The sequence below is a fragment of the Paenibacillus cremeus genome (assembly GCF_007786445.1).
GTDB lineage: Bacteria > Bacillota > Bacilli > Paenibacillales > NBRC-103111 > Paenibacillus_G > Paenibacillus_G cremeus.
Window position 1 is genome coordinate 1 of record NZ_VNJI01000045.1, and the last position, 57,671, is coordinate 57,671.

Below are 57,671 nucleotides of genomic sequence, written 5' to 3' on the forward strand. Positions count from 1 at the left end.
CCTCAAGATGAGATTTCCCAGTATGTAAGACCCCTTGTAGACGACGAGGTAGATAGGTTCGGGGTGGAAGCGCGGCAACGTGTGGAGCTGACGAATACTAATCGGTCGAGGGCTTATCCAAAAGATTCAGCGAGCTTTGTTTCGAATCCAGTTTTCAGGGTGCAAATCCTGAACAATCCGTTTGGTGATGATGGCGGAAGGGAACCACGCGTACCCATCCCGAACACGACCGTTAAGCCTTCCAGCGTCGATGGTACTTGGACCGCAGGGTCCTGGGAGAGTAGAACGTCGCCAAGCAAATTGAAAGAGCCTCATTGGACAAGATCCAATGAGGCTCTTTGCTATCTTACAACGTCGAGCTGCCAATCGGCATGGATTTGAAATATGAAGATGACGCCGGAATGAACCATACGCACCATGGGGGTGTGCAGAGCGTCCGTGAGTTAAAAGCACAATGGCTTCCTCGACTTGATTCACTTGCACCTTGGTGCCAGGCAAAGAGGCAAGGGCGCTCGAGAGTAAGGTATGAACCACTCGACTCGTGAAATACTTGTCGGAGTAGGAGCAGACAATATCCAGAGCTCCCATATTCATTGAATCACAGGTTTCGTTTAAGTGATCGAATAGATTGGAAAGGCCGCAAATTTGAGATAGCTCAAGCACGGCAGTATCGCGGCTTCCGTTGGGAAGGCCGAGGCCGTTTAGCAGCTCATGAGTTAGCGCTGATAGCGTGCTGATCTCTGGATGGTCTTTTACAAATTGATAACCGGCGGCTGCATGACTGCGAACATCCGTCGTAAGTTTCTTCCCTATATCGTGCAGCATACAGCCGACACCCAGCATATAGAGCTGATTATTGGTCAGCTTCAAGGATACTCCCATTTGGAGGGCCCATAGTGTTACGTTGACCACGTGAGCATAAGGCTGCAGAACCCGAGGCACAGAGCTTGTGGGAAGAGGAATCAGCAGAGAATGACTCCATATTTTTCTAAGCATGCCAATGAGGGGCAAGAATACGGCTTCGGGATCCAGATGATGTGAACGGGCATTTTCATAGATGCCTTGAGCCTGCAGCACCCAAGAGATCCACTCTTCGGAGGGAACCAGTTCCGGTAACAAAATTTCAGTGGTGTTGTGGTCATAGACAACGGTTTTGTGAATCTCATGAGCCTGCAGTTCGGCAATCAGCTGACCGGTAAGCTGAGCTCCAGTATCGTAAAGAAGATGCCCGAATTCATCGTAGATGGGACGAGCGGTAAAGCTTTGTCCGGGAATAAGATGGTTGACGTAAGCGATGTGCATGGTTTCCACTCCTCTATGTAGGACTTAAAAAGTTGCTTTGAACCGCAAGCTGATCCTCCGATAATGGCTTGCTCATTAAATAACCTTGAGCGAAATCACATCCCCATTGCTTCAGATGATAAAGCTGGTGGTAGGACTCTAATCCTTCGGCGATCACAAGATAACCCAGCTGCTTGAGCAAGTTAATGATGGAGGCAGTGATTTGATGCTCGGATACAATAGCAATTTCATCAGCAAAGCTCTTGTCGATCTTGATGATGTGAAAAGGAAGCCGCTTTAACAAATTCAGCGAGAATACCCGGTGCCAAAATTATCGAGTGCCAGCTTTACGCCTGAGCTTTGCAGCCGGTGGAGCTGATTCTCGTCTTGCTCGAACGAATCCATGAGCGAATGCTCGGTAATTTCCAGCTCCAAGACTTGCGGCTGTATCGACGAGGATGCAAGAATGTTACGGACATCGTAAGGAAAATCCTTTTTGACGAGCTGAACGGCTGAAATATTCACGGTGAGCACAGCTCCTGGAAACGAATGTAGCAATCGCTTATATGTATCACAAGCCTGCTTCATCACCCACTGTCCAATCGGGACGATCACGGTTTCTTCTGCAAGGGGAATAAAGTCAGCCGAAGCAATGGCACCGAATTCCGGATGGTTCCAGCGCAGCAGTGTCTCAAATCCGCGAACCGCTCCCGTTTGCAAGTTGAATTGCGGCTGGTAAAGCACGTGCAGCTCATCGCGATCCAGTGTCAACCATAGTGCCTCTCGCAGCTTCGTTCGCAGTCGGGGCTCCGAGCCGGCTTGATCGCTATAGGATTCAGTCCGGTGAACCTCCTGTTCCTTGGTCTGGCGAAGGGCATTCTCCGCTTGCTGAACCAGTGAATCCACGGATTGGTTGTTTCCGATATACTCTGACACCGCGATACTGATAGAGATGTACACCTGAACGTCTTGGATGCTGAAGGGCTTCGATAAGGTAGCGTAAATTTTTTGCAGCAGGGCGGCATGCTGTTCGGACCCCGGATTAGCTGGGCAGCTTAGCAGAAATTTGTTTTCGTTAATTCGCCCGATAAACCCATCCTGAGGGAGCAGACCCATTAAGCGAATACATACCTCGGCTAGAAGCGATTCCCCGAAAGCAGCAATGTGCATTTAGTTATCGATGGTTAATAGAATGATTGACGCCTGCCGCCGGGCTTGAATGATTGTCTTCAAGTGGGATAAAACCATCTGCTGATTAGGGATGTTGGTCATTGGGTCGATTATCTCGCTGCGCTGTTTCTCCCGCTCAAACTGGATGAAGGAAGTGATCCCAACGGTAGCAAGCGGATAGGCGAGCAGCACTCTGACAACATATAAATTGGCTGTGCCGGTAAAGATGGAGGAAGGCAGATGGGTCCCCCACAGCAAGCTTTCGAGCCCTACCAGCAGTCCCAAGATTAAAGTGGACAAGTTCCCCGGCGCCTGTTGGTTCGCTTCCTCCAGTAATAGAAAAGGGTACCGAATAGTGCGGCGGTTCCAGTGGCTTCAGTCGCAGGCATCATCTCGACACCGTTGCTAAGCAATAGTCCGCAGCCTGTACTGAGCAGCGCAGCGGTTAGAGAAGGAATCGACCCTCCGAGGGCACCGGCCACCGCTACTACGACGTGATTGATATGGACAATCATGCTGTCGTTCCATTGAACCAGTAGGGGAACAAAAAGTGCGGCACCTGTACCAAATAGTAAGCCTAGACCAATCTGTTGAATCAAACGGTTGAATCTTTAACTGGTGATATATACATAAACGCGGTTAGCGAGAATAATGATAACGGCGAGGTCCGCCACGCTCTTCATCAGATTTACCATCGTGGTCATGACTGACATGGACTTACCTCCAACAACAAGCCAAAAAGTATCTTCACATTTTAAGTATGAAGCAAATGTTTATGGAAAGCTGACCATCCATGTCTGGTAGTGGTCGTCCGGGGAAGAGAAGAACTCAAAGAAGGACGTCGGCGTGCTGAACACATGGGGACTGCCGTCAAGCACTCCGATCACTTTTCCGTCGACCAGCTTGCTGGCAATCAGATCCGGACGCATACTGGTCAGAATCTGCGGGATGGCGGAAAACGGGCTAGGATGAATATATTGGACGAGGGTGTTGATATCGTAAATGGCATCTATCCGGAGCGACTGGATCATACGGCTAAGATGCTGTACATGATCAGGGTCAGCTAGCCCGTCGATATATAGAAGCATAGATTCGTTCCCGAGTTTTTCCGATGGTTAACGGGATCGTTTTTAGTCGGGCATCCCTTACACGTCTGCGAATTAAAGATAGGTTCGTATCGAGCGATTCCGTGAAGGCATCGTGAGGTCCGCTGATGACGCTTTCCGTTTCCCAGGACTGAATGGCACGGTACTCCGGCCCGCCGGTATCGTACAAATACGCTTGCCCGTTGAAAAAAATCGCAGCTTCCCCATGCAGAATGCCTTCCACGAGATTGCTCGTGACAAAGATGGGCTTGTACTGTGAAAGGGTGAGCAGTGATTCGATCGCGGAGGGCTGCAAGCGGCTGAAGGGCTCCAGCACATCACTTCGCAGCATCTCTTGATCCGTCAAATGGTCGAAGTAGAGCACATCAATGAGCTGAGCCGGAAACTGCTGATGCACCAGATCAGAGCAATCCTGAAACGCTTGAAGCGTACGCGAAAGCAATTCGTTAGTCGCTGCGGCCGTTCCGCTCATGTTCAGTGCTCTCCTTGAGTAGGGTAGGAAATCTAACATTTCGCTTGCATTGTCTTATTATGGTTTCATCTGGGAAAGTTATTCTTTTCTGGCATAGTCGATGAGACAACAAAAAGCACCACATGAGCTGGTCTGCTCATAGGTGCCTCATGCGTTATTTTTGGGTCTTGGTAATCAAATCCGATACGGTGACAAATTCGTAGCCTTGCTTCTTCAGCTCCGGCAAAATGCGCTTCAAGGCTTCAACCGTCTGACTGCAGTCGCCCTCCAGGTCATGAAAAAGAACGATATCGCCATTGTGAACATTACCCAGCACGGTTTGCACGATTTTATCCGTTCCGGGCTTTCGCCAATCCTTCGTATCCTGATACCAGGACCACATGACGACGGTCAGCTTATCTTCCTTCATCGATTTGAGCAGCGCCTCGTTGTAAAATCCGCCCGGGGGACGGAAGACGTGCGGCATTTGCTCGGTGATATCGAAGATTACTTCCTGTGTCTGGCGAATTTCCTCTACCAATCGCTCCGGCGGGTAATTTTTCAGAAAATGGTGGTCGAACGTATGGTTGGCGATCTCATGGCCTTCATTCACTTCGCGAATCGCGACCGCAGGGTACATCTTCACCCGCTTGCCTAGCACAAAAAAGGTGGCCTTCGCTTGATATTGCGCTAGCAGATCCAAGATTTGCGGGGTATAGACCGGGTTCGGGCCGTCATCGAAGGTGAGAGCAATCAGCTTTTGGTCGGTCTGGACGTTCCACACGACCTCATCGCTGCCGGCGGGACGCGCCGCGGCACACGTGAAGGCGGCAATGAACAAGCACAAGGAAAGCTTGGCGATTCGGCTGATCATAAAGGGCTTCAAGGGCTTCACCTCTAGTGGAACTAAAGTGAGTAGTCAGGTGGTGATCTTCTTTTGTTAGGTTGGGCCAATCGCCGTAAAGTATGCAGTAGGCTGTAGAGGCAAAAAAAAGCAACCGCTCTTAGGAGCGGCTGCCTGCGGATGAGATTGAGTTAATAAAATTTAGGAACCGATGACGTACACTTTCACTTGCTGTACTCCGAAATCTTGGGCCTTGGAACGGCTCTCCGGCAGGAAAATATCAATCTTATTGCCTTTAATGGCGCTGCCGGTGTCCGAAGCGATGGCATACATGCCGCCGGTCGGCAATCCGTCATACGAGTAGCCTTCCACATAAACCTTGCTTCCAAGCGGGATGACCGAAGGGTCTACAGCGATGGTTCCGAGCGCCAATGGCTGGCCCAGGTAATCGATCGCGCCGTAGCCGCCGTTCTCAGCAGGAGAAGCGGTGTAAGCTGTGGCTTTCATGTCCACAATTTTGCTATAGCTTGGAGCAACCACTTTTGGCTTGTACCAGGCAGGAGCGTGATACTTGCCATCTTCGCCTAGAATCGCGATCCGGTTCGAGTTGTCCCACTGCGTATTAATATTGAACGAATCGGCGATCAAACGGAACGGAACGTACACACGGCCGTCAATCAACGAAGCTGAAACAGGGGCGGTTGTTGATTTACCGTTTATGGTAACAGTGTTATCGCCGGTGGTCAGCGACACGCTTTTGTCATCTTTTTTCAAGGTGACCTTTACTTCCGATCCCGCCGGTTCCCATTGTACTTGATAACCCAGCTTGTCTGCTACGACACGAGCAGGCACTTGCAGCTTATGATTCTCATCCAAAAAAGGCTGGGCGTCCGGAAATTGCACCAGACTGTCGTTTACTTGCACTTTCACGTCATCTGCAACCTTCTGAGGCACAGCCACAGCGGCCTGCGCCGGCGTAGACGCCGAAATAACGGTAGGCAGAGCAAACATACATGCGATCAGCATGTTTTTAATATTCAGTTTCATGGTTTCCCTCCTGTGAGGCCTCCGAGGTTAGTTGTCGGGTTCGGGAAGAGGTTTTCCCTAGTTCGCCGTACTGATGTCGCAAGCTGTCTGCAAGAATAGCGGTCAGCGGCTACACGGCATTACATTCACCCCATGTGATGCGTCCCCCGTACACTACACGAAAAAAATATTGTAGCGATTCGGCTTTTAGTAATTTAACATACGACCCTAGTCAGTTCAATGCACAAAATCATCCATTTAACTGGAAAGGGCTTTTTTCTTCCCGGGAAGGAAATGCGATACAATAAAATAGTGTTCGAGCTGGAGAGGCATTTTAGGTCGGTCGGAAGGGAATGGGGAGCTGCATGTACAGGCGGGATTATTTGTTAAGGCTGATAGAGCAGTCGATGGCCGTGGTGCAAAAGGTGATGTACGAGGTGAGTCAGCGGCGGCTGGAGGAGGCCATGGCCCTGCTGACGCAAGCGATGAAGCAGCTGCTCGGCGTAGGTTCAAAGCTCGTGCATGCGCTGGCGGTAAAGGACCTTATAGCCCTGCTCTCCAGAGATGGTGAAGTAGATCAAGGTAAGGTGCTGGCTTTGGGCGACCTGCTTAATGCTGAAGCGGCGGTCTGGAAAGAGGCGGGCCAAGAGGTGGCCGCGCGGCAGGCGGCGACGAAATCGGCGGAGCTGCTGCTAACTGCAAGGGAGCTGGACGCGCGCGCGGAGCTGAAGGACGAGTTTCAATCGCGTGTACAGACGGCACTGGAGATGATTGGCCGATCGCGGATGGAAATCGGACTGATGGAAAAGCTGATCTCTTATTATGAAGAAACCGGATGGTTTGCCAGCAGTGAGGATGTGTTATTTCATTTGCTCGATGCGCTGGAGGAAGCGGGGCTGGAGAGCGAACGGATGGAATGGGTAGAGATCGGTATTCAAATGTACGAGCGATGGCTCCTATTAGATGAAGGAAAATTAGAAAATGGCAATTTTTCGTCGAACGAGGTCGAAACGGCACTGCAGGAGTTGAAAAATCAGAAACATCTCACTGGAAATTAACAGGAATTGGCGAATAAAAAGCTTTTAAATGCGAACTATTTTTTAGGTCGATTTCGTGAATGTTCGTCTTTTCCGGTTGACATGAGCTATAGATGGCTGTTAAACTTAAAAGGTACTCATGAACGCTTAAAAAAAGGTATTATTTTTCATAGAAAGTCGAATAATCTCGTATAAAGTCGGGAATACGGCCCGAAAGTTTCTACCCAAAAACCATAAATTTTTGGACTACGAGTGAACGAGCGAACTGGAAGGTCGGTACTCACGTGCACGGCCTTTGCTTGCGCTTCGAACATTTAGTCGTCCTGTCGATAGACGCATTCCGTATGCGCTATCTGCCGGGCGATTTGTATTTTCAGGGCTTTTTTTTCAGAAAGCTGGGTGTTACATATCAGGGGAGGTTAGTTCGATGTCCGTACTTGTTGGAGTCATTATGGGAAGCCAGTCCGACTGGGAAACGATGAAGCACGCATGCGACATATTGGAGGAGCTGGGCGTACCTTATGAGAAAAAGGTCGTATCCGCCCACCGCACACCGGACCTGATGTTCCAGTATGCGGAGGCGGCAGCGGAGCGCGGGCTTAAGGTCATTATCGCAGGCGCGGGCGGCGCGGCGCATTTGCCGGGTATGGTGGCGGCAAAGACGATCCTGCCGGTCATCGGTGTGCCTGTGAAGACATCGACGCTGAACGGACTCGATTCGCTGCTGTCGATCGTTCAAATGCCGGGCGGCATTCCTGTTGCTACAGTGGCAATCGGGCATGCAGGCGCAACGAACGCGGGCCTCTTGGCCGCACAGCTGCTGGGCGCATTCGATCCAGAGCTGCAGCGCAAGGTGTCAGACCGCCGCGAACGCATCGCACAAACCGTCATTGAAAAGAGCGTGCTGGAATGACGGAGGGCGGAAACAACCAAGCTATGGATAAAGCTTATGATGCTGAGCGGGTGATTGCTCCGGGTGGAACGATCGGCGTGCTCGGCGGCGGCCAACTCGGACGGATGCTGGCGCTGGCCGGTCGGGCGATGGGCTATCGTTTCGTGACGCTCGACCCGACGCCGGATGCACCGTGCGGGCAAGTGGCGGACCAGCAGATTGTTGCCGCGTATCATGATGCGGCGGCGGCGCGGCAGCTGGCGGAGCAGGCGGATGTCATAACGTACGAGTTCGAGAATGTCGATGCGGAAGTGACCTCGCTGCTGATGGCCGAATCGTACGTGCCGCAGGGCAGCCGGCTGCTTTACACTACGCAGCACCGGCTGCGCGAGAAGCGCGCGATTGAAGCGGCCGGCGTGAAGGTAGCGCCGTACGCGGAGATCGCAAGCGAGGCTGAGCTGCGCGAAGCGGTGCAGCGGTTCGGCACGCCGTGCGTGCTGAAGACGGCGACCGGCGGCTACGACGGCAAAGGCCAGTGGGTCATCCGCTCGCTGGATGAGGTGGCCGAAGCCTATGAGACGCTGAGCCGGGCCAAGACGGAGCTCGTGCTGGAGCAGTTCATCCACTTCGCCAAAGAAATTTCCGTTATCGCGGCGAGAAGCCCTCGAGGCGAAGTGAAGGCATTTCCGGCGGCGGAGAATGTGCATGTGAACAACATATTGCATCTGTCGATTGTGCCTGCTCGCGCTTCATCGGAGGTGCTGCAGGAAGCCGAGCGGATGGCACTGCGCATTGCAGAAGCGCTGGATGTGATCGGCCTGATTGCGGTCGAGATGTTCCTGACAGCGGACGGCGAGCTTTACGTGAACGAGCTGGCGCCAAGGCCGCACAATTCGGGGCATTATACTATGGAAGCGTGCCGCACCTCGCAGTTCGAGCAGCATGTGCGGGCGATCTGCAACCTGCCGCTGAGCGATCCCGGGCTGCTCACGCCGGTCGTCATGGTCAACGTGCTCGGCGAGCATGTAGAGCCGCTGCTGGACTGGATCGTCAAGGCGGAATCCGAGCAGGCGGTGCCGGGCGTAACGGCTAAGGTGCACTTATATGGCAAGCAAGAAGCCAAAACCGGACGAAAAATGGGCCATGTGAATCTGCTTACCGATTCGGTGGAATCAGCGAACCGGTGGATCGAGCTTTCGAATATATGGAAGTCAACTAAATAGAGAATCGAAATCGGAGGATTGGAAAACCATGATCGATCGTTACACAAGACCCGAGATGGGGCGCATTTGGACGGAGGAAAATAAATTCAAGGCTTGGCTGGAAGTGGAGATTTTGTCCTGTGAGGCGTGGGCTGAGCTGGGCGTCATCCCTAAGGCGGATGTAGCGGAGCTTCGCAAAAATGCCGGCTTCAACATCGACCGCATCTACGAAATCGAGCAGGAAACCCGTCACGATGTGATTGCGTTTACTCGCGCAGTATCGGAAACCGTAGGTCCAGAGCGGAAATGGGTACACTACGGTCTGACTTCTACTGACGTCGTCGATACGGCGCTCGGCTACTTGATTAAGCAAGCTAATGAAATTATTGAGCGCGACCTGCTGAACTTTATCGAGATCGTTCGGGAGAAAGCGATTGCCTATAAGGATACGCCGATGATGGGCCGTACGCATGGCGTTCACGCTGAGCCGACGACCTTCGGACTCAAAATGGCGCTTTGGCACGAGGAAATGAAACGGAATCTGGAGCGTTTCCGGTTTGCTGCCGATGGCGTTCAGTACGGTAAAATCTCCGGTGCGGTGGGCACTTACGCGAACATCGACCCGTACGTAGAGCAGTACGTGTGCGAGAAGCTCGGCACGAAGCCGGCGCCAATCTCGACGCAGACGCTGCAGCGTGACCGTCATGCCGAATACATGGCGACCTTGGCGCTGATCGCTACGTCGCTCGATAAGTTCGCAACTGAAATTCGCGCGCTGCAAAAGAGCGAGTTCCGCGAGGTGGAAGAAGCGTTCGCGAAGGGGCAGAAGGGCTCCTCGGCGATGCCGCACAAGCGCAATCCGATCGGCTGCGAGAGCATCTCGGGTCTGGCGCGCGTCATTCGCGGTCATATGGTGTCCGCGTACGAGAACGTGACGCTGTGGCATGAGCGCGACATTTCGCATTCCTCGGTGGAGCGGATCATTTTGCCGGATGCGACGATTTTACTGAACTATATGCTGAACCGTTTGGGCAACATTATCAAGAACTTGACCGTGTTCCCTGAAAATATGAAGCGCAACATGCGAAGCACCTACGATGTGCCGTTCTCCGGCCGCGTCATGACGAAGCTGATCGACAAGGGCTTCAGCCGCGAGCAAGCTTACGACACGGTACAGCCGCGTGCGATGCAGGCGTGGGAAGAGCAGCGCTCCTTCCGCGAGATCGTGGAAGCGACACCGGAAATTCGCGAGCATCTGTCGGCAGAAGAAATCGAGGATGCATTTAATCCGAGCTGGCATTTGAAGCATGTAGATACGATTTTCAAACATTTAGGCTTGAGCTAGGTTGTAATGGATAGCGGATCTAAGCTTACGATTATAACCCATCGGGAGAGGATGAGCGGAGCATGAATAAGGAATCGGTTGGGGTAGCGATTTCAAGTGCGGAGCCGTATGTAAAAGCACCGCTGTTATATAAAGGGAAGGTCCGGGAGCTGTATGATCTCGGTGAGCATTTCTTAATCGCGGTCACCGACCGCATCTCCGCTTTTGACTGGGTGCTGAGCCCGGCGGTGCCGGACAAGGGGAACGTGCTCAACTCCTTGAGCAAGTTCTGGTTCGACCAGACGGCGGAGATTCAGCCGAACCACGTGGTGCACGCGGATGTCGAGCAGCTCGGCGAGCTGATCACGGACCGTGAGATCATGAAGGACCGCTTCATGGTGACGAAGAAGGCGCAGCGGATCGACATCGAGTGTGTCGTACGCGGCTACATTACCGGCGGCGGCTGGCGGCAGTATCAGAAGACGGGCCAAGTGAACGGCCATACGCTTCCTCAGGGGCTGCGCAAGAACGATCGCCTGGAGACACCTCTTTTCACACCGGCAGCCAAAAACGACGTCGGACACGACGAGGATATTTCGATCGAGCGGATGAAAGAGCTGGTCGGCGCAGAGCTGACGGAGCAGCTGCAGGAAAAAAGCATCCGGCTGTACGAGTTTGCCCGGGCATTCTGCGAGGAGCGGGGCATCATTTTGGCGGACACGAAGTTTGAGTTTGGTCTGATTGACGGGGAAATCATCCTGATTGATGAGATTTTCACGCCGGACTCCTCTCGCTTCTGGGCCAAAGAAAACTACGCGCTCGACATCGAGATCGACAGCATGGACAAAGAGCCGGTACGGACGTACTTGTCCGGTACGGATTGGGATAAAGACAGTGAGCCGGATCCGCTTCCGGCAGACGTTGTTGCAGAGACTTCGCGGCGGTACCGCGATATTTATAACCGGCTGGTGCTGGGCTAGGCTAGGCAGCAGGCTGATATTCGCCTTCATAAATCGTGATTTGTCATAGACAGGAACCCTACTTTTATTGTCCGAAGGAGACATGATTCTAATGTTAAAAGCGACCGTTTACGTTACGATCAAGCAAAGCGTGCTGGATGTCCAAGGAACCGCCGTACAAGGCGCGCTCCACTCGATGGGATTTGATGAAGTGGAGAAGGTGCGGATTGGTAAGTATCTGGAAGTAGAGCTGGACACCAGCGACCGTGGCGTGGCGGAAGAGCGCGTAAAGGCGATGTGCGAGAAGCTGCTTGCAAACACCGTCATCGAAGATTACCGTTTCGAGCTTCGTGCTGAATAGTGGATTTTTTAAAAGAAGGACAACTACGCGGAAAAGAGGACGAAACGATGAATTTTGCGGTACTGGTGTTTCCCGGCTCCAACTGTGACATCGACTGCTACAAAGCGGTAGAGGATACGATCGGACAGCCAGTGGATTACGTGTGGCATACAGAAACGGATCTGTCGAAATATGATGCAATTTTGGTTCCAGGGGGCTTCTCCTATGGCGACTACCTGCGCTGCGGTGCGATTGCCCGTTTTGCTCCAGTTATGGGGGCGCTGGTAAAGGCTGCAGAGGAAGGCAAGTACATTCTGGGGATCTGCAACGGGTTCCAAATCTTGACGGAAGCGGGATTGCTGCCGGGCGCGCTGATGCGTAACCAATCGCTGAAGTTCCGCTGTCATCAGGCACTGCTCCAGGTGGAGAATACGAACACGCCTTTTACATCGGACTATCAAGAAGGCGAAATCATCAGCATTCCAATCGCGCATGGCGAAGGCAACTACTACTGCGACGAGGCGACGCTGGCGGAACTGAAAGCGAACAATCAAGTCGTGTTCCGCTATAAAGCAGGCAACAATCCGAACGGATCGCTCGACGATATCGCAGGAGTATGTAACAAGGCCGGCAACGTGGTGGGCATGATGCCGCATCCGGAGCGGGCGATTAGCGAGCTGCTTGGCTCAGCGGACGGCAAGCGGATGTTTACATCGATTTTGAGCACTTGGAGGGAAAAACATGGCGCAGCAGCTATCGGTTAAGGAGCCTACGGCAGAGCAAATATCGGAGCAACGAATCTACAAACAGTTCGGCGTAACGGACGACGAATATCAGAAGGTATGCGGGTTTCTGGGCCGCAAGCCGAATTACGTCGAGATCGGCGTATTCAGCGTCATGTGGTCGGAGCACTGCTCTTATAAAAATTCCAAGGTTGTCCTGCGCAAATTCCCTACCAGCGGCCCTCGCGTTCTGATGGGTCCGGGCGAAGGCGCTGGGATCGTCGATATCGGCGATAATCAAGCCGTTGTATTCAAAATTGAAAGCCATAACCATCCATCGGCTGTCGAGCCTTTCCAAGGCGCAGCTACAGGTGTAGGCGGCATTATTCGTGACATTTTCTCCATGGGCGCTCGTCCGGTAGCGGTTCTCAACTCGCTGCGCTTCGGCCGTCTGGAGAGTGATCGCGTCAAATATTTGTTCGAGCACGTGGTATCCGGTATTGCCGGCTATGGCAACTGTATCGGGATTCCGACGGTTGGCGGCGAGGTTATGTTCGACGAGAGCTATGAAGGCAACCCGCTCGTTAACGCGATGTGCGTCGGTCTGATCGACCACGACAAGATTCAAAAAGGGGTAGCCAAAGGCGTAGGCAACCCGGTGTTCTATGTCGGTCCGGCGACCGGACGCGACGGGATTCACGGCGCGACATTCGCGTCGGAGGATTTGTCCGAGGCTTCGGAAGCGAAGCGTTCGGCGGTGCAAGTGGGCGATCCGTTCATGGAGAAGCTCGTATTGGAAGCGTGCCTCGAGCTGATCAATTCGGGCATCGTTGTCGGTATTCAGGACATGGGAGCCGCAGGCCTCACATGCTCCAGTGCTGAAATGGCGAGCAAAGCCGGTAACGGTATGGAGCTGTATTTGGACGAAGTGCCGCAGCGTGAAGAAGGCATGACGCCGTACGAAATGATGCTGTCGGAATCTCAGGAGCGCATGCTGTTCGTGGTGAAGCCGGAACATGAGGCGCAGGCTAAGGCGATTTTCGAGCGTTGGGGTCTCCACTGCGCGAAGGTTGGTAAAGTAACCGACGATGGCAATCTGAAGCTGTACCACAAAGGCGAGCTGGTCGGAGACATGCCGGTCACGGCGCTGGTTGACGAGTGCCCGATGTACCATAAGCCTTCGGCGGTTCCCGCTTATTACGAGGCCAACGGCAAGATTGATACGCTGCGCTATGCGGAAGTAACGGATCTGAACGATGCGCTGAAAAAGGTGCTGGCTTCCCCAACCGTGGCAAGCAAAGAGTGGATCTATAACCAATATGACTATATGGTTCGCACCAGCACAGCGGTTCAGCCTGGCTCGGATGCAGCGGTGGTCACGATTCGCGGCTCCCGCAAGGCACTGTCGATGTCGACGGATTGTAACGGACGCTTCGTGTATCTGGATCCGGAAGTGGGCGGCATGATCGCCGTAGCGGAAGCCGCGCGCAACAATGTGTGCTCCGGTGCCGAGCCGCTGGCTATCACGGACAACCTGAACTTCGGCAGTCCGGAGAAGCCGGAAATTTTCTGGCAGCTGGAAAAATCGGTCGACGGCATGGCGGAAGCGTGCCGCAAGCTGAACACGCCGGTTATCGGCGGGAATGTCAGCTTGTACAATGAGAACTCCAAAGGCGCGATCTATCCTACGCCGGTTGTCGGCATGGTCGGCTTGGTGCACGATACGGATCACATTACGACACAAGGCTTTAAGAAGGAAGGCGACGTCATCCTGCTGCTCGGCGACACGAAGGCGGAGCTTGGCGGCAGCGAGTTCCAATACGTCGTGCATGGCGTGACGGAAGGCCGTCCACCACAAATCGATCTGGATGTGGAGCAAAAGCTGCTCAGCACCGTTCTGACGGCGATTCAGCAAGGGCTTGTGGCTTCCGCGCATGACCTCTCCGAGGGTGGTCTTGCCGCTGCTCTGGCGGAGAGCTGCATCAGCGGCCGCGTCGGCGCGAAGGTGGATTTTGAAGCGGCTGGCTTGCGTAACGACGTTGCTCTGTTCAGCGAAAGCCAATCCCGGATTCTGCTGAGTGCAACTCCAGAGAAGGCCGAAGCTCTGAAGCAGCATATCGCTGCCCAAGGCGTGCCGGTTCAAGTGCTGGGTACGGTTGGCGGAGACGTTCTAAGCGTTGGGGTGAATGGTACGGCGTCGGTAATTGAAGCATCTGTAGCTCAGCTAGAACAAGTCTGGAAGGATGCGATTCCATGTCTGATGCAGTAAAAGTCGGCGGACGTGTGAACAAGGAAGATCAGGCTCCGAAGCTGTGGACCGGAGATTTTTATAACGAAGGCGTGAATGCGCATGACGGCTTGTTCGACAAGCTGGGCGAGGAATGCGGGGTGTTCGGGGTGTTCGGTCACTCCGAAGCCGCTTCGCTCTCCTACTATGGGCTGCACGCCCTCCAGCATCGCGGACAAGAAAGCGCAGGCATCTGTGTCGCGGACGGCGAGTCGTTCAAGTACCACCGCGGCATGGGTCTGGTGAAAGAAGTATTCAACAACGACAACCTGGGCACGATGATCGGCGCGAACGCGATTGGGCACGTGCGGTATTCGACCTCCGGGGAGAGCAAGCTGGCTAATGCTCAGCCTCTCGTGTTCAAATACCGTGAGGGTGATCTCGCGATTGCCACCAACGGCAACCTGACCAATGCTCCGGATATTAAGCGGGAGCTGGAAAAGCAGGGCTCGATCTTTCAAACGACGAGCGATACGGAAGTTGTAGCGCATTTGATCGCTCGCTCCAAGCACGATGATATCGTCCTCGCGGTGAAGGAAGCGCTGCTGAAGATTGAGGGCGCGTATGCGTTTATGTTTTTGACTAAAGATAAGCTGATCGCTGCGCGTGACCCGTACGGACTGCGTCCGTTCGTGATGGGACGCCTTGGCACGGCTTGGCTGTTCGCCTCCGAGTCCTGTGCGTTCGATGCAGTCGGTGGCACGTACTACCGTGATGTCGAGCCGGGCGAGTTGCTAGTGCTCGATATGAAGACCGGCATGAAGGAGGATCGGTTTTCTCCGATCAAGCAGCGTGCGATTTGCGCGATGGAGTATATCTACTTCGCGCGTCCGGACAGCGATATCGATGAAGTGAACATCCACTCCGCGCGCAAGCGGATGGGCCGTCAGCTCGCAATGGAAGCGTTCGTCGATGCCGATGTGGTGACCGGCGTGCCGGATTCCAGTATCTCCGCAGCGATCGGGTTTGCGGAGCAAACGGGCATCCCTTACGAGCTCGGGCTGATCAAGAACCGCTACACCGGCCGGACGTTCATCCAGCCGAGCCAAGAGCTGCGTGAGCAGGGCGTGAAAATGAAGCTGTCCGCGGTGCGCAGCATCGTAGCTGGCAAGCGCGTCGTCATGATCGACGACTCGATCGTGCGCGGCACGACCTCGCTGCGCATCGTGAATATGCTGCGCGAAGCAGGAGCGACTGAAGTGCATGTGCGCATCAGCTCTCCGCCGTTCGCCAACCCTTGCTTCTACGGCATCGACACGCCGGACCGCAAGGAGCTGATCGCGGCGAACAAGTCGATCGAGGAAATCCGGCAGGCGATCAACGCCGACTCCTTGCACTTCCTGAGCAAGGACGGCCTGTTGTCCGCGATCGGACGTCAGAGCAACGAGCCTAGCCGCGGATACTGCACCGCCTGTTTCGACAACCGCTACCCAACGCCGCTTCCGGAGGATGCGAAGGTAGGCTGCGGTTGCGATTAACGATGTGAACCATCGTTAACATTAATAAATTTATATGGCGGTCGAAGCGAAGCGACCGCCTTCCTATTCTCAAGCGCAGGTTTATGCGAGTGAAATTTTTTATCTGGAGCCTGAAGGCGGAGGGTCGTGTGCTTGACGGAGAGTTTACGTGCCGCCTTTGAAAACGGGTTCTTACCGCTAAACAAGATATAGAGAACCCGTTTTCAAGAGCGGCCGGAGTCAAGCAGCACGAGCCCGGAGACGGAGAATGGCGAAGAGAAGTAACATTTTAGGAGGAAAACCAAGTGTCCGATGCATATAAAAAAGCCGGCGTCGATATCGCGGCTGGCAACGAAGCGGTAGAGCGCATGAAAAAGCACGTCAAAACGACGTTCCGTCCCGAGGTGCTCACAGAGCTGGGCGGCTTCGGCGGACTGTTCGGGTTGAATAAAGACAAGTACGAGGAGCCGGTTCTGGTATCCGGTACGGACGGTGTCGGCACGAAGCTGAAGATTGCTTTTGCCATGGATTCACACGACACCATCGGGATCGATGCGGTGGCGATGTGCGTGAACGATATCATCGTGCAGGGTGCGGAGCCGCTCTTTTTCCTCGACTATCTGGCGTGCGATCGGGTCATCCCGGAGAAAATTGAAGCGATCGTCAAAGGCATCAGCGACGGCTGCGTGCAATCGGGCTGCGCCCTCATCGGCGGCGAAACGGCGGAAATGCCGGGCATGTACAGCGAAGGCGAGTACGATATCGCCGGATTTACCGTAGGCATCGTGGACAAGAAGAAAATCATCGACGGCAGCACCATTCGCCCGGGCGATGTTGTGCTTGGACTGGCGTCCAGCGGCGTGCACAGCAACGGCTTTTCGCTCGTGCGCAAGCTGCTGCTTGAAGAGAAGGGCTACAGCTTGACCGATCAGGTAGACGCGCTCGGCGGACGTTTGGGCGATGCGCTGCTGGCTCCGACGAAGATTTATGTAAAGCCGGTGCTTGGCGTGCTGGAGCAGGTGAAAATCAAAGGAATGGCGCACATCACAGGCGGCGGCTTCCTGGAGAACATTCCACGCGTGCTGCCGGAAGGCGTCAATGTAGAGATCGATTACGGCTCCTGGCCGATTTTGCCGATCTTTGAGCTCATGCAGCGCGAGGGCGGCATCAGCAACAACGATATGTTCCGCACGTTCAATATGGGCATTGGCATGGTCGTGATCGTAGCTGAAGACGATGCGGCGAAGGCCGTTGAATTGTTTGAGCAAAAGGGCGAAAAAGCATACACCCTGGGCCGTGTAACCGCAGGGGAGCGTATTGTGACATTTAACGGGGCGACGGTATGAGAACCGAGCCTCTGCGCATCGCCGTATTCGCGTCCGGGAGCGGGAGTAATTTCCAAGCGATCGTGAATGCGGTGACTGCAGGCCGGCTCGATGTCCGCATCGAGCTTTTGGTCTGTGACAAGCCGCAGGCCCAGGTCGTGACCCGTGCGGAAGCGGCCGGCGTGCCGGTGTATACGTTCAAGCCGAAGGAGTACCCTTCGCGGGAGGCGTATGAGCAAGACATTTTAGAGCAATTGCAAGCCAAGCGGGTGGAGCTCGTCGTCCTGGCCGGGTACATGCGGATCATTACCGATGTACTGGTGCAGGCGTATTGGGGGCGCATGATCAATATTCATCCGTCGCTTTTGCCGTCGTTTCCGGGCATTCACGCGGTTCGCCAGGCGCTTGAGCATGGTGTGAAGATCACGGGCGTCACCGTACATCTGGTGGATGGCGGCTTGGACAGCGGACCGATTCTGGCCCAGCGGGCGATAAACATCGAACGGAATGACACCGAGGCCTCGCTGAGTGACAAAATCCACCCGATCGAGCATCAGCTATACCCTGAGGTTATACAAAGCATTGCGGACGGCAGCATCGATCTGACATGGAACCAGTGGAACCACCACGAATCACAAATTACGAAGATGGGATGATCAATTAAATGAGCCAGACCACGAACCAAACGAATGTGCTGGAGCTCCGGTACGGTATGAACCCGCATCAAAAACAAGCGAAGCTGCTTAGCGACGGGCCGCTTCCAATCAAAGTCGTGAACGGCGATCCGGGCTTCATCAACTTGCTGGATGCGCTCAATGGCTTCCAGCTTGCTCGCGAGCTTCGCCGCGCTACCGGCTTGCCGGCGGCTGCTTCCTTCAAGCATGTCAGCCCGGCAGGGGCTGCAGTTGCTGCTCCACTGACGCCTGAGCTGAAAAAAGCGTACTTCGTCGACGGCTTGGAGCTGTCGCCGCTTGCGACCGCTTATGCGCGTGCCCGCGGTGCGGACCGGATGTCCTCCTTCGGCGATGCTGTTGCGCTCAGCGATATCGTGGATGCCTCCACAGCGCAGCTGCTTAAGCGCGAAGTATCCGACCTCGTCGTTGCCCCTGGCTACACGGATGAGGCGCTGGAGATTCTCAAGGCGAAGAAGAACGGCGGCTACCTGGTGCTTCAGATCGATCCGGACTATGTACCAAACCCAGTCGAGTCCCGCACGCTGTTTGGTCTGACGATGCAGCAAGAGCGTAATGACGCTGTCATCGATGCCAGCGCCCTGGACAAGATCGTAACAGAAAACAAGGATCTGCCGGAGAGCGCTAAGCGTGACCTTTTAATCGCACTCGTAACGTTAAAATATACCCAATCCAACTCCATCTGCTACACGCTGGACGGTCAAACGATCGGCATCGGCGCAGGGCAGCAGTCTCGAATTCACTGTACGCGCCTCGCTGGAGACAAAGCGGACCGTTGGTTCCTGCGTCAGCATCCGCAAGCGTTGAACATGAAATTCCGCCAAGGCCTGTCCCGAGCAGAGCAAAACAACGCGATCGACCTGTGGCTGGAAGAAGAGGTCACGCCAGTGGAACAAGCCGCTTGGGAAGCTTGTTTCGATGAAGTGCCTGCCCGTCTGACTCGCGAAGAGAAACGTGCCTGGCTGAACAACCTGACCGGCGTATCGTACGGCTCCGACGCGTTCCTGCCGTTCCGAGACAATCTCGATCGGGCCAGCCGCAGCGGCGTGAAGTATGTCGTTCAAGCGGGCAGCTCGATGCGCGACGAGGAAGTCGTTAAGGCCGCTAACGATTACGGCATGGTGATGTCGTACTCCGGCGTTCGCTTGTTCCATCACTAAGAGACGCTGCGCCAAAGCCATTTAGAAACTGCAGCAGTTTGTTTTTTCAATTCGGGGAGGGTTCAGCAGTGACTACGACAAGAGCCGCGCAAGCGGAGCAATATTTGAAAAGCCTGCAAGACAACGTATATCCTGGCCGCGGGATCATTATCGGTCAAACACCGGACGGCACGCGTCTCGTACAGGTGTACTGGATTATGGGCCGCAGCGAAAACAGCCGCAATCGCGTGTTCATCGAAGAAGCGAACGGCTTCCTGCGCACCGAGGCGAAGGATCCGGCCAAGCTGACCGATCCGTCGCTGATCATCTACTATCCGGTGAAGCATGTGAACGGCGCCCATATCGTGACCAACGGGGATCAAACGGATACGATTCATGCAGCGCTTCAGCAAGGCGGCAGCTTCGAATCGGCACTGGCCACCCGCACGTATGAGCCGGACGCACCGAACTTTACCCCGCGCATCAGCGGGATCGTGGATTTGAAGGACGGCCAGTTTGCGTACAAGCTGTCCATTCTGAAATCCAGCAGCAACACGGAAGATCAAACGCTGCGCCACACGTACACGTATGAACAAGCGCTTCCGGGCTTCGGTCACTGCATCCATACCTATGCAGGCGACGGCAACCCGCTGCCTTCGTTCCAAGGCGAGCCGCAGCTGGTACCGCTGGTTGATGATGCGGAGCAGATCGCGAACACTTACTGGAATGCACTCAACGATGAGAATAAAATCGCGCTGCTCGTAAAAACCATTCGTCTGGCAGACGGAGCGGCTGAGCTGCTGGTCGTGAACAAGGAATAGGAGGAGCGGAACGTGCGAGTATTGGTAGTGGGCGGCGGAGGCCGCGAGCATGCGATTTGCTGGGCGCTGAAGAAGAGCCCGAAAATTCAAGAGCTGTACTGCGCTCCAGGGAACGGCGGGATCGCCGGGCTAGCTGAATGTGTGCCTTATCAGGTGAATCAATTTGAAGAGATCGCGCAGTTCGCAATCGACCATACGATCGATTTGGTGGTCATTGGACCGGATGATCCGTTGTCTGAAGGCATTGTTGACCATCTGGAGGCTAAGGGCATTCCCGTCTTCGGTCCTCGTCAAAATGCGGCGATTCTCGAAAGCAGTAAAGTATTCAGCAAAGAGCTGTTTAAAAAATATAACATCCCGACCGCAGCCTATGAATCATTCGACAGCTACGAAGCTGCAATAGCTTACCTTCGTCAGGAGCAAGCGCCAATCGTGATTAAAGCGGACGGTCTTGCGGCGGGTAAAGGCGTGGTAGTCGCGCAATCGCTCGAAGAAGCAGAAAAAGCGCTGCATGACATCATGGTCGTCAAAGTGTTCGGCGATTCGGGGAATCAGGTTGTGATCGAGGAGTTCCTTACCGGGCAGGAGATGTCGATCCTCTCCTTCGTCGATGGGGAAACGGTGAAGCCTATGGTGCCTGCACAGGACCACAAGGCTGTGTTCGACAACGATAAGGGGCCGAATACCGGCGGCATGGGCACGTATACGCCGCTGCCGCATATTCCGCAGTCCGTCATCGAGGAGTCCATCGAGACGATCATCAAGCCAACCGCCAAAGCAATGGTAGCGGAAGGACGTCCGTTCCGCGGCGTTTTGTTCGCCGGCCTGATGATCACGCCGAACGGTCCGAAGACGATCGAGTTCAATGCGCGCTTTGGCGATCCTGAGACGCAAGTTGTGCTGCCGCGGCTGAAGACCGATCTGCTCGACATTTTCCTGGCTGCCGTGAACGGCCGTCTGGACCAGATGGAGATCGAGTGGAGCGAAGAGGCCGCTGTATGCGTCATTCTCGCCTCCGAAGGCTACCCGGGCTCGTACCCGAAAGGGCTGCCGATTGAGGGGCTGGATACGGTGCAGGAGTCGATCGTCTTCCACGCCGGTACAGCATTAAAGGATGGAGCGATTGTCACGAACGGAGGCCGTGTGCTTGGCGTCACCGCGCTGGGCAAGGACATCGCCGACGCTCGCGCGAAGGCGTACGCCGATGCGGATCGCATTCGCTTCCAAGGCAAGCACTACCGCACGGATATCGCGAAAAGAGCGCTGGTGTAGCATTAAGCGCCCCTATATGACAAAGCAGACCGTAACCAAGGTTAGGGTCTGCTTTTTTATTTATTTAGCGGCTTACTGAATTAAGTCTCGCTATTTTCGTCCGCTGCTTTTCACCATAATCCGGTCCCACGCTTTATACACGATCAACAACGCCAGCACCGCACCCAGGATTAACACCCCGGAATGCCAATGTTGCTTAATGTAATACGTGATGCTATGCACGCTTGATGCCCCCTTTCTCCAAACGCTCCTAATGTCCCCTGAAATGGGGGGCGTTAAGCAGGGAAGTTCGCCCAGAAAGGTTTCGATTCGTTAAATATTGCTTAATTTTACCAATTTCGGGTCGGCATATGATAAAATAAGGTCGAAAAATTGGGCTAAGGGGGTTTGTCTAGCAATGACGTTTTACGGCATTATTTTGGTGGTTCATATTCTATCCGCTGTGTGCAGCTTAGGTGCGGTGTTTGCCAACCCGTCCATCATGAAAAAAGGAACGACCGTACTCAAAGCGAAGCAGGCCTTAGAGACAGCTAAAGACGTGGAAAAATACGCGAAGATCGGAAGCATCACACTGCTGATTTCAGGCCTGGTGTTGGGCATTCTGAATCCGAGCTTATTCTCCCAGATCTGGTACATCATCGCGTTAGCGCTATATCTCGCAGTTCAGCCGATCGTCGCTTACATGATTCCGAAGCGAGCCCAAGCCTTATATGCCATGCTGGAGCAGCAGGATAGCGACACCTTGCCGGACGGGTATTTGCCGGTCGCCATACAGATCAGCAAGCTAGATAACATCGCTAGAGCCTCGGTCTTTATCCTTATTATCTTGATGACATTGAAGCCTTTCTAACCACTAGAAGCCCACAAAAAAACAGCCCTCAACCAAATGGTCGGGGGCTGTTTCATGTGCTGAGATTACAGTTTTACAACGTTCTCAGCTTGTGGTCCGCGGTTGCCTTGAACCACGTTGAACTCTACGCGTTGGCCTTCGTCCAAAGTCTTGAAGCCGTCGCCTTGGATTGCGCTGAAGTGAACGAATACATCGTTGCCGCCTTCAACTTCGATAAAGCCATAGCCTTTCTCTGCGTTAAACCATTTCACTGTACCTTGTTGCATTGTGAATTACCTCCAAAAGTTTATTAACATGTTCCTTTTTATTCCTTGAAGCAAATAAAAAAATCACACATTGGAAAAGGTTCCATTCGCACAAATGATAACCCTTTACAATATGTGAGTCCAGGTTTCATATCATGGTTAAACATATCTTAACATATCCAGTTTTCGTAGGCAAGTCACAAGGGGGGTGGTAACAATACCCTCCCCCTATGCGTCTGCGATGGTTAGACTTTGGCTGCTTTCAGCAGTTCGGGAGCTGCTTGAAGCTCCGGCCGTTTGCCCTTTCCGAACGGAACGACCATCGGCGTGCCGAAGAGCGGATCTTCGATGACGCGGCAATCCAGATCAAAAACATCACGGATCAGCTGCTCGTTTACGACCTCTTGTGGGAAGCCCTCCGCCCACACCTTGCGCTCCTTCACGGCTACGATGTTATGCGCATAGCGGCACGCCAGGTTGATGTCATGCAGGACCATGACGATCGTCCGCTGCTCCTGCACATTTAGCTCATGAAGCAGATCCAGCACCTCGATCTGATGGGCGAGGTCAAGGTAGGTTGTCGGCTCATCCAGCAGGATGGTCGGAGTTTCTTGAGCCAGCGTCATGGCAATCCAAGCGCGTTGTCGCTGTCCGCCTGACAAGGAGTCAACCGTACGATCGGCCAGCGAGGCCATGTGGGTCAGCTCCAGGGCGCGGCGCACCATGCGCTCGTCGTCCTTGGACCACTGCTGCAGCCAGTTCTGGTACGGGTAGCGGCCTTGCTTCACGAGCTGAAGCACGGTCAGCCCTTCTGGCGCTGTGGGGCCTTGCGGCAGGATGGCGAGACGCTTCGCCACGTCTTTGGTGGACAGCCCGGCGATATCGCTGCCGTCAAGCACGACCTGGCCGCCATGCGGCTTCAGAAGGCGGGCCAGCGAACGCAGCAGCGTCGACTTGCCGCAGCCGTTGCCGCCGATGAAGACCGTGATTTTTCCCTGCGGGATGCAGAGGTTTAGGCTATCGAATATGGTTGTATCTCCGTAACGGAGGCAAAGGTTATTGGAGCGAATGGCATTCTGGCAATCATCGCAGTTCTTCATCATCGGGTGAATCCTCCCATGCAAGTTATATCGTAGGTTATCGATTGCGGCTGCGGTACAGCAAGTAAACGAAGAACGGTGCGCCGATGCAAGCGGTGAACACACCGGCTGGAATGTCCAGCGGCGGGAACAGTGCCCGGCCGGCCAGATCGGCCAGCAGCAGGACGATCGCGCCGATCAGCGCGGACACCGGCAGCAGGCTTCCGAAAGCGGGGCCAACGAGCCTGCGCGCCATATGCGGAGCCATCAAGCCGATAAAGCCGATCGCACCGCCGATCGCGACCGCAGCTCCCGCAAGCGCCACGCTCAGCAGCAGCAGAACGAAGCGCTGCAGCTGTACGGCGCCGCCGACGCCTATGGCGACTTCGTCGCCCAGCTCTTGAATGTTCAAGTGCCGCGCCATAATAAACACAAGCGGCAGCAAGATGATTACCCACGGCAGCAGAGGAGCAATCGATTTCGCCCAAGATACACCATAGATGCTGCCGGTCATAAAGGTCATCGATTGGTTCGCCAAAACAATCGGTCCGGAAATCATCATCATATAGGAAACCGAGCTCAGCGCGGCTGCGAAACCAATTCCGATCAGCACCAGCCGCAGAGGGGTAATCCCGCCGTCCTTCCAAGCCAGGATGTAGACCAAGAAAGAGGCGATGAAGGCGCCGAGAATAGCACAGACGGGCAGCCACTGAATGCTGGCCTTGGCCGAAAAAAAGAAGAAAAACGATACCGCCCCGAGCGTTGCGCCTCCGGTTGTGCTGATCGTGTCAGGCGAAGCGAGCGGATTGCGCACGATCCCCTGAAGTATAGCACCGGATACGGCGAGGGAAGCACCGATCAGCACGGCCGCGACCTCGCGCGGCAGGCGGAGGTTGCGCACGATCATCTCACTGGTAGCCGAACCGTGGCCCAGAATCGAAAGCACAACCTCGAGGGGCGAAATGAACACACTGCCGATCCCTGTACTGATAATAAAAATAAGAACCATAGCAAGCAGTAGAAGGAAGGAGACAGTCATTGATTTTTTACTGATCAAAAACGAGTAGCCCTTGCCTTGAATCGGTACATAGCGATCTTGTTTCATTAGAGCTGGCCTCCTTTCCGTGCGATATACACGAAGAAAGGAACCCCGATCAGCGCGGTGGTCACCCCAACAGGGACTTCTTTAGGCATCGCAATGAATCGGGCGCCGACATCTGCACTTACGAGCAGTAAAGCGCCGCCGATGGCGCAATAAGGGACGATCCAGCGGTAGTCGTTGCCGACAAGAAAACGCACGATATGCGGCACGATGATCCCGACGAACACGACCGGACCGGCCACAGCGACGGAGCCGCCGGCTAACGCCACGATGACAACCGCGGCCGCTGCTTTGATCAGTATCGTGCGCTGTCCCAGACCCTTGGCCACATCGTCGCCCATAGCCAGAATGTTGATATGCGGCGACAGCATCACCGCGAGGATGAGTGCAATCACCATATAAGGAAGAACGGAGAGCAGCATTTCCATCGTACGACCGGCTACGGAACCGACCAGCCAAAACAGCACTTGCTCGAAGGCTTTGCCGTTAGAAAGCAGGATCCCCTGCGTCAGCGAGGCGAAAAAGGCGGTCATTGCCGATCCTGCCAAGGTAATTTTGATAGGAGTTAACCCGTCACGCCCGAGAGAGCCGAGAAAGTAAACGCCTCCTGCACTGACAGCCGCCCCGAGAAAGGCAACCCAAGTGAAGGCCTTCAGTTCGCTCAGATTGAAAAAGGAAACGGCCACTACAATCGCAAACGCCGCACCGGCATTCACACCAAAAATACTTGGGGAAGCGAGCGGATTGCGTGTAATCGCCTGCATTAATGCGCCTGCAACCGCCAGGCTTCCGCCGACAACGGCAGCAATCAGAGCTCTTGGGACGCGAGAAGTAGTAATAATGAGATGCTCATTCGAGCCGTTAAATTGAGTGTAGGCGGATTGGATCATTTGCAAGGAGTAGTTCTTCACGCCGAACATGACGCTGCAAACCATTGCCGCCAGCAGCAGGACAAATCCGATGATCAGTACAGCTGATTTGGTGGTGGGTGCTTGTAACGCGCTCTTCATATGTAGGTAAACCTGCTTCCGGTGAGTGATAGGAAAGAATGACTACATTTTATTTTAGGGGAACACCTCTGATGTGTCAATGATTTTGAGAATCATTATCAAATTAGTGTTGACAAGGTATAACTTAAGCCGTTACTATATACGAGATAATGATAATCATTATCATTACTTAAAAAGAAGATCTTTATTTTCATTCATACATAGGGGGAATAAACACATTATGTCTTTCTTCAAAAGCTTCAAGTTCAAAGGCACCGCGCTTCTTTCGGCGGTATTGTTCTTATCGGTAGGACTCGCGGCATGCGGCCCAGCGGAGCCTAAGCAAGAGGTGGGCGGCAGCACGGCACCAGCGGCAGCTCAAGCAGGAGCACTGCATAAAGTAAAGCACGCGATGGGTGAAACGGAAGTGCCAGCGAATCCGAAGCGTGTTGTCATCCTTACTAATGAAGGTACAGAAGCATTGCTGTCGCTTGGCGTAAAGCCGGTCGGGGCCGTGAAATCTTTTACAGGGAATCCTTGGTATGACCACATTAAAGCGGATATGCAGGGCGTTACCGTGCTTGGGGAGGAAGGCCAGCCGAACCTGGAGCTGATCGCTTCGCTGAAGCCGGATCTGATCATTGGAAACAAGCTGCGCCAAGAGAAAGTATACGAGCAGCTGAAGGCCATCGCGCCAACCGTATTCTCGGAAACGCTCCGCGGCGAATGGAAAGATAATTACCGCTTGTACGCCGAGGCGCTCGGCAAGAAGGAAGAAGGCGACAAGGTCATCGCCGCTTTTGATAAGCGGATCGAAGACTTCAAGACGAAGGCTGGCGACAAGCTGAAGCAGACCGTATCCGTTGTACGTTTTATGCCAGGCAGAACTCGAATTTATAAGCAGGATACGTTCACAGGCGTTATTTTCAAACAAATCGGAATTGCTAGACCGGCTTCGCCAAGCAAAGAGACCTTCGCGGACGAAATTACTAAAGAGCGTTTGCCGGAGGCAGAAGCGGATAGAATGTTCTACTTCACTTATGAAACCGGCGATGGCAAAGGCAATCAGCAGGAAAAAGAGTGGATGAACGATCCAATGTGGAAAAACTTGAACGTAGTTAAAAGCAACAAGGCGACTCAGGTGAACGATGCGATCTGGAACACCGCTGGCGGCGTAAAAGCGGCTAACCTGATGCTGGACGATTTGTATAAGTTCTACGATATTAAGCAATAACAAGCGGTAACGCACAGGCCGGGCTCCGAGAGGGGAGTGCGGCCTTTTATTTAAAGGGAATACGTAGGCGGAGCTGCTGTTGACAAAAGTAACTGTTACGAATATAATTACAGTATGAGATCGGAAGGAGGCGGACACTGGATGAATAGCGAATTTACAATTGCGGTTCACAGTCTGGTGCTGCTGGCTTACCGTCCGGATCATATGGCCACAAGCGATATGATCGCTCATAATGTTTGCACGCATCCGGCTCGTGTCCGCAAAGTAATGGCGTGCTTGCGCAAGCTTGGATACGTGAAGGCCAAGGAAGGCAGCGGCGGAGGCTTTATTCTTAGCTGCGACCCTTCGCAGGTAACGCTGGCCGAGATTTATCGCGCGACCTCGATCGGCTCGATTAAACCGGGCTGGTGCTCGGGGGATGCGGAGCAGGAGTGCATGATCGCTTGCAACATGGCCGATGTGATGGGTCAAATTTTTACCGAGGCGGAAATGCATTTGTTAGGTTTTTTGCAGCAGCTTACGATACAACAGGTATTGGGCAGAATTCGTGATGTACAGCAAGATAGGACGTAATTTTTTTAAGCTAACTGTCACTTTTTTAGTATCAGTTTTATTGGGGAGGGTGAAAAAAATGGCTACAGTACATGGCAAGAAGCTGTTAGTGGTAGGAGATTGGGTATCGGGGACTTCCTTTTTGGATGAACGCTTGATTGGATATGTCGAATCGATCGATTCGCACGGCGTAGTGGACGTATGGGTCACTCAAAGCGACCACGACGACGCTGTCGGTCAGCTGGTACAATCGAAGCTTGCCAAGCTGGAGAAGCTGCCTGATTATGAGCCTTCCGAGCCCGAGGATCTTCGCAGTCTGATCGAGCTGGCTCTCGCCACCCGGGACCAAGCTTGGTTTGAGGAGCTCAGCACGAAGCTGGCAGGTGCCGAGGGTGAAGGCGGAGCATTATCCTCCGATGGGAAGCCGGCTCGACCGCAGTCTTTCACTCGCTTCAGAGGCAAACGCGTTAGCATCGATTAATTTTCATGTAGCATGCAACTACTTTATCATATAAGGAGACGATAACAATGGCGATTATCAATGTGCAGGATGCGAAGTTTCAAGATGCGATTCAAGAGGGCGTTGTGCTGGTGGATTTCTGGGCACCTTGGTGCGGCCCTTGTAAAATGATCGCGCCGGTGCTGGAGGAGCTCAGCCAGAAGCTCGGCGAATCGGTAACGATCGCGAAGCTGAATGTCGACGATAACCCCGAAACGGCCAGCAACTACGGGGTGATGAGCATCCCTACGCTGAAGCTGTTTAAAGACGGCGTGGAAGTAGGTACAGCGGTTGGATTCCGTCCGCTTGCGGATCTGGAAGCTTGGATTGCGCCGCAATTGTAATTTGGTGATAGAGGGCAGCCTTCGGGCTGCCTTTTTTTCTTTATGTATGCTGTAACAATCGCAGTTAAAATTTTTATTGATCTTAGGAAGTTTTATCAGTACATTTTGATATAGAAGTGAGCGGAAGGTTAGTCAGTTATGCTCTGAAGGGGGATGGATCCAGATGTTTTGGAAATATATAATCACAACCATTCGATCGTCTCCTTTACTCTTATTGGTCATGGTGTTAGGTGCCGTCATCGACATCGCGTTTCGATACTTATCTTCCCTAAGTTATAAATATTTAATCGATAAAGCGATCGTTCCGCGAGATGGCCAAGCTCTGGCTGTTATTGTTGGTGCATTACTAGTGCTTGGATTGATCAATGTTGCTGCAGGTATTTCCGGTGATTATGCCAAAGCTAGAGTAGGGGCAAAGTTTCTGTTCGATTCACGGATCAAGCTGTTCCGTCATATGCAGCTGCAATCTCATCGCTTTTATGAACGGTTTCGCATTGCCGATCTTCTGGCCAGGTATTCCGATGACATCCCGGCCATTCAATCTGCGGTGCTCCAGACGTTTACTGGCGGTTTGCTTTCCGTGTCCAGCGTGATCGTGGGGCTGTCCATTCTTTTCACCATGGAGTGGCGGCTTACCTTGATTGTTCTTTTCGGTTCCATGTTATTATTCGTGCCTCACCGATTGTTGAAGTCACGCTCGTTGGCGCTGGGCAAGGCTTATTTTAAACATCTCGAGAAATTCAACGGATCTATCGACGAAAATATGAAGGCATACCGGGTCATTCGAGCGTTTGATCTGCGCCAAAGTATGCTGGAGAAGGTGGAAGGGAATCTCCGGTCGATGCTCTCGGTAGGTGTGCAAAGAAGCTTTGTCACTTCGAACCTGAACCGTGTACCGATGGTGGCTCTTTCCATTTTGACGGCTGTTATTTTAGCATATGGCAGTTATTTAACGTTTGATGGGGTACTATCGATTGGCGAATTTATGGCCTTCAATTCGGTGTTTTTTACCGTTGGCCAGTCCATGTTCGGCTTAGCCTCCGTACTGCCGTATTTTTTGTCGGCGCGCACAAGTCTGGAACGTTTACAGCAGGTGATGGAGTGGGAGCCCGATGTTAGCGAGCATGGTGGCTCTGAGCTGCCTGCCGTTCATTCGGGTATCACGTTGAAAGATATCTCCTTTGCTTATGTTCCAGGTGAGCCCGTGCTGCAGCAGCTGAATCTTGATATACCGACGCTCGGATATACGTCCATTGTCGGCTCTAGCGGCTCAGGGAAAAGCACGGTGCTCCAGCTCTTGCTGCGATTTTCAGATCCGCAGAGCGGTTCGGTGCTGTACGACGGCTATGATCTTAGAGAGGTTCAGTATTCAAGCCTGCTCCAGCAGGTAGGGGTCGTCTTTCAGGATTCGATTCTTTTCCATGCTACCATTAAGGAAAATTTGGTTGTCGGCAAGCCGGATGCAACGGCAGAGGAGATCGAAGGGGCCGCGCGGGCGGCTGGAATCCATGATACGATTGTCGGATTTCGTGATGGCTATGAGACGATGATACATAACCAAGGAGATAATTTATCCGGAGGACAACGGCAGCGGATTGCTCTGGCGAGGGCACTGCTGCGCAATCCGAAAATTTTATTTCTGGACGAAGCCACTTCTGCGCTTGATCCGGAAACCGAGCGGTCGGTGAATGAGACGATCTTGTCGCTGAGCCGCAGCAGGGCCATTATTTCGGTGACGCACCGGTTGGCTTACGCGGCGATGTCCGATCGTATTATCGTTCTTGATAACGGCCGGGTAGCTGAAGTGGGATCGCATGAACAGCTCATCGAACGCGGCGGTTTGTATGGCCAAATGTGGGAGAAGCAGCAGGGATTTGTGCTTTCCAAAGGAGGCAGCAATGCACAGGTGCAGGCAGATCGGCTGGGAAAGCTGCCCTTTTTTCAGGGAATGGAACAAGACGCGCTGGAGCAGATGGCCTGGCTCTTCGTCACAGAGCAGCGTGATGCAGGGGCAACGGTGGTTACACAAGGCGATACCGGAGATAAATTTTACTTGATTGCGAGAGGTAAAGTGGAGGTATGCGTCGATACGGCAGAGGGAAAGCGTCACAAAGTGGCGGTCCTCGAAGATGGTGACCATTTTGGCGAAATCGCGCTCATGCAGCATATTCCAAGAACGGCCCATGTCATTACGGTAACCCCTTGCTTGTTGTTGTCTTTGTCGTATGATCATTTCCATCCGCTGCTGGAACGCTTTCCGACGATTCGTGAAAAGCTTGAAGGCGCATTGAAAACACGTCTGCAGGGGAGAGATGCTAGTTGAAGCAATGGACGATCGCGGATACGGAGCAAAAGAGGGAGGCGGCGGTTCGTTTTTTATGCCGGCATGCGGAGGATCTGGGTGTTCCTTATAAGTGGAGTACGATCCTGACATCTATCTATACCGCCATCAACGATAACGGTCTCCTGTTCGCCTTGGATCGCTTGGGGTGTGTTAGAGGTATTCTTGCGTATACGATTAGCAAAAGAAGTGGAACCGAGGATCAAACCCGAATCGAAGTGCATCTTCTCTTCCTTGAAGCCGGCTTCCGCGCCTGGAATTCGTTAACGGAAGCCATGAGCGCCTTGGCAGCGGAGCTTGCAGAACGTTTCCGAGCGAACAGCGAAATCGGGTTTTATTGTACCCCAACAGAAAAGCATCACAGCCTGTTCAGTAAATTCGCAAGCGTGAACAATACGAGGCTGCACCCATGCGGCATGTTGAGCTATTACGTTACGTCACTTGAACAGTTAAAGTACTACGTTGCTCGGTATACCTCACGTTCATTAAAAAAACAATAAAAACCGGCATGGTTGCCGGTCCATATTGTGCCTTGGTTGTTACTCCTTGTCCTCGTCATCCACTTGCGCATCTTCACGGGTAATCTCAGTTGCCATTGGCGGGTTGCAGGCCGGTGCTCCCATTTCACTCACCCCCTCTATCAAATTATGGTAAATATACAATATCAATCTAGCGAGTTCAAGAATGAATTCCGATTCATATCAAATATAGTTGAGGTGGATGATGTGATCCGATTTATTGTCTGCGCCAACACTCGGCATTGGAGCAGATTTACTGATTTTTATGTTGAACATAGAGCGTCCGTCGTCCCGAATTATCCTGTAAGTCTAGCACTCTTTGACGTCAAAAATTACATGAAGCAAGGAAGAGCCGCTATCATTGTAAATGAACAAGACGAGGTTGTAGGGATTGGAAGCTTTGTGCTCGGACTTGCGGAAGAAGGTTATCAGCATAAAGAAATTGCTGTGCTGGGTAATAGCTATTTTAAGGAGGAGTATCGGAATACCCGTATGTTCATACGTGGTTTGCAAGTTCTGGCAGAACAAATTCAGAACGCCAATCCGCAGGTACAGGAGGTAAGGATACCTACCTCAGCTGTGAATGCTTACACGAACCGTTTATATCAAAAAATGGCACGGAAGCTGTATTCCATGGATTCAAACTTTGGAACCATAAATATTTATACGACTCCGATTCATACCTATATAGGCTTTTGCAACCGATTTCGATAGGCTAGACGCTATGGTCTGATCATTGGTGGTTGTGGACGTACTCGATCGCTGTTTTTGTTTTTCGATTGCAGGCATTTCCTAGCCGTTGTTGAAGGTATAATACATGTATGACGAATGATTCTGCAGGTTAAACTTTGATGTGGTTAAGGAGGAGGGGCAGATGTTTCCTTCGATCTTTTTAGCGCACGGGGAGCCTAGCCTGGTGATGGAACCGAATCGGTATACGGGATTTTTGCGGAACTTGGGGGCCGCGATGCCGAAGCCCAGGGGGATTGTCCTGTTGAGCGCGCATTGGATCAGCAGCGAACAGCAAATTGCAGGGGTCGCGCATCCCGAGACGCTGCATGATTTTTTTGGCTTCCCGGAGGAGCTCTATCAGACCCGCTATCCTGTGCAGGGGGATATTGTACTCAGCTTGGAGATTGAAAGGCTGCTCTGTTCAGAAGGGATCGGCTGTGCGATTGATGACCGGCGAGGCCTAGATCATGGCGCATGGACGGTTCTTTCTCAGATGTATCCCGCGGCGGACGTTCCGGTGGTGGAGCTTTCCATTAATCCGAAGCTGGTGCCGGAGGAGCAGTATCGCATCGGGAAATCGCTCGCACCGCTGCGGGAGGGAAATATTCTGATCATGGGCAGCGGCGGTACGGTCAATAATGCGCAGCGGCTGAATTGGGATCATCAGAAGGTGGAAGACTGGGCCATGGAGTTTGATGGGTGGATTGGCGAGCAGCTTTTGGTATGGAATCTGGAGGCGTTGTTCGATTACCGGCGCAGGGCGCCTTACGCACTGGAGGCGGCACCAACAGAGGATCATCTGGCACCGCTATTCATCGCGATGGGGGCGGCCGCCAAAGGCAAAAAGTCGAAGCTGCTTCATCAAGAATATCAATATGGATCGCTTAGCCTGGGCTGCTGGATGTTCGGCTAGTGATTTATTGTTCACGTGAACAATCCCTGTTATAATTGAGTTTAGTACAGGATTTTACTATTACATCATCGGAGGTTAAGTACATGAAATTATCCGTGTTCACAGTAGTTACACCGGATCTGACACCGGCTGAGCTGGCCGCAACGGCGAAGGAAGCCGGTCTGGACGGTATCGAATGGCGCTTTAAAGAAATTCCGCAGGATGCAAAAGACGAACAGCCCTCCTTCTGGCGCCGGAACCTGTGCTCGATCGATCCTAACGCTACGGATGCAGAGCTTGAGGTGTTCACACGCGCGGCGAGCGAGAACGGCTTGGAAACCCTTAGCTTAACACCGTACCTGAATGCGTGCGATTTGACCGAAACCGAGCATGCCATTAAGGTTGCAAGCAAGATCGGCGCGAAGATGATCCGTGCCGGCGTACCGGGCTATGATCGTACGCAAAATTACAACGACCTGTTCAAGCGGGCAGTTACTTATCTTGAAGGCGTTGAAGCATTGGCCAAGCAGTACGGCGTGAAGTGCATCATCGAAACGCATCACCAAACGATCTCTCCAAGTGCAGGCCTGGCTCATCGTCTGGTAAGCCGCTTTGACCCGAATCATATCGGCGTTTTGTTCGATCCAGGCAACATGATTCATGAAGGTTATGAGAATTTCCGGATGGGACTGGAGCTGCTCGGTCCGTACTTGACGCATGTTCATATCAAGAATACCGGCTGGAAGAAAACCGAGACCCGCGCGGACGGCTCGCAAGCTTGGACCTCCTATTGGGAGCCAAACATGGAAGGCATTGTGGACTGGAAGCAAGTGCTCGGCGACTTGAAGTCGGTTGGCTATGACGGCTATCTCGGCGTTGAGGATTTCAGCTGCAAATACGGCTCCAAGGAGCTGCTGCACAAGTATGTTCAGCAAGTTCGCGGGATGCTCGCGGAGCTGTAAAATCGAATAAGCACTAATTGGATGAGGCTGCTGGGGCGTTGATAACCGGCGGCCTCTTTATGTTTATAGTCATTTGAAAACGCTTTACACACCCAGCTTGTTCCACTACCAAGCAGGCGTCTTATGATCGGTATTTGAAACGGTGAACAATGGGTTCACGAACGACGTATTCCGTGTTGTGCGGGGTGCGTCGTTTTTGTTCTGTTCTAAACGATTTTCAACGGACTTCACTAAATCGGGAAAAAAGGCTTCTAAACAAGCGACTGCTAGAATATAGATTAGTAGACGCAGAACGCTGCAGCGAGCAATGAATGAACAGCGCATTTCCGTTGCAGCAGAAATTGAGGTGAACCTTTTCGATGCAGATGAAGCGAACTCACGATAAGCATGGACTCCACCGGCTGTGGCGAAACGGCCGGCTTGCGCTGCTGGCCGGCTGCTTGGCCTGCACAGCCGCAGGCTGTGAGCTGCTGCCGAAGCGGGGCAGCGATGCGGCAGCGCCGCCGACAACGGGCGCGACGGCGCCCGTGCAGGCCGTCAGCGGCAAGCAGGAGCCTCCGCCCGCCGCGCCGGCCGTTTATCGCGCTCCGCTGACCGGGCTGGAGCTGAAGCAAAAGGCGGTGGGCCGCCCCGTCATGGTGATGGTCAACAATCATCCGTCGGCCCGGCCGCAGAGCGGCTTGACGCAGGCGGATGTGCTGTACGAATGCTTGGCTGAAGGAGAGATTACGCGGATTGTGGCCGTGTTCCAAAGCCGCAGCTTCGCGGACCCGATTGGGCCTGTGCGCAGCATTCGTCCCTATTTTATCGAGATGGGCAAGGGGCTTGATGCCGTTCAAGTACATGCCGGAGGCAGCCCGGATGCTTATGCTCAGCTGGAGCGGGAGAAGATTGACGAGCTCGATGAGATTACGAATGCGGGCCCGTACTTCTGGAGGGAGACGTTCCGCAAAGCGCCCCATAATCTGTACACCAATCTGGAAAAAATCCACGCCGGCATGGCTAAGCGAGGGTTGAACGGCAGCGGCTCGGATGCTCCGGTGTTTCGTTTTGCCCCAACCGATGCGGAGGCGGTGGAGACGATGGGGGCTCAGGCGCAGGGAGCGAAGAAGGTGGATGTCACCTTTTTGCTTAGCAGCTATGTGGTTTCGTATGCCTATGATGAGGCGAGCCATTTGTACAAGCGGTCGATTAATGGAGTGAAGCATATCGATTTGAACAATAATGAGCAGCTGACGGCCGCCAATGTGATTGTGATGGGGACGGACCATAAGGTGCTCGATAACGAGGGGCGGCTCGATGTGCGGCTCACCGGCACGGGGCAGGCGAAGCTGTTCCAGCAGGGGAAGGTCAAGGACGTGCAGTGGAAGCGGGAAAAAGAAAGCGATCCGGTCCGCTACTACGATCAAGGCCGTGAAATATCCTTGGTGCCGGGGCAAACGCACGTGTTGATCGTGCCGATGAAGCCGTCGTTTGAGGGGCATTTGAAGGTGGAGTGAGTGGGATGCAGTAGAGTCGAACAATGTTGAAATAGAAACCACCGTACATAAGGTTGGCGACCTAACGGTGGTTTTTCGCATTAACTCTTAAGTTACTGCACGAAATGGGTGAGTCCACTAGCGTATTGTCACTATAGGGTTTATCGGTTGCCCCCGATAAACCTATTTTTAACTTATAAGCAAACAGGCATGACAAGAAGAAATCACTATAAATCAGACTTCATCAGACTGGATCAGTTTAGTCCGTCACTTTTCCTCCAACAAGCCCTTAACCCGTCGCTTCCACTCGTCGACGTAGTTATCCAAGGCCCACTGGGCCATCACAACCGTCTCGCTCCGGTTTAATGCAATCGTGACCAGCGGAGCCGAGGAAGCGAGCTGGCCGCCGTGAAACGGATAAACGGCGATGTCCCGCTCGGATACGATGGCGACCATATCCTCCGTCGGCGAGGAGAAAGCGTCAAGTGCGCTCGGCAGCACCCGCTTTATGTCCGCCCAGCTGGCGGCGAGACGGTCATGGGCTACGACCGAAGCGGGCAGCGTCAAGGACAGGTCCTTCAGCTCGTAGCGGGAGCCGTCGGTATAATCCGCCGCCTGTGCGGCCCAGTGCCCCTGCTTCCGCACGATCGCCCAGCTCTCACCCGCTTGATCGCGGGTCGCCGATGGGGGCTCCCCGGGCAGGCGCACTTGCAGCGGCTTCATCGCCGGAGAGGCGACGGCATCGCCGAACAGGCTGCGCAGCGAAACATGCGGCTCCCGCAGCGGCGGGTCAGAAAGCTGCTCCCGGCTGGTGAGCTGCTCCACCTCTTTAACCCAAACATACTCGTGCGGGGACCCCTCGTTCGTCTTCTGCGCCACCGTGAGGTAGCGGTTCCCGGCAAACAGCAGCTTCTCCGACGCCTTCACAGGCTTGGCCTGCGGAACAGCCGGAGAGCTAAGGCCAGGCGCTGCTGGTGCGGAGGCGCTGGGCGCCTTTGCCATGGAGGCCGCCAGCGTGCGCGTCTCCTCGCCAGCGGATTCGTGGCTCTCCGTCACGATGCTCCAGAAGTTCATCTTGTACGGCATCAAAATGCCGGCCCCCTCGGCGGTCTTGCCCAGCCCGCCATCCTGTGGGGCGATGAGCAGCGTCCTGTAGGTGCTGTACTCTGCGCCTGGCTGCGGCCCCGGCTGATCCGTGCGAAGGCCGAGCAGGAGCGCGGCGCGAAAGGAAGGCTGCTGCTGCACGGTGCCGTGCAGGAGGGGATGGCCTTCAGGCGCCTCGGTGCTTGAAGCGGCCGTATCGAAAGCCAGAGGTCCGTCCATCAGACTCTGCCAATGGCTGAACACAATCACGGCGCTCGCCATCACCAAAGCGGCGCTCACACTGGCGAGCCAAGCGACACGAGGCTTCCGCGGCTTCTGGCTTTCTTCGTCGATGCGCTGCTCGATACGCCGCTTCAGGTGCTCGGAGAAGCCGTCCTGGGGGCCGAACGGGCCGCCTTCCAGCTCTTTTTGCAGCTCATTGTCCTTCGGATCCAAGGGTCTTCTTCTCCTTCAGCTTCGAAATTTTGTTCCTCGCATGAAACAGCCTCGATTTGACCGTGCCTTCGCTCACGCCAAGCACCTCCGCCATCTCCTTCATGGACAGCTGATAGTGCGCGAACAGGACCAGCACCTCCCGGTATTTCACGGGCAGCTGGAGCACCAGACGCCACGTGTCACTTAGTGCCATCTTCCCCAGAGCCTCCTCCTCAGCCGAAGCTGAAGCCGCAGCGCTCGCCCCTGCACTCTCGAAAGGCGAGAAGCCGATAGGCACCACCTTGCGCAAAAACGCCGATCGGCGGTAGTCCAGCGACATGTTGCGGGTGATGGCGAGCAGCCAGGTTTTCACAGAGGACTCACAGCGAAAGCTGTACAGATTGCGGAACACCTTAAGGAATACTTCTTGCGTAATATCGTCAGCCTGATCGCGCTTATGCGTGATACTGTAGGCATAATTCCATACATCCTTACCATAGGCCGTCATAAGCTCCGCGACGATCGCTTTGCTGTCGGAGCTGCTGGACAAGTACTTCAGATACTCAAAATTTGCTTCTGATTCCACCGCGGACACCTCTACTTTGTTGGACGATCAATCGAAGAACTAGGTTCACTTTATGTATAAAACAAAAACCGGAATTCCTGTGTGCGTAGGAGTTCCGGCGGAAGGGTCTTCTATAGTGTACCGCGAGATGGGGGTTGAATAAAGTGATAATTGACCTATGAGTGCCTGATGCCTTCCTCACTTACTTGCGGTTCAGATCCGAAACGGTAACCAGCGCGTAGCCATTCTCGCGTAAATAATCGATGACGAGCGGCAGTGCTTCTACGGTGTTCGATAAATTGCCGTCCCTGCCTCCGAAGCTGTGCATCAGGATGATGCTGCCTGGCTTGACGGTTTTCTTGACGATCTCTAAGATATCCTCGGGCGACGTGCCCGCCCAATCCCGGGTATCTACATTCCAGTCGATCAAATGACGATCCGCGGATTTGATCGTATGCTTGAGCGCTTCGTTCGTAGCGCCATAGGGGGCGCGGAACAGTGTCGGTGCGATGCCGGTCAGCTTGGCGATCGCATCGTCCGTCGATTCGATCTCCTGCTTCATATGCTGCGGCGTCACCTTCGTCAAATCGGCGTGATCCCACGAGTGGTTGCCGATGGCGTGTCCTTCTTTGGCTATACGTTTCAGCACCTGCGGATGACTGTTCACTTGCTTCCCGACGACGAAGAAGGTCGCCTTCACGTCCCAATCGCGCAGCAGATCTAAAATTTGCGGCGTATATTTGCTATCCGGGCCGTCATCGAACGTGAGCGCGGCTTGTTTGGTCGGCGGCGGATAGGTTTTCGGAACCGGCGGACCCAGAAGCGGCTCCGTTCGCGGCTTCTTCTCCTCGGCTCGGGCATCGGAGAGCGCAACGGGTGTAGCTGATGCATTGCCTGAGATCTGCTTGGCCTGAACCGGAGGAACGGCGATCTCCTGCGCGTTCACGGTAGGATGCTCCTTAAAGGCGGGCAGCAGGAGGGAAAGGATGTAAGCATTCACCAAAATCAGCACAATCAGCACGGCGGCGCCGATGGACTTTTTGGCAAGGGAGGCTTCTCGAATAATTTTCACGGTCATGCGCCTTCTTCTGTATAAGAATCGATGCTAAGAACCCCATTTTATCACAAATGCTGACGAAAAAGACCATCCCCCGGATCAAAAAAATAAGGAAAAAAAGTGACTTTTGTCGCAGGAGCAGGAATGGAGTAGAATAGATTCGAAGATGAAGGGGGGGATCCGCATGCGAAGTCTCATACGATCGGTATTCGGTGTCAATCAAAGCTTTCGGGTGAGGCTGATTCTCAGCTTGTCCTGCATCATTTTGCTGGCTTCGGGGGCCACCGGATACTTTACGTATCATTACAATACGAAGCTGTTTGAGGAGGAAATCAGCAAGCAGTTTTCCGGAACCAACGACGAGGCCTTGGCCAAAATGGAGCTGAAGGTGCAGGAGCTGGTGCGGGTGACGCAGGCGATTGTGTTTAACCCGCTGATTGAAAAGATGATCCGGCAAATCAACGCCAATGAAAGCGCGGAGGAAACGGACACCTATCAGCTGTACTACGATAAGAAGCAGATTGAAGATCAAATGTTTCAAATTAAAAGCGACGCGCCGTATATTACGGGCTTGTACTTATACGACTTAAACGGCAATCCATCGTACTTCAGCTACACGACCTCTACGATTAAAAAATTGGACACCGCCACCATTCAAGCCATCCGCTCCAAAATCAGCGACTCCTATGGGGACCTGGTCTGGATGAACATGCCGCTGCCCAGTGCCATCGAGCCGAGCGGCTACCGCAAGACGATCATCATCGCCCGCTGGATGAAAAACAGCTCACTCGCCACGTACGGTATGCTGGTAATGGCGGTGGATGAATCGTTCTTTTCGAGCTCGCTCAAGGAATTGATCAAGGATGGGAAAGGCGAGGTATACCTGTTTAACCCAATGAAGGAATTACTTTATAGCAACAGAGAGCCGAGTTCGCCGGAAGAGCTGGACACCCTGCTGAACCTGAATCAAACCGAAGTGATGAACAAGCATTTGTACGTGCAGAGCGAGTCTAAATCAAGCGCATTCAAGCTGGTCAGCGGAACCTCACTGGAAGAGATGCAGCAAAAAAACCAGGACTTAACCCGGCTGATCTTATACTCCGGCCTCATCAGCGCGCTTGTCACCAGCTTGCTCATTGTTTTGTCGGTCGGCAATCTGCTGCGGCCGCTGAAGGATTTGCTGCTGGGCTTGCGCAAGGTGCGGGCGGGGGATTTCGAGACGCGTATCGATATTCGCACGAAGGACGAGCTGGCCTATATCGGCGAAAGCTTCAATGCGATGGCCGAGCACGTCGAGAGGCTGATCAAGGAAGTGTACCTGACGCAGCTCAGCGAACGGGAGGCGGAGCTGAAAGCGCTGCAGGCGCAGTTGAATCCGCACTTTTTGCATAATATGCTCAATGAGATTTATTGGAAGCTGATTTTGCGGGACGAGAAGGAGACGGCGGGGCTGATTGCCGCGATGTCGGAGATGCTGAAGTATTCCTTGATGCCGGTACAGACGCTAACGACGGTAGGGGAAGAAATCGGACAAATTCGCAACTATGTGAAAATGCAAAGCGAGCTGTTCGAGGCCGACCTGGAAACGGTCATCGAGGTGGAGGATGGCGTCATGGATTGCGAAATCATGCGGTTTATTCTTCAGCCGCTTGTCGAAAATGTGTTTATCCATGCGTTTCGTAACAAGCTATCGAAGAAGGAACTGAGCATTACGGCGCGGAATCGCCAAGGCGTGCTCGAAATCGAAGTGACGGATAACGGCAGCGGAATGGACGAGGGGACGATCGCGAGGCTGCTGGAGCAGGACGGCGGCAGCGCACCGCATCGGGCGGATGGACGGGAAAGCCTCGGCGTCCGCAGTGTCGTCCGACGGGTGGCCCTGGTGTACGGCCCGCCTTACCGGCTGGAGATCGAGAGCAAGCCAGACCAGGGAACGACTATGCGGCTGATGCTGCCATGTGTGAAGGTGGAAAGGGGGGAGCAGGAGCATGCGTTACGGTAAAGTGCTTATTGTGGAGGATCAGCCGAATTTTCGCAAAGGACTGGTCAAAATGATTGAGGACGGCGCCTTCGGCTGGAGCGTCGTCGGCGAGGCGAGCAACGGGCAGGATGCGCTGGAGCTGCTCGAGCAGGTGAAGCCGGATCTGGTACTGACCGATATCCGCATGCCGATCATGGACGGGCTCGAATTCGTCGGGCATTTGCGGCGTACCCACCCGGACTTGCTGGTCATCATCCTAACCGGCTATAAAAATTTCGAGTATGCGCAAGCTGCCGTGCGGCACGGTGCCCTGGATCTGTTGATCAAGCCCTGCACGGAGCAGGATGTCAGGCAGGTGCTTCAGAAGGCCTCCGATCGCTTCTATGAGCGATACGCCCAGCAGCAGAAGCTGCTTGTTCAACAGCAGCAGCAGCAGGATCAAGAGCTTCGAGCAGCGCTGCTTGATTTGCCTTCGGAGCGGGGGGCAGCAGGGCGGCTGAACGCCTTCCTCGCTGACAAAGAGCTGTGGCTGCTGCAGCTGGATTTTGCGGGCCTCGGCAGCAAGATCGAGCGGAAGGGCGACCTCGGCCTGCTCCAGTTCGCCTTGTCCAACATCACCATGGAGCTGCTCAAAGGCGCGGAAACGGAAGGCGGACTGCTGCTCGTCGAAAACGACCGGTTCGTGCTGGTGACCGGGCAAGGTAAGCTGGAGGAGCACGTGCGGGAAGCGATCCGGGAAGCATGCAAGCACTACTTGGGCATTGGCGTCACGATGTACTCGATGGGGCTGGCCCCGGCTTCGGAGCAGCTTTCGCAGCTGTACCGCAGCATTAAGCGAACCTCAGCCGCTGCTGCTGCGAATGTGGAGCCGGTGCGCGAGGGAGGCGGCGTGGCCGAAGCACAGCTGCATCTCAATCAGGCGCGGGTCAAAGAGCTGGAAATGCAGCTGATGTCCGCCATTTTGCGAGGACAGGTGGACAGCCTGCAGGAGCTGCTGGAGCGGATGCTGGTGGAGCTGTCGAACAAGACGCTGGAGGAGATGAAGCTCGGTGCCTTGACGCTGTCGATCGCTCTGCATGAGACGGTTCAAAAGCAGTTCGAGCCGGGCGAGCTGGGGGCGGTAGCGGGGATTCCTTGCGACATGCCGCAGACGGACATGAATTCCAGTGAGGTCATGACTTGGGCCGCGGAGCAGGTAAAGCTCTTCATGCTGCTGCTCAGCAGCTGGCAGGCGTCGAAGAGCGAGAACCTGATTGAGCGAGCGATCAAATATATCGCGGAACATTATAGCGAGGAGCTTCGCTTATCAGACGTCGCGGCGCAGATCCATTTGAATCCGAGCTACTTCAGCGTGCTGTTTAAGAAGGCTACGGGGGAAAGCTTTACCCGCTATGTAACCCGGTTCCGTATGGAGAAGGCGGCGCTCTTGCTGCGCCATTCCGATATGAAAATCTTTGAAATCGCGAATGCGGTCGGCTTCGACGAGCCGAATTATTTCACCAATGTGTTCAAGCAGCAGTACCAAATGTCGCCCAAGGAGTACCGGAACATGACTGGCGTATGAGCAAAGGTTTAGCGAAGATTGTCGAATCAAGTCATAGAACCCAAAGAATTTATAGAAACATCTATAAATTTTTAAGGGTTCTTTTTTATGCTCGCATTATAATTCAGCTATAAACCTAAGATAAAGGAGTGAAGCAGTGTTGAGCAGCCACATCCATGAATCCACAGCAACCAAGCCAAGGCGCGAATCCAATAAAGCAGCTGCCTTGCAGCGAAACCGAAGGCTGAAGCAGAACATTCCTCTGTTTATTATGTTAATCCCCGTACTGGCTTACTATATTCTTTTTAAATATTGGCCGATGGGCGGGCTGATTATCGCCTTCAAAAACTACAATTTCAACGACGGCATTCTGCATAGCCCCTGGGTAGGGCTGAAGTATTTCAAGCTGTTGTTCTCCGGGTCCAATACGCTCCAAATCATTTGGAACACATTTTGGCTTAGCTTATTGAATCTGATCGTAGGCTTCCCGGTGCCCATTATCCTTGCTATTTTGCTCAATGAAGTGAGGAAGACCGCCTTTAAGAAATGGGTGCAGACGATCATCTATCTGCCGCACTTCTTCTCCTGGGTTATCGTATCCGGTATCGTCCTGTCTCTGTTTGCAACCGATTACGGCTCTGTGAACAAAGTACTCAAGCTATTCTCGATGGAACCGGTGAACTTTTTGTACGAAGCGAAGTCCTGGACAGCCATTTTTGTTGGTTCTGGAATTTGGAAGGAAATGGGCTTCAGTACCATCATTTACTTGGCTGCCTTGACCACCATTGATCCATCGCTTTACGAATCCGCTTGCATGGACGGAGCGACCAAATGGCGCCAAATTTGGCACATTACACTTCCTGGCATCCGCCACACCGTCATTCTGCTTTTGATTCTGGCGATGGGCCGTGTGATGGAGGTCGGCTTCGATCAAGTGTTCAACTTGCAAAATGCCGCCGTTTCGGATGTGTCCGAGGTTATTAGCACCTACATTTACAAAATTGGCTTACAGCAAGCGCAATTCAGCTTAACGACCGCGATGGGGCTATTCGAATCGGTTATCAGCTTCAGCCTGGTGCTGATCGCCAACCGGATCGCACGTAAATTCGACCAAGCGTTGTTCTAAAAGAAAGTGGAAAGGAGAACTGCATGAAAACAACCAAGGGTGAACGCATCTTTTATTCGATCAACTATGCCGTACTGGCCATCATTGCCTTGACCTGCTTGCTGCCCTTTATTCATATCATTTCGCTCTCGCTCAGCGATCGCGGGTCCGTGGAATCCGGGCATGTGTTCTTCTGGCCGGTCGGACTGCAGTTTACGGCCTATAAAATCTTTTTCATTTCCAGTCCAGCCTTTCTAGCTTTCAAAAATAGCGTATTCATGACTGTAGTTGGTGTCGCGCTAAGTATGCTGGGAACCGTGTTGGCCGCGTATCCTCTGTCTCGAGGGTACCTCTTCGCTCGGCGCCAATTCGTGCTCGCAATGGTGTTTACGATGTTGTTCTCGGGTGGCGTCATTCCGACGTACCTCGTAGTCAAGAACCTTCATTTGATCGATTCTTACTGGGCCATCTGGCTCACGGGCTTCATCAGCACGTACAACATGTTGCTCATGAAAAGCTATTTTGAGAACATTCCGAAGGAAGTGGAAGAAGCCGCACGGATTGACGGCTGCAATGACTGGTCGCTGCTGCTGCGCATCATTCTTCCGCTATCGCTCCCCATGCTGGCTACGCTGGCGCTGTTCTATGGGATTAACTACTGGAACGCGTTTATGAGTGTGCTAATGTACATCAACAAGAGCACAATGCAGAACTTGACGGTAATCGTTCAAGCGATGCTGCAAAAAAACGATCTGCTGAATTCGCCTTCCCTGAACTCGGATGAGCAGCAGATGGTGGCCACCGAGATGGTCAAATCCGTCGGCGTTGTCATTATGGTCGTACCGATGCTCGTAGTTTATCCGTTCCTGCAAAAATATTTTGTCAAAGGCGTTATGCTTGGATCCGTTAAGGGTTAACCGCGTTAACTGCTGCAGCTCATGGGACTTCGCGGCAGTTAACCATGTAAATAAAAATCATAAGTAGGGGGAAGCATTTCATGAATAACTCGAAAAAGATTTTGGGGACAAGCTTAGTAGCAGCGGTGGCATTGGGTGCTCTGCTGGCGGGCTGTTCAGAGAAAAAAGAAGCTGCGGCGCCTGGAAATGCACAAGGCAATGCACCTGCTAAAAAGGGCAATGTAACCGTTTCGATGTATGACCGCGGATCTGTTCCTGCAGCGGAGGGCTCTTACGAGGATAACCGTTGGACCAAATGGATTAACCAAAACGGCCCGGCCAATGCCACATTCGTTCCGGTTCTACGCAGCGACTCGACTAAGAAATTCAACGTTCTGTTCGCTTCCGGCTCCGCTCCGGATATTATCAACGAATACAATACACCGTTCCGCGGCGGGCTGTATGACCAGAAGCAGCTGCTTCCGCTGGATGACATTTTGAAATTTATGCCGGAATATCAGAAGCTGTTGACGCAATATCCGCAATTGAAAAAAGCGGGTACGAAGGCGGACGGCAAGCTGTATGAAATCGGTAAAGTAAAAGAAGCTACTCCTGCCCACATGCTGCTGATTCGTACGGACTGGCTCAAGAAGCTGAATCTTCAAATGCCGACAACAACGGACGAGCTGCTGGCTGTAGCTAAAGCGTTTACGGAGCAAGATCCGGACGGCAATGGCAAGAAAGATACGTACGGCATGAACATGAGTACGTACTCCGAGCAAGCGATCAATGAAATTTTCGGTGAGGGCTCTTCCAGCACACTGCTGGCATGGGGCATTAAAGATGGCAAAGTCATCCGTCAGTGGGATAACGAGCTGGCTTCCCTGACTTTCAAGAAAAAGCTGTATGACGATGGCATTATCGATAAAGATTATATCAACGATAAAGACGGCGCTAAGGCTAAACAAGACTTCCTGAACGGCAAAATCGGGATTTACGTTAAGTTCACCGGCGGCTGGTACGATTTTGTAATGAACGATATGCCAACGCTGAAGAAAAACGTTCCAGGTGCGGACATTGCACCACTCGCTTATCCGAAATCGCCGATGGGTACGTTCACCGGTGCGATTGACAACCCGGTTCAAATGACGACGGTCATTAACGCGAAGGCGAAGGATCCGGAAGCCGTCGGCCGCTACCTTGATTTCATGATGAAGCCGGAAACGGCTACAAAGATTATTAACGGCGACGAAGGTACGCATTGGAAGAAGAGCCCGAACGGCTGTCCGACACCGATCGATGCGACGAAGAGCAAGAATGAAGTCAGCTACGCGCTCGACTATGAAATGTTCTTCTCCTCCGGTATCGACAAGTGTAACTATGTCTTGAACCAGTTCAATCCTGAGGTGCCTGAGCAAAAAGCAGGTATGGACATGTACAGACAGGTTCAAAAGCTGTATTTTGACCCGTCCCGTGAATACCCTGGTATCACTGTAGGCGACCATATGCCGGTATATGATGCTGATCTGAACGTTATTAACACGCAAATTCTGAAAGAAAAGAACGACCTTTTCGTGAAAGCGATCATCAGCGGCAGCAAGTACACGCCGGAGCAAGCGATCAAGGATTCGCAAGCGGCTTGGGATAAAGCAGGCGGTAAGAAGCTGGAAGATTTCATGAACAAATGGTATCAAGACAACAAAGATAAAGCGTTCCTGGCTAAAGATGTTATGGCCGTTGTCAAACAACAAATGGAACTTGTGAAGTAAGCGAATTGAATTGAAGGCGCCGGGCATCTGGTGGGTGTCCGGCCTTTTCTTTGCCTTTTTTAGCTGAATAAAACCACACATCACACATCATTGGAGGGTACAGGTTATGAAAAAGGTACGAGTAGGAATTATCGGCTGCGGCGGGATTGCGACAGGGAAGCATTTGCCGAGCTTAACGAAGCTGGACAACGTTGAAGTGGTAGCGTTTCAAGATATTTCGCTCGAGCGTGCGCAGCTAGCGGCGGATAAGTTCGGCAAGGCTGGAGCCGCTGTATACGAGAGCTATCAGGAGCTGATCGCCAATAGTGACATCGATGTCGTTCACGTCTGTACGCCGAACGATTCGCATGCGGAAATTTCGATTGCGGCTATGGAGGCCGGCAAGCACGTGATGTGCGAGAAGCCGATGGCCAAGACCGCGGCCGATGCCCGCCGTATGGTGGAAGTGGCGAAGCGTACCGGCCAAAAGCTGACGATCGGCTACAACAACCGGTTCCGCGCGGACAGCCAGCATTTGAAAAAAGTCGTTGAGAACGGCGACCTCGGCGAAATTTATTTTGCCAAAGCGCATGCTGTGCGCCGCCGCGGTGTTCCGACTTGGGGCGTTTTCCTGGATGAAGAAAAGCAAGGCGGAGGCCCGCTCATCGATATCGGTACGCACGCCCTTGACTTGACGCTGTGGCTGATGAACAACTACGAGCCGAAGGTCGTGCTCGGCGTCGCGTTCCATAAGCTGTCGCGCAAGGAAAATGCCGCTAACTCCTGGGGCCCTTGGGATCCGGCGAAGTTCAAGGTAGAGGATTCCGCCTTCGCGATGATCGTGATGAAGAACGGCGCGACCATCATGGTTGAAGCAAGCTGGGCGCTCAACACGCTCGACACGAAGGAAGCCAAAACGACGCTGTGCGGTACGGAAGGCGGAGCGGACATGGTGGACGGCCTGCGCATTAACGGAGAGAAGCACAGCCGTCTGTACGTCGAGCAGCTTCAATTCGAAGCCAAAGGCGCGGACTTCTACGAAGGCAAGAAGGAAAGCATGCAGGATAAAGAAATTCGTCTGTGGATCGACTCCATAGTAAATGATACGCAGCCGATCGTGACGCCCGAGCAATCGTTGGTCGTTTCGGAGCTCCTCGAAGCGATCTATGAATCGAACCGGACGGGCCAAGCCGTTTACTTCGACTAAAAGCGAACGAGTGAGAGAGGTAACTAACACCATGATCAGAATAGCGATGTTGAGCTTTTGGCATGTGCATGCCAAAGATTACGCCAAGCAAGCGGTAGAGCACCCGGATACCCGCATCGTGGCGGTATGGGATGAAGTACCGGAGCGGGGACGGCAAAAGGCGGAGGAGTACGGCGCGCGATTCTTCGAAGATTTGCAGGAGCTGCTGGCCGACTCCGAGATCGATGCCGTGATCGTCACGACGCCGACGAATAGGCACCGTGAGGTGATGCTCGCGGCGGCTGAGGCTGGCAAGCATATTTTCACGGAGAAGGTCATTGCGGCCACGACGAAGGAAGCGAACGAAATCGTGGCCGCTGTGGAAGCAGCAGGCGTTAAGCTGACCGTATCGCTGCCGCGCATGAATATGCCATTTACGCAAGCGGTACAGCAGATTTTGCGCGAAGAGCAGATCGGACAAGTTACACTGGTTCGTTTGCGGCTGGCCCATAACGGAGCGCTGCGTACGGAGAAAGCGCCGAACGGGTCGCTCCCGGCTCACTTTTTCAACCTCGAGCAGACCGGCGGCGGAGCCTTGATCGACTTGGGCTGCCATCCAATGTATTTGGCTCGTATGTTTCTGGGGATGCCGGAAAGCATTAGCGCGAGCTTCGGGTACATCACGGGGCGTGAGGTTGAGGACAGCGCGGTAGCCGTCCTGCGATATCCAAGCGGTGCCTTGGCGATTGTGGAAGCGGGCTTCGTGAACAGCTATTCGCAGTTTGTGATGGAGGTGCAGGGGACCGAAGGCAGCCTGTATTTCTCCAGGCAGGACGAGAAGCTGCTCGTTCGCGGGCCGAAGCTTGGCGCGGGGGATTGGCAGGTCAAGACGGACATGCCGGCTCCCTTGCCAACCGCATTCGACCAATGGCTGACGCATATTCACAGCGGTACCGCAGCAACGGAGAATATTCAATTGGCATTGGATTTAACTCGGCTGATGGAAGCTTCGGGTGCGTCTGCGCGGTCTGGTGCCGCGTGTCAGCTGAGCGACTTGGTGGAGTAAAAACTAAACGGAAGAGCCGGATTTCATCTTGCCCATCAGCGAGCGGAGTCCGGTCTTTCCTTTATTTTAGGGTGGGACAGAAATACCTACATTACCCTTATTATTAATGAGATTAACGATCAGGAGGAGAGGCGGATGTTTGACAAAGGGGAATATTCATTTTCGACGTGCTGGAACATTAAGCGGCATACGGTAGGGCGCGAGATGATCGACGAGATCAAGAGTCTCGGGTTCCGGTACGTGGAGCTGAACTATAACGTGACCGAGGAGTTTATGAAGACGATCGAGCCGATGATCGAGCACGGGGAGATCGGCGTTTCAAGCGTACACAATGTCTTCCCGTTCATTGATGATAAAGATTACGACACGGACTCCGTGATGCTCGGCTTTGATGACGAGTTTAAGCGTCAGCGCTCGGTGGACCTTTTGATTCGTTCCATGGAATATGCGGACCGTTATGGGGCGAAGGCGGTTGTCGTGCATCCGGGCGAGGTGCCCTTTGAGTACAATATCGACTCCGAGCTGAAAAAGCTGTACCGCGAATTCGGCAAGGATTCGGAGCCGTATCAAAAGCTGTGGAGCGAAATGCTGGAGCGGCGCGAGCGTCTGAGCCCGATCTATACGCAGCGCATTCAAGAAAGCCTGGAGAAGGTATGCGATCACGCGGCCCAGAAGGGCTGGAATATCGCCATCGGCATCGAGACACGCTCCCGCTGCTACCAAATGCCGTCGCTCATGGAAGCGAAAACGATCTGCGACAACCTGAAGGGCAGCCCGGTCGGCTTGTGGTACGATATCGGCCACGCGATGATGATGGACCGGATGGGCCTGTACGATAACCTCAAAGAACTGAAGGAAGTAACGCGCTACATTACCGGTGTGCATATTCATGAAACGCTCGAGCTGTCCGATCACTGGTGCCCTTATGTGCACAGCAAGGATATGGAGTATTTCAATCATTTTCTGGAAGCGATCGATGTGGCCAAAGTAAAGGTGTATGAGCTGAAGGCCGCTTGTCAGCCGGACGAAATTCATGAGAGCCACCAGCTCATTACCGGCAATATTGCCGCGCTGAAAGCGCTGAGCACGCTCAAGACGATGAATGGCTAGCCGATCAATTAGAGGGAACAAACCAACCGGGATAAGGTGACAAACAACATGGACTTCATCTATCAGCAAGCGGTACAAAAAAATGACGAATACACGGCATCCACATTGGGTAAACAGGTGCTGGATCCCGCATCCAAATATTACGGCGGTGTCATCGGGGAGACGGGCGTGGCCCGTCCGACCCATGTCGGCACGCCCCGCGTGATGGGCGGCTGGGCTTCGGCGCTGGTCAATCCGGATTCGCGGTATTACCACGATGAAGCGCTTCTCGCTGCGCTGGATCAAGCAGCGGATTTTATGCTGAACCGTCAGCATGCGGACGGGACGATCTCGCTTGGCGGGACGAACTTTCATTCCCCACCGGATACGGCCTTCGTCGTCGGCGGGCTGGCCCAGATGGTGCAGCTGCTGGAAGCCCACGACTGGGCGCCAGTAGAACCGGTCGCTGCAAAGCTGCGGCTGTTCCTTGAGCGGACGATTCCCGCGATGCTGACCGGCGGTTGCCATACGCCGAATCATCGCTGGGTCATCACCGCCGCGCTAGCGCTGCTGCATGAGCTGTTCGGGAAGCCGGAGCTGGTAGCTAGAGCCGAAGAGTGGCTGGCGGAAGGCATCGATATTACCGGGGACGGCGAATGGACGGAGCGCAGCAACGGGATTTACAACGCAGTCAGCAATATCGCGTTGTACCATACCGCCCGCTTGCTGAACCGCCCCGAGCTTCTGGAGCATGTTCGCCGCAACCTGCGCATGATGGCGTACTTGGTACATCCGAACGGCGAGATCGTTACGGACTACTCCGGCCGTCAGGATTTCGGGAAGACGTACGACATGGCGACCTACTTCCTGGTTTACCGGCTGATGGCCGCGCATGACCGCGACCCGTTCTTTGCGGCGATGTCGGACTACTCCGGCTCGTACTTCAAGCAGCCGGAGGCGGTCAACAACAATGCGTTGATGGGACTGCTGCTGTATCCGGAGGCGCACATCGAAGGGCTGGAGCGGTTGCCGCTGCCTGACCGCTATGTCCGGATTTTGAATGCGCGGCATCCGATGGGCGAGCATTTGGCGCAAATCGATGCGGTCGGGCACCATATGAAAATCCAGCACAGCAGCATGCATCTGGCCTTCGGCGCGCCGGTCGTACGGATTCGCGAGCAGGATACAAGCGTAACGGTAATGACGCACGCGCCGTCGTTTTTCTCGCTGCGTCATGGGAAGGTCCGGCTGCTCGGCGTGAAGCTGTCCACTTCGTTTTCGCCAGGGATCGTGAAGTTTAGCAGCTTGACGGTGGATGAGGAGACGGGTGCTTATCAGCTGAAGGCGCATTTGGAAAAGGGCTATAACGGGCCGGTTCAGAGCCAGCTTCTGCCGGAGCTTGCGGGCCGAGCGGAGCTCAGCCCTTGGTATTTGCTGCCGCATCAGCATCGGCCGATGACGCATCTGCAGACGCAAGAGCTGCAGGTGGACATTACGCCGCATGACTCGGAGTGGACGATTCGCGTTCGTACGGACGAGCGGGAAGACGTGTATGCGCAGCTGACATTTATCCTGGGCGCCGAGGGCGAGATTAGCGGCAGCGACGTGCTGCCTGTTGGTGATGGCCGACACATGCTGAAAAGCGGTGCGGTGAAGTATTCGGTGGATGGCGGCGGCGAAGCGATCGAAATTTCCTCCGGCGCGCATGAGCACTGGGTTTCGGTACTGAACGAGGACCAGCATCCGGCAGGCTGCCAATACGTCCATGTGAATCTGCTTACCCCATTCGACCGCACGTTTACAATACGTTTGCTGTAAAACATAAGGGAATTAAGAAAGAAAGGTGAACGTCCATGGCGGCCGCGAGCAGTGTGTGGTATATCAGTCATTGGGAATTGATTTTTAGATTAATGATGGCGGCGTTGCTCGGCGGGTTGATCGGTATCGAGCGGGAATGGAACAATCAAGCGGCAGGATTTCGAACGCACATTTTGGTTTGTTTGGGATCGGCGACTATTATGCTGCTGTCGGAGTATGGGTTTTCGCAGTTCGTGACGGAAGCGAACGTCCGGATCGACCCGGCTCGCTTGGCGGCGCAGGTGATCAGCGGTGTCGGCTTTCTCGGCGCCGGCGCAATCCTGCGCAACGGCAACGTGATCAAAGGACTCACTACCGCCGCATCGGTTTGGGTAGTGGCTGCCATCGGCCTTAGCGTGGGGGCAGGCTTTTTTTCACTGGCGCTGTTCTGCACCTTGTTAGTGCTCATCAGTCTGTTTTTGCTGCACAAGTGGGAAAAGCGGATGCTGCGGCATCGCCGGACCCATGAGATCGAGATGAAGATCGCCGACCGTCCGGGCTCCCTGGGCCGCATTGCTACGCATTTCGGAGAACAAGGCGTTCAAATCGTCAATCTCAAAATGCTGCCGGATCGCGAAGCCGCAGGGGAGGATGGGAGTACTCCACACATGCGCGTATGCTTTAGCTTGAAGATCGCTAGGCAGGAGGATCTGCTCCGTGCGTATGAGAATATTTCGGCGCTGGACATCGTCGTCTGGATGGAGGCCTCGAACTTTCGGATTCAAAAGGCCGCAGTGCGGGGGAAATCGGCATAAATAAAAAACGAGTGATGAAAAAGGAACGACCCATTGAACAATGGAAACGGCCTTTTTCGTCCCTCGTTTTTTTTTGCTAGTTTCGAATGTCGGGCTCCCAATAGGAATTCTAATTATATCATTATTCCATAAGACTATATCTCCCATTATTTAGGACTTACAGAGGTTGGAAGATTAAAGAAAATGGTTGTATAATTTAGGATACACCCTTCTCAAGAATCTTAAAAAATCAAACCTAGTTCTATAATTTTTGCACTATACCGGGAAGTACCAGTAATTTTAGAATGAAATCAAGCTGAAAGCAGGGGGTTCAAAGATGAGGAACGCGACATGCTTGGCTTGGCTTGCAATGATAACGCTACCACTACTGACTATGGCTGCAGGCTGCAGCAATGAATTTGAAGCTGCTTTAAAGGTGCAGGCCGCTGAGAGCCCCGCACGAAATCAAGGCCAAGCAACGACGTTGATTCTCCAGACGCTGCAGTCCGACAAATCCTCCCCTGCCTATCAAATTGAACAAAAGCTGGTTAACGAATATATGCAAGGTCACCCTAATCTAAAGATCGAATTCGACCGTCTCAACACGGAGCAGCAAAAGAGTAAGCTGAAAACACAAGCGGCCTTCGGCGACATGGCGGATATTACCATGGTGAACCCGGGGGCCCAAATGAAGCCGTATGTAGACAGCGGCGTGCTGGCACCGCTCGATGATGTTGTGGAGGGGAAACTGAGTGAGACCTTCCTAGGCGATGTGCTCAAGTATTATTCTTTTGACAATAAGCTGTATGCGCTTCCATACAACTTGAATATAGCAGGAATTTTTTACAATAAAGAGCTGTTCGCTCAAACGGGCATTTCCGTGCCGAACACCTTTGAAGAATTGATCGACACGGTCAAGCAGTTTCGCTCGCAGGGGATTACACCGATCGTCATCGGTGCGAAGGATCGATGGCCGACGTCGTTTTTGTTTATGAACATCGTCCAGCGCCTCAATGGAGGGCCGGGCTTTTTACAGGATGTGTTGAGTAAGCAGCGTACGTTTACCGACCCGGTATTTGAGCAGGCCATCGCCAAGCTCAAGGAGCTGATTGACGCCGGCGCATTCGAAAAAGAGGCGGTGTCGACTGATTCCTGGGCGGCCTCCAATCTGTTCCGAAGCGGCAAAGCCGCCATGTATTACGTAGGCTCCTGGGAGGTGCCTAAGATTGAAGTTTCTCCCGTCAAAGGCAAGGTCGGCTTTTTGAAATTTCCTACGGTGGATGGAAAAGGAAACACGAGTGACTTCATGATTGCGCCTGGGACAGCCTATGCCGTCTCCGCCAAATCGAAGCATTTGAAGGAAAGCAAAGACTTTTTGCGGTATTTCTCCATGAACTATCCGAGAGTGGCCTTTTCGATGAATGCGGCCGTGGGGCTATGCCAGCGGATCGACGGCGATTTGCAGGCGGCAGGGTATTCTCAGCTGCAGATGGACTTGATCCGGCAGCAGGCCGTGGTTCGGAGCGGGGACATGAATTTCGATAATGTGATTGTGCCTGCTGTGACCAAGACTCATCTGGATCTACTGCAAAATCTATTCGTGCAGAAAGCCGAGGCGGCGGAGATCGCAAAAGTCCATCAGCTCTCCTGGGAAGCTAACGGGAAGAGATAACGGCCGCAGGAGGAGACATGCTGTTAAAAACGGTTCGCTTAAACTCGATCAACGTCAGGCTGTTCCTATGGTTTCTGATTCCCACGCTCATCCTGCTGCTAATGATGACCGGCATCTTTTACTTCTATAGCTCCCAGCAGCTAAACACAAAAATAACCGAAATTTCAAGGAAAAATGTGCTTCAAGCGATCGATAATCTCAGTCTTCTGACCCAGGGGTACGACAGCATGTCAAAGTCGATTACCGCGAACTCGGATGTGCAGCGGGTGCTGTCCGATACGGAGGCAACACCGGCCCTGCAGCTCATCAACGAGCGGGTGATCATCAGTGAGCTGGAGGCCGTATTCAACAGCCGAAGCGATCTGGTAGGACTGCACATCATAGCGTTTTCCGGCAAAATCTACAGTTATGAGGCGTCAACTCCCGTTTATAAATCGTTCGATCGAAGCCCATGGTACGAAAAAATTCGGAAGTCACAGGGGGAAATGATCTGGCTGGGCATGCGTGAACCGACGCTGACCGCGAAGGATGAGCCGGTATTTTCCTTCGGACGGCTGGTTTACGACCTGTATTCCCGCGAGCCCTTGGGGGTTCTGCTAGTTGAGGCTAGCCCAAAGCCGATCTTGTCGATGCTCTCTAATCTTCATATGGGCACGAACAGTCAAGCGTACGTAGTAGACTCGGCAGGCTCTGTTCTCGCGCAGCAGGGGATGATAGACGAGCTTATGCCGTCTGAAGCAGCAGCCAAGGTCATACGGGAGAAGGGTGACGCCCATCTGGCCAGCTCGACGGAGGGACCGAATCTCATCGTCGTCGGCGACGAGCCTCAATTAGGCTGGACGATCACGGGCATCATCCCAAAATCGAATTTTCAGGTGCAGCTCGAAGAAGCGAACCGATTTTTTCTGCTGGTCCTGTTCTGTTTGCTGACGGCTTCCATCATCCTGGCGACCATTCTATCGAGAACGATTTCGGCACCCATTATCCGTTTGGTAAGAGAGATGAAGGTGGTGGAGCGGGGGAATCTGAATGCGATTGTCGAGATGCGCTCCTTTGAGGAGATGAACTACCTGGCGGCGAACTTCAACTCCATGATCGACAGGGTCAAACAGCTGGTGGAGCGGGTCCGCATCGCCACCGCCAGCGAGAAAAACGCGCAAATTCATGCGCTTCAGTCTCAAGTGAATCCGCACTTTTTATATAACACGCTCGATATGATTTACTGGGAGCTGGATGAGAGCAAGCAGGAGCGGCTTGGGGAGATCGTTCTATCGCTCTCCAGAATGTTTCGTTACAGCAGTGAGTGGGAGCATTCCGACGTCACGCTGCGGGAGGAACTGGATCAAACCCAGCATTATTTGCATATTATCCAAGCCCGTTCCAGCCATGCTTTGGAGATTCGAATCGAGATTCCGGACGAATGGCAGCAGGTGTCGATACCCAAAATGACGCTTCAACCACTGATCGAAAACGCCGTCATCCATGGCTTATCCAGACAGGAACGGGCGGGAATCATTCGGATCGACTTGGAGGCCCAGGAGCAAGACTTGGTTTTGCGCATACAGGATAACGGAATAGGTATTCCCAGTGACAGATTAGCTGAGCTGCAGCAGTCACTGGAGCAGGCGACGGAGCTGGAAAGCGATTATTTTGAGGGGGGCATCGGACTTATGAACGTGCACCGCCGGCTAATCCTCAAGTTCGGACAACCCTATGGGCTGAAGCTCGCATCATGCGACAACGGGGGGACGACCGTTACCATTCGGCTGCCTCGCAGAACACTAACCGCAGAATTAGGAGGCGAATCGACTTGAATATTCTAGTGGTGGACGACGAGAAATCCATCCGGGAGGGCATCAAGAGAACGCTCAACCATGCGTTTCCACGGATTCATGTGCTTATGGTGCAATCGTGCCAGGAAGCGGCGGCTGTGCTGCTGAACGAACGGATCGATGCGGTGCTGCTGGACATCATGATGCCGGGGATGAATGGACTGGAGCTGCTGGCTTCCTTGCGGGAATCGCATCGGGGCATGAAGGTTGTGATCATCTCAGCACACTCCAAGTTCACCTATGCTCAGGAGGCGCTGCGTTTAGGGGCCAGGGATTACGTCCTCAAGCCGGTCGGCAAGGATCGGCTGATCGGCATCATGTCGGAGCTGGAGAGGGAATGGCAGGAGGAGCAGCGGCAGTTAACGGAGAAGGACCGGCTGGACCTGAATTTGAATTATTTGAGAGAGGCTGTCTTTCGGCGCTGGGTGCAAGGGCTCGATATCGGCAGCTTCGATTTGTCGCGGCTTGCGCAGAACCACCCCCGGTTTCATCTGATCCGCGTTCAGTTCGACGGCGGGCAGGATTTGACGCTTTCCAATTTCGTCGTCGAAAACGTGCTGTCCGAATGGATCGGCCTAAACGGCTGCGGATTTGTCGTGAGTCTGGAGACGAATCTGCTGATCGGCGTGGTTACCCTGCGGGAGGAATGCAGCTGCAGGTTCGTTGAATTTGAGACTGGAGCCAGAGGCCATCTAGACCGCTGCCTGAATGTCCCTTACACCATGACGATCAGCTGCGCATCAGACAATTTCTATTCCATCCCGGATAGGATCCGGAAGCTGAAATCCCCCGGGACTGACATGACCGAGCAGCCCCTCCCCGCTAGCAGAGGAGACGAGACGATTCAACTCGCCATGCAATACATTCGGGCACACTTTCGTGATAATCTGTCGCTGGAAAAGGTCGCTTCGATCGTCTACTTAAACCCGGTGTACTTCAGTCAGCTGTTTAAGCAAAAGACTGGAATCGGCTACAAGGAGTACGTGATTCAGCTTCGGATGGAACGGGCCACGGAGCTGCTCTCCAATCGAACGCTGCGGGTTGTCGACGTGGCTCGGTTGGTGGGCTACGACGACCTTCGGCACTTCACACAGGTATTCCGCAAAAAATATAACCGAACCCCGACCGAATACAGGTTGGAGGCGAAATAACCGAACCGCGCAAGGAGCTGCAGACCACGTTGTCAAAGCTCTCTTGGGCGGTTTTTTTATGGCACGGACCACATCAATTCCTAGAAAAAACAAACCCCATTCCTTAAGTTCATGTACTGTTTGGAGTAAAAGAATGCGCTTACAATATACGTACAGTGAGTGGGAAAGAAGTTATTTAACCCCATGAATAAAAATAAAAGCACGAACCGGCTTGCTGTAAAAATGAAACGCGGAGGGAATACGATGAGGTTAAAAAAAGTAACCGGCCTGATTTGCGCATTGCTGCTTGCGCCTACACTTTTGGCAGCCTGCGAGGATGGGGGGAGCACCCCGACAGCCGCAACGCCTAAACCGGATGCGGCCAAGCCCGCGACGACACCGCAGACGACGGCCGCTCAGCCGGGCGGGGCCGGTGGCGGGGACGCGAAGGAAACGGCCCGGAACGAAACGCTGTACATCAACGGGCTGCAGTGGGGGGCCCCGACCAACTTTAACTTACTGAGCGGCAACCCTGCGTTTCCGATCAACTATGGCAACTCCCGAGAGCTGATCTATGAGACCTTATTTATGATCAACATGATGGACGGCAAGCTGGAGCCGCTGCTCGGCACCAAATATTCTTGGGCGGACGATCTCACCTTGAAAATCGAGCTGAATAAGGACGCCAAGTGGAATGACGGCAAGCCGTTCACCTCGGATGATGTGGTTTATACGTATAAGCTGGGCCAGAAGTACCAGGTAAACTGGAGCAGCTTCTGGACGTTCATCGACGACGTAGTGGCCGACGGACCGAATGCGGTGAGCATCAAGCTAAAGAAGGACAATCCGAACAAGCTGACCGTGATGGACAGCATTGAGCTCATTCCGATGCTTCCGAAGCACGTCTGGGAAGAGATCGAGAAGAAGGCGAACAACGATCTGGCGACGATCCGCAAGGAAGTCAACGCGAACCCAGTCGGTACCGGTCCTTACAAAATGTACTTCTACAACGATCAGAAAATCACTGTAGCCCGCGACGACAACTATTGGGGGAAAGCGCTGTTCGGCAAGCTGCCGGCTCCCAAATACATCACCCACGTCATCTACAAAGACAATGCGGCCGGGGATCTAGCATTTAAGAGCGGCCAGGTGGACGTCTCGCAGCAGTTCATTCCGCAGGTCTCCAACATGTGGAAGGGCGGGGCTCCAGTTAAAACGTACCTGAAAGATGCGCCCTATTATTTGCCGGGCTCGATGCCTTCCATCTTTTTCAATCTGAGTAAAAAAGGCCTCGACAACGCGGACGTCCGAAGAGCCATCGCGATGTCCCTTGATTACAAGAAAATCTCTGACCTGGCCATGAGCGGATATTCCGCCAACATGAAGCCGTCGCTTACGCTCGATGCGGACGCGGAGAAAAAATATGTGGATCAGGAAGCGATTAAATCCCTGCAGTGGACGACTGACGTGGATGGCGCTAATGCGCTGCTGGACAAGATTGGCGCTAAGAAGGGCGCAGACGGCATTC

At 53.5% G+C, this 57,671-nt stretch carries 51 protein-coding genes, 2 rRNA genes, 3 pseudogenes and 2 riboswitches (1 of these 58 running past the window's edge); of the genes and pseudogenes, 41 read left to right on the forward strand and 15 right to left on the reverse strand.

Annotated features, from left to right (window positions below; translation table 11 throughout):
• A 23S ribosomal RNA gene (locus FPZ49_RS26130) occupies positions 1–121 on the forward strand; the annotation flags it as partial.
• Between the two features lie 59 nt (positions 122–180).
• Positions 181–297: ribosomal RNA gene (gene rrf / locus FPZ49_RS26135) — 5S ribosomal RNA — on the forward strand.
• Between the two features lie 447 nt (positions 298–744).
• On the opposite strand, the pseudogene FPZ49_RS37645 reads toward rrf, so the two are convergent.
• The 7 genes and pseudogenes from FPZ49_RS37645 to FPZ49_RS26180 all read right to left on the reverse strand — a co-directional run.
• Positions 745–1,302: pseudogene (locus FPZ49_RS37645) on the reverse strand (HD domain-containing protein); the annotation flags it as partial.
• A 13-nt stretch (positions 1,303–1,315) separates the two neighbouring features.
• Positions 1,316–2,451, reverse strand: a pseudogene (locus FPZ49_RS26150) (putative bifunctional diguanylate cyclase/phosphodiesterase).
• Positions 2,452–2,751 (reverse strand): hypothetical protein, encoded by a 300-nt coding sequence (locus FPZ49_RS26155; RefSeq protein ID WP_144852719.1) that lies wholly within the window; start codon positions 2,749–2,751, stop codon positions 2,452–2,454.
• Positions 2,739–3,050: a LytS/YhcK type 5TM receptor domain-containing protein gene (locus FPZ49_RS37650; RefSeq protein WP_144852721.1), complete on the reverse strand. Its 312-nt coding sequence runs from the start codon at positions 3,048–3,050 to the stop codon at positions 2,739–2,741. Before FPZ49_RS37650 ends, FPZ49_RS26155 begins: the two co-directional genes overlap by 13 nt.
• Before the next feature lie 174 nt (positions 3,051–3,224).
• Positions 3,225–4,068 (reverse strand): annotated as a pseudogene (locus tag FPZ49_RS37655) (spore germination protein).
• 115 nt (positions 4,069–4,183) lie between these two features.
• Positions 4,184–4,903, reverse strand: a complete 720-nt coding sequence (locus FPZ49_RS26175; protein ID WP_391563874.1) for a polysaccharide deacetylase family protein — start codon at positions 4,901–4,903, stop codon at positions 4,184–4,186.
• 150 nt (positions 4,904–5,053) lie between these two features.
• Positions 5,054–5,899: a stalk domain-containing protein gene (locus FPZ49_RS26180; protein WP_144852727.1), complete on the reverse strand. Its 846-nt coding sequence runs from the start codon at positions 5,897–5,899 to the stop codon at positions 5,054–5,056.
• A gap of 1 nt (position 5,900) precedes the next feature.
• Positions 5,901–6,094, reverse strand: a riboswitch (cyclic di-AMP (ydaO/yuaA leader).
• Between the two features lie 149 nt (positions 6,095–6,243).
• On the opposite strand from FPZ49_RS26180, the gene FPZ49_RS26185 reads away from it, so the two are divergent.
• From FPZ49_RS26185 to purD, 14 genes are all read left to right on the forward strand, one after another.
• Complete coding sequence (locus FPZ49_RS26185; RefSeq protein WP_144852729.1) at positions 6,244–6,936, forward strand: DUF6483 family protein; 693 nt, start codon at positions 6,244–6,246, stop codon at positions 6,934–6,936.
• 146 nt (positions 6,937–7,082) lie between these two features.
• Positions 7,083–7,184: riboswitch (purine riboswitch) on the forward strand.
• Between the two features lie 158 nt (positions 7,185–7,342).
• A complete protein-coding gene (gene purE, locus FPZ49_RS26190) occupies positions 7,343–7,828 on the forward strand; it encodes a 5-(carboxyamino)imidazole ribonucleotide mutase (RefSeq protein ID WP_144852731.1) in 486 nt (161 codons plus the stop codon).
• Positions 7,825–9,030: a 5-(carboxyamino)imidazole ribonucleotide synthase gene (purK, locus tag FPZ49_RS26195; protein ID WP_144852733.1), complete on the forward strand. Its 1,206-nt coding sequence runs from the start codon at positions 7,825–7,827 to the stop codon at positions 9,028–9,030. Before purE ends, purK begins: the two co-directional genes overlap by 4 nt.
• Positions 9,031–9,058: 28 nt before the next feature.
• Positions 9,059–10,354 (forward strand): adenylosuccinate lyase, encoded by a 1,296-nt coding sequence (gene purB, locus FPZ49_RS26200; RefSeq protein WP_144852735.1) that lies wholly within the window; start codon positions 9,059–9,061, stop codon positions 10,352–10,354.
• 62 nt (positions 10,355–10,416) lie between these two features.
• Positions 10,417–11,313, forward strand: coding sequence for a phosphoribosylaminoimidazolesuccinocarboxamide synthase (locus FPZ49_RS26205; RefSeq protein WP_144852737.1), 897 nt, complete (start codon positions 10,417–10,419; stop codon positions 11,311–11,313).
• Positions 11,314–11,404: 91 nt separating this feature from the next.
• Complete coding sequence (purS, locus tag FPZ49_RS26210) at positions 11,405–11,653, forward strand: phosphoribosylformylglycinamidine synthase subunit PurS (RefSeq protein WP_144852739.1); 249 nt, start codon at positions 11,405–11,407, stop codon at positions 11,651–11,653.
• A gap of 47 nt (positions 11,654–11,700) precedes the next feature.
• Positions 11,701–12,396 (forward strand): phosphoribosylformylglycinamidine synthase subunit PurQ, encoded by a 696-nt coding sequence (gene purQ, locus FPZ49_RS26215; RefSeq protein WP_144852741.1) that lies wholly within the window; start codon positions 11,701–11,703, stop codon positions 12,394–12,396.
• Positions 12,374–14,623 carry a phosphoribosylformylglycinamidine synthase subunit PurL gene (purL, locus tag FPZ49_RS26220; protein WP_144852743.1) on the forward strand — a complete coding sequence of 750 codons (2,250 nt, stop codon included), beginning with the start codon at positions 12,374–12,376 and terminating at the stop codon, positions 14,621–14,623. Before purQ ends, purL begins: the two co-directional genes overlap by 23 nt.
• Complete coding sequence (purF, locus tag FPZ49_RS26225) at positions 14,608–16,119, forward strand: amidophosphoribosyltransferase (RefSeq protein WP_144852745.1); 1,512 nt, start codon at positions 14,608–14,610, stop codon at positions 16,117–16,119. Before purL ends, purF begins: the two co-directional genes overlap by 16 nt.
• Before the next feature lie 284 nt (positions 16,120–16,403).
• Positions 16,404–17,444: a phosphoribosylformylglycinamidine cyclo-ligase gene (purM, locus tag FPZ49_RS26230; protein WP_144852747.1), complete on the forward strand. Its 1,041-nt coding sequence runs from the start codon at positions 16,404–16,406 to the stop codon at positions 17,442–17,444.
• A complete protein-coding gene (purN, locus tag FPZ49_RS26235; protein WP_144852749.1) occupies positions 17,441–18,079 on the forward strand; it encodes a phosphoribosylglycinamide formyltransferase in 639 nt (212 codons plus the stop codon). The genes purM and purN overlap by 4 nt, the downstream gene beginning before the upstream one ends.
• A gap of 8 nt (positions 18,080–18,087) precedes the next feature.
• Positions 18,088–19,275, forward strand: a complete 1,188-nt coding sequence (locus FPZ49_RS26240; RefSeq protein ID WP_144852751.1) for a phosphoribosylaminoimidazolecarboxamide formyltransferase — start codon at positions 18,088–18,090, stop codon at positions 19,273–19,275.
• Positions 19,276–19,343: 68 nt separating this feature from the next.
• Positions 19,344–20,075, forward strand: coding sequence for an IMP cyclohydrolase (locus FPZ49_RS26245; protein WP_144852753.1), 732 nt, complete (start codon positions 19,344–19,346; stop codon positions 20,073–20,075).
• A gap of 12 nt (positions 20,076–20,087) precedes the next feature.
• A complete protein-coding gene (purD, locus tag FPZ49_RS26250; protein ID WP_144852755.1) occupies positions 20,088–21,347 on the forward strand; it encodes a phosphoribosylamine--glycine ligase in 1,260 nt (419 codons plus the stop codon).
• A 90-nt stretch (positions 21,348–21,437) separates the two neighbouring features.
• Here purD and FPZ49_RS37055 read toward each other — a convergent pair whose 3' ends face one another.
• Positions 21,438–21,569, reverse strand: a complete 132-nt coding sequence (locus tag FPZ49_RS37055) for a hypothetical protein (RefSeq protein ID WP_261381633.1) — start codon at positions 21,567–21,569, stop codon at positions 21,438–21,440.
• Between the two features lie 175 nt (positions 21,570–21,744).
• Between FPZ49_RS37055 and FPZ49_RS26255 the strand changes: the two genes are divergently transcribed.
• Complete coding sequence (locus tag FPZ49_RS26255) at positions 21,745–22,197, forward strand: DUF2269 family protein (RefSeq protein WP_144852758.1); 453 nt, start codon at positions 21,745–21,747, stop codon at positions 22,195–22,197.
• Positions 22,198–22,262: 65 nt separating this feature from the next.
• Here FPZ49_RS26255 and FPZ49_RS26260 read toward each other — a convergent pair whose 3' ends face one another.
• The 4 genes from FPZ49_RS26260 to FPZ49_RS26275 form a co-directional block, all read right to left on the reverse strand.
• Entirely contained in the window at positions 22,263–22,463 is a 201-nt protein-coding gene (locus FPZ49_RS26260) for a cold-shock protein (protein WP_144852760.1), read from the reverse strand.
• Between the two features lie 224 nt (positions 22,464–22,687).
• Positions 22,688–23,545, reverse strand: a complete 858-nt coding sequence (locus tag FPZ49_RS26265) for an ABC transporter ATP-binding protein (RefSeq protein WP_315899207.1) — start codon at positions 23,543–23,545, stop codon at positions 22,688–22,690.
• 34 nt (positions 23,546–23,579) lie between these two features.
• Positions 23,580–24,626: a FecCD family ABC transporter permease gene (locus FPZ49_RS26270; RefSeq protein ID WP_144852762.1), complete on the reverse strand. Its 1,047-nt coding sequence runs from the start codon at positions 24,624–24,626 to the stop codon at positions 23,580–23,582.
• A complete protein-coding gene (locus FPZ49_RS26275) occupies positions 24,626–25,633 on the reverse strand; it encodes a FecCD family ABC transporter permease (protein ID WP_144852764.1) in 1,008 nt (335 codons plus the stop codon). The genes FPZ49_RS26270 and FPZ49_RS26275 overlap by 1 nt, the downstream gene beginning before the upstream one ends.
• Positions 25,634–25,853: 220 nt before the next feature.
• On the opposite strand from FPZ49_RS26275, the gene FPZ49_RS26280 reads away from it, so the two are divergent.
• The 10 genes from FPZ49_RS26280 to FPZ49_RS26325 all read left to right on the forward strand — a co-directional run bounded on the left by FPZ49_RS26280 (position 25,854) and on the right by FPZ49_RS26325 (position 35,185).
• The gene (locus FPZ49_RS26280; protein ID WP_144852766.1) at positions 25,854–26,846 is read left to right on the forward strand and encodes an ABC transporter substrate-binding protein; all 993 of its coding nucleotides are present in this window, start codon (positions 25,854–25,856) and stop codon (positions 26,844–26,846) included.
• Positions 26,847–26,987: 141 nt separating this feature from the next.
• On the forward strand, positions 26,988–27,419 hold the full coding sequence (locus FPZ49_RS26285; protein WP_144852768.1) for an RrF2 family transcriptional regulator: 432 nt from the start codon (positions 26,988–26,990) through the stop codon (positions 27,417–27,419).
• Between the two features lie 58 nt (positions 27,420–27,477).
• The gene (locus FPZ49_RS26290; protein ID WP_144852770.1) at positions 27,478–27,879 is read left to right on the forward strand and encodes an IDEAL domain-containing protein; all 402 of its coding nucleotides are present in this window, start codon (positions 27,478–27,480) and stop codon (positions 27,877–27,879) included.
• A gap of 47 nt (positions 27,880–27,926) precedes the next feature.
• On the forward strand, positions 27,927–28,241 hold the full coding sequence (gene trxA, locus FPZ49_RS26295; RefSeq protein ID WP_144852772.1) for a thioredoxin: 315 nt from the start codon (positions 27,927–27,929) through the stop codon (positions 28,239–28,241).
• Between the two features lie 163 nt (positions 28,242–28,404).
• Positions 28,405–30,564: an ABC transporter transmembrane domain-containing protein gene (locus FPZ49_RS26300; RefSeq protein ID WP_144852774.1), complete on the forward strand. Its 2,160-nt coding sequence runs from the start codon at positions 28,405–28,407 to the stop codon at positions 30,562–30,564.
• Positions 30,561–31,082: a hypothetical protein gene (locus FPZ49_RS26305; protein ID WP_144852776.1), complete on the forward strand. Its 522-nt coding sequence runs from the start codon at positions 30,561–30,563 to the stop codon at positions 31,080–31,082. Before FPZ49_RS26300 ends, FPZ49_RS26305 begins: the two co-directional genes overlap by 4 nt.
• 225 nt (positions 31,083–31,307) lie before the next feature.
• Complete coding sequence (locus FPZ49_RS26310; RefSeq protein ID WP_144852778.1) at positions 31,308–31,814, forward strand: hypothetical protein; 507 nt, start codon at positions 31,308–31,310, stop codon at positions 31,812–31,814.
• Positions 31,815–31,974: 160 nt separating this feature from the next.
• Positions 31,975–32,745 carry a dioxygenase family protein gene (locus FPZ49_RS26315; protein ID WP_144852780.1) on the forward strand — a complete coding sequence of 257 codons (771 nt, stop codon included), beginning with the start codon at positions 31,975–31,977 and terminating at the stop codon, positions 32,743–32,745.
• Between the two features lie 83 nt (positions 32,746–32,828).
• Positions 32,829–33,686 carry a sugar phosphate isomerase/epimerase family protein gene (locus FPZ49_RS26320; RefSeq protein WP_144852782.1) on the forward strand — a complete coding sequence of 286 codons (858 nt, stop codon included), beginning with the start codon at positions 32,829–32,831 and terminating at the stop codon, positions 33,684–33,686.
• A gap of 359 nt (positions 33,687–34,045) precedes the next feature.
• Positions 34,046–35,185: a DUF3048 domain-containing protein gene (locus FPZ49_RS26325; protein ID WP_261381634.1), complete on the forward strand. Its 1,140-nt coding sequence runs from the start codon at positions 34,046–34,048 to the stop codon at positions 35,183–35,185.
• A gap of 246 nt (positions 35,186–35,431) precedes the next feature.
• Here the strand turns inward: FPZ49_RS26325 and FPZ49_RS26330 are convergent, their stop codons facing one another.
• From FPZ49_RS26330 to FPZ49_RS26340, 3 genes are all read right to left on the reverse strand, one after another.
• Complete coding sequence (locus FPZ49_RS26330) at positions 35,432–36,703, reverse strand: hypothetical protein (protein ID WP_144852784.1); 1,272 nt, start codon at positions 36,701–36,703, stop codon at positions 35,432–35,434.
• Positions 36,684–37,268, reverse strand: a complete 585-nt coding sequence (locus tag FPZ49_RS26335; protein ID WP_261381635.1) for an RNA polymerase sigma factor — start codon at positions 37,266–37,268, stop codon at positions 36,684–36,686. Before FPZ49_RS26335 ends, FPZ49_RS26330 begins: the two co-directional genes overlap by 20 nt.
• A gap of 181 nt (positions 37,269–37,449) precedes the next feature.
• Positions 37,450–38,319, reverse strand: coding sequence for a polysaccharide deacetylase family protein (locus FPZ49_RS26340; RefSeq protein ID WP_261381636.1), 870 nt, complete (start codon positions 38,317–38,319; stop codon positions 37,450–37,452).
• 169 nt (positions 38,320–38,488) lie between these two features.
• Here FPZ49_RS26340 and FPZ49_RS26345 point away from each other — a divergent pair, with 169 nt between their 5' ends.
• The 14 genes from FPZ49_RS26345 to FPZ49_RS26410 form a co-directional block, all read left to right on the forward strand.
• Complete coding sequence (locus tag FPZ49_RS26345; protein ID WP_186446117.1) at positions 38,489–40,306, forward strand: sensor histidine kinase; 1,818 nt, start codon at positions 38,489–38,491, stop codon at positions 40,304–40,306.
• Complete coding sequence (locus FPZ49_RS26350; protein ID WP_144852789.1) at positions 40,293–41,849, forward strand: response regulator transcription factor; 1,557 nt, start codon at positions 40,293–40,295, stop codon at positions 41,847–41,849. Before FPZ49_RS26345 ends, FPZ49_RS26350 begins: the two co-directional genes overlap by 14 nt.
• Positions 41,850–42,099: 250 nt before the next feature.
• On the forward strand, positions 42,100–42,954 hold the full coding sequence (locus FPZ49_RS26355) for an ABC transporter permease (protein WP_144852833.1): 855 nt from the start codon (positions 42,100–42,102) through the stop codon (positions 42,952–42,954).
• Between the two features lie 23 nt (positions 42,955–42,977).
• Positions 42,978–43,850 (forward strand): carbohydrate ABC transporter permease, encoded by an 873-nt coding sequence (locus FPZ49_RS26360; RefSeq protein WP_144852791.1) that lies wholly within the window; start codon positions 42,978–42,980, stop codon positions 43,848–43,850.
• 80 nt (positions 43,851–43,930) lie between these two features.
• Positions 43,931–45,598 carry an extracellular solute-binding protein gene (locus FPZ49_RS26365; RefSeq protein WP_144852793.1) on the forward strand — a complete coding sequence of 556 codons (1,668 nt, stop codon included), beginning with the start codon at positions 43,931–43,933 and terminating at the stop codon, positions 45,596–45,598.
• 106 nt (positions 45,599–45,704) lie between these two features.
• Positions 45,705–46,784 carry a Gfo/Idh/MocA family protein gene (locus tag FPZ49_RS26370; protein WP_144852795.1) on the forward strand — a complete coding sequence of 360 codons (1,080 nt, stop codon included), beginning with the start codon at positions 45,705–45,707 and terminating at the stop codon, positions 46,782–46,784.
• Between the two features lie 31 nt (positions 46,785–46,815).
• The gene (locus tag FPZ49_RS26375; protein ID WP_144852797.1) at positions 46,816–47,829 is read left to right on the forward strand and encodes a Gfo/Idh/MocA family protein; all 1,014 of its coding nucleotides are present in this window, start codon (positions 46,816–46,818) and stop codon (positions 47,827–47,829) included.
• A gap of 135 nt (positions 47,830–47,964) precedes the next feature.
• Positions 47,965–48,939: a sugar phosphate isomerase/epimerase family protein gene (locus FPZ49_RS26380; RefSeq protein WP_144852799.1), complete on the forward strand. Its 975-nt coding sequence runs from the start codon at positions 47,965–47,967 to the stop codon at positions 48,937–48,939.
• A 48-nt stretch (positions 48,940–48,987) separates the two neighbouring features.
• Positions 48,988–50,736: a hypothetical protein gene (locus FPZ49_RS26385; RefSeq protein ID WP_144852801.1), complete on the forward strand. Its 1,749-nt coding sequence runs from the start codon at positions 48,988–48,990 to the stop codon at positions 50,734–50,736.
• Between the two features lie 35 nt (positions 50,737–50,771).
• Positions 50,772–51,530, forward strand: a complete 759-nt coding sequence (locus FPZ49_RS26390; RefSeq protein WP_144852803.1) for an MgtC/SapB family protein — start codon at positions 50,772–50,774, stop codon at positions 51,528–51,530.
• Positions 51,531–51,846: 316 nt separating this feature from the next.
• Positions 51,847–53,181 carry an extracellular solute-binding protein gene (locus FPZ49_RS26395; RefSeq protein ID WP_144852805.1) on the forward strand — a complete coding sequence of 445 codons (1,335 nt, stop codon included), beginning with the start codon at positions 51,847–51,849 and terminating at the stop codon, positions 53,179–53,181.
• A gap of 17 nt (positions 53,182–53,198) precedes the next feature.
• Positions 53,199–54,995 (forward strand): sensor histidine kinase, encoded by a 1,797-nt coding sequence (locus FPZ49_RS26400; RefSeq protein WP_144852807.1) that lies wholly within the window; start codon positions 53,199–53,201, stop codon positions 54,993–54,995.
• Entirely contained in the window at positions 54,992–56,164 is a 1,173-nt protein-coding gene (locus FPZ49_RS26405) for a response regulator transcription factor (RefSeq protein WP_144852809.1), read from the forward strand. Before FPZ49_RS26400 ends, FPZ49_RS26405 begins: the two co-directional genes overlap by 4 nt.
• Before the next feature lie 243 nt (positions 56,165–56,407).
• Positions 56,408–57,671, forward strand: partial view of an ABC transporter substrate-binding protein gene (locus FPZ49_RS26410; protein WP_144852811.1) — the 5' portion only. 569 nt of this gene lie beyond the right edge of the window; only the first 1,264 of its 1,833 coding nucleotides appear in the window; its start codon is at positions 56,408–56,410; its stop codon lies off the right edge, out of view.

What these genes read in the sequence shown, in the direction of transcription:
- trxA (WP_144852772.1), top strand. Translation starts at nt 27,927, where the DNA reads ATGGCGATTATCAATGTGCAGGATGCGAAGTTTCAAGATGCGATTCAA.
- purK (WP_144852733.1), top strand. Translation starts at nt 7,825, where the DNA reads ATGACGGAGGGCGGAAACAACCAAGCTATGGATAAAGCTTATGATGCT.
- FPZ49_RS26270 (WP_144852762.1), bottom strand. Translation starts at nt 24,626, where the DNA reads ATGAAACAAGATCGCTATGTACCGATTCAAGGCAAGGGCTACTCGTTT.
- FPZ49_RS26355 (WP_144852833.1), top strand. Translation starts at nt 42,100, where the DNA reads ATGTTAATCCCCGTACTGGCTTACTATATTCTTTTTAAATATTGGCCG.
- FPZ49_RS26360 (WP_144852791.1), top strand. Translation starts at nt 42,978, where the DNA reads ATGAAAACAACCAAGGGTGAACGCATCTTTTATTCGATCAACTATGCC.
- FPZ49_RS26275 (WP_144852764.1), bottom strand. Translation starts at nt 25,633, where the DNA reads ATGAAGAGCGCGTTACAAGCACCCACCACCAAATCAGCTGTACTGATC.
- FPZ49_RS26325 (WP_261381634.1), top strand. Translation starts at nt 34,046, where the DNA reads ATGCAGATGAAGCGAACTCACGATAAGCATGGACTCCACCGGCTGTGG.
- FPZ49_RS26350 (WP_144852789.1), top strand. Translation starts at nt 40,293, where the DNA reads ATGCGTTACGGTAAAGTGCTTATTGTGGAGGATCAGCCGAATTTTCGC.
- FPZ49_RS26265 (WP_315899207.1), bottom strand. Translation starts at nt 23,545, where the DNA reads ATGATGAAGAACTGCGATGATTGCCAGAATGCCATTCGCTCCAATAAC.
- purS (WP_144852739.1), top strand. Translation starts at nt 11,405, where the DNA reads ATGTTAAAAGCGACCGTTTACGTTACGATCAAGCAAAGCGTGCTGGAT.
- FPZ49_RS26400 (WP_144852807.1), top strand. Translation starts at nt 53,199, where the DNA reads ATGCTGTTAAAAACGGTTCGCTTAAACTCGATCAACGTCAGGCTGTTC.
- FPZ49_RS26205 (WP_144852737.1), top strand. Translation starts at nt 10,417, where the DNA reads ATGAATAAGGAATCGGTTGGGGTAGCGATTTCAAGTGCGGAGCCGTAT.
- FPZ49_RS26390 (WP_144852803.1), top strand. Translation starts at nt 50,772, where the DNA reads ATGGCGGCCGCGAGCAGTGTGTGGTATATCAGTCATTGGGAATTGATT.
- FPZ49_RS26260 (WP_144852760.1), bottom strand. Translation starts at nt 22,463, where the DNA reads ATGCAACAAGGTACAGTGAAATGGTTTAACGCAGAGAAAGGCTATGGC.
- FPZ49_RS26320 (WP_144852782.1), top strand. Translation starts at nt 32,829, where the DNA reads ATGAAATTATCCGTGTTCACAGTAGTTACACCGGATCTGACACCGGCT.
- FPZ49_RS26280 (WP_144852766.1), top strand. Translation starts at nt 25,854, where the DNA reads ATGTCTTTCTTCAAAAGCTTCAAGTTCAAAGGCACCGCGCTTCTTTCG.
- FPZ49_RS26380 (WP_144852799.1), top strand. Translation starts at nt 47,965, where the DNA reads ATGTTTGACAAAGGGGAATATTCATTTTCGACGTGCTGGAACATTAAG.
- FPZ49_RS26315 (WP_144852780.1), top strand. Translation starts at nt 31,975, where the DNA reads ATGTTTCCTTCGATCTTTTTAGCGCACGGGGAGCCTAGCCTGGTGATG.
- purB (WP_144852735.1), top strand. Translation starts at nt 9,059, where the DNA reads ATGATCGATCGTTACACAAGACCCGAGATGGGGCGCATTTGGACGGAG.
- FPZ49_RS26385 (WP_144852801.1), top strand. Translation starts at nt 48,988, where the DNA reads ATGGACTTCATCTATCAGCAAGCGGTACAAAAAAATGACGAATACACG.
- purL (WP_144852743.1), top strand. Translation starts at nt 12,374, where the DNA reads ATGGCGCAGCAGCTATCGGTTAAGGAGCCTACGGCAGAGCAAATATCG.
- FPZ49_RS26180 (WP_144852727.1), bottom strand. Translation starts at nt 5,899, where the DNA reads ATGAAACTGAATATTAAAAACATGCTGATCGCATGTATGTTTGCTCTG.
- FPZ49_RS26290 (WP_144852770.1), top strand. Translation starts at nt 27,478, where the DNA reads ATGGCTACAGTACATGGCAAGAAGCTGTTAGTGGTAGGAGATTGGGTA.
- FPZ49_RS26255 (WP_144852758.1), top strand. Translation starts at nt 21,745, where the DNA reads ATGACGTTTTACGGCATTATTTTGGTGGTTCATATTCTATCCGCTGTG.
- FPZ49_RS26240 (WP_144852751.1), top strand. Translation starts at nt 18,088, where the DNA reads ATGAGCCAGACCACGAACCAAACGAATGTGCTGGAGCTCCGGTACGGT.
- purN (WP_144852749.1), top strand. Translation starts at nt 17,441, where the DNA reads ATGAGAACCGAGCCTCTGCGCATCGCCGTATTCGCGTCCGGGAGCGGG.
- FPZ49_RS26185 (WP_144852729.1), top strand. Translation starts at nt 6,244, where the DNA reads ATGTACAGGCGGGATTATTTGTTAAGGCTGATAGAGCAGTCGATGGCC.
- FPZ49_RS26300 (WP_144852774.1), top strand. Translation starts at nt 28,405, where the DNA reads ATGTTTTGGAAATATATAATCACAACCATTCGATCGTCTCCTTTACTC.
- purF (WP_144852745.1), top strand. Translation starts at nt 14,608, where the DNA reads ATGTCTGATGCAGTAAAAGTCGGCGGACGTGTGAACAAGGAAGATCAG.
- FPZ49_RS26395 (WP_144852805.1), top strand. Translation starts at nt 51,847, where the DNA reads ATGAGGAACGCGACATGCTTGGCTTGGCTTGCAATGATAACGCTACCA.
- FPZ49_RS26345 (WP_186446117.1), top strand. Translation starts at nt 38,489, where the DNA reads ATGCGAAGTCTCATACGATCGGTATTCGGTGTCAATCAAAGCTTTCGG.
- FPZ49_RS26370 (WP_144852795.1), top strand. Translation starts at nt 45,705, where the DNA reads ATGAAAAAGGTACGAGTAGGAATTATCGGCTGCGGCGGGATTGCGACA.
- purQ (WP_144852741.1), top strand. Translation starts at nt 11,701, where the DNA reads ATGAATTTTGCGGTACTGGTGTTTCCCGGCTCCAACTGTGACATCGAC.
- purE (WP_144852731.1), top strand. Translation starts at nt 7,343, where the DNA reads ATGTCCGTACTTGTTGGAGTCATTATGGGAAGCCAGTCCGACTGGGAA.
- FPZ49_RS26285 (WP_144852768.1), top strand. Translation starts at nt 26,988, where the DNA reads ATGAATAGCGAATTTACAATTGCGGTTCACAGTCTGGTGCTGCTGGCT.
- FPZ49_RS26365 (WP_144852793.1), top strand. Translation starts at nt 43,931, where the DNA reads ATGAATAACTCGAAAAAGATTTTGGGGACAAGCTTAGTAGCAGCGGTG.
- FPZ49_RS26375 (WP_144852797.1), top strand. Translation starts at nt 46,816, where the DNA reads ATGATCAGAATAGCGATGTTGAGCTTTTGGCATGTGCATGCCAAAGAT.